Genomic DNA, 47,968 nt, shown 5'->3' with positions numbered 1-47,968 from the left:
GTTCTCGTCCCCTTTTTGCGGGGTTGGGTGTCGATTAGAGGGCTCTGGAAACATTGATGCACCAAGCGGAAACATCTTAAAAGCTTGCCCAAGAATTGGGCAAACCTACTTGCTCAATGTATCGCTTCGTCCAATTTTCGGGCAAGATAATGAACTTTATTTCCATTCAAATCTATTGTTTCAAGAATGCTATCAACATGTTACTCTATAAGCTCATTTTATCAGTTTTCTTGCTCAATAGCCAATTTTTTTCTATTGTAAGCAACTATAGTTTAATTAAGATTATTATAACAATAATAAAAAAAGAACGGTAACTCAAAAGAAATGTTCTCCTGAGATACCATTCTTGTCAAGAAACAAACGGTTGTCCGCCTGCTAACACTAAACCGACGACTGCCGTGATGATCATCAAGCCTATCAGCCATTTCCTTTTGCTTGGCGTGCCCTTTTTGCCAAAAGCGATTTCAGCAAAAGCGATCGTTGCTAAGGCAAGCAGGATCTTCACGATCGACAACACTGGATCACGATCAAATGTAAATATGACTAACCTTCCGCCTGTGACGATCAAGACTAAGTAAATCAGACGGATCATCATCAAGACTGACTTCATTTCTCTGTCAGGGTTCATCAATTTTACAATAACAGCAATCAGTAGAATGATAAACGCGGCTAGGTGTATGTGCAACCACATAACCTTCCCCTCCTTATTCAGCTCTCTATTATCTGTTTATTGTAACACAAGTGTTTCCTTTGACCAATCATCTAGTTCTAACCAGTTCATCAATCAATCGAGCGTCTGCTTTTCTTTCTGATTGAAAAAAGTATGAGGGAGCTAGATTTTACTCAAAAAACCAAATAAGCTGTCTTCTTAATTCCACTCATTTCGTCAAACACTTGCTAGAAGGTTCTCAACCTAGTATCCTTTTACGAACTTAACACCACTGCTTGATCCCCTTTATCCAATACGATTCGGTGGTTTACTGTGACAAAGGAAAGCGAGCCGTTTTTCTTCAAAATGAACAACAAAGTGCCATCAATCGGTAAGTTTTCACTTTCCATCATTTTTCTTTCCGTTATATTTAAATCAACCAAACTAAAAGTTTTCCCATCTTTTAATTTCTGATTTAATTCTTCAGATAACTCTCCAAATAAAATATTCGACTTCATTGAAGAAGGGAACGTCTGCTTTTGAAAGTCGTGCTTGATTTGAACGGCCAAGATAAACGTATGGTTGTAGCCAAACTCTTGAACATAAGATTGAAAAACAAGGGCACTGTAGGCAGCTTCGTCCGTCATGATCAGCATGGTCTCATACGGCGTCAAGTCGATATTGAATTGGGTGTGCTCTGACAGTATCTCCCCATAATAAGCTGGTATCCCCTTGTCTTTAGCCCGTTGGTAATGCGTATAAGAATGATCGACAATCAAGACAGGAATGCCAATCGATTGACAGTATTCAGCAAAGGCAATCGAAAAAGTGTTGGCTCCCACGATCAAGATACCTGGACGTTCGGTACTGGCGAGACCCAGTTTTTTTGCTAAAGGCCCTAATGTAAAACCATGCGCACAGACCGTGATAAACACAAGCGCAAATGTCAGAGCTGTCAAGAGTGTAGCATCTTCATAACCATCTGCAATCAGTATTTCAGCAAAATATCCCGAAACGGTCAATGCCACGATCCCTCTTGGCGCGATCCACGAAATCAGAATCTTTTCTTGCGTTGTTACTTCTGTCCCAATCGTAGAGATCCAAATCGATAATGGACGGACAATAAAGAGCATCACCAAAACAAAAGCCATGATCGGCCATGTAAAGACTTGACTGATCACTTCTTTTGGCAAAGAAGCCGTCAACAAAATAAAAACAGTAGACGTCAGCAAAACAGAAATGTCTTCAACAAAGTGTCCGATACTTTTAATAGAAGAAACAGATTTCTTTGCATGTCCGATCGTTAGTCCCATAACGGTGACTGACAACATTCCAGTTTCATTCATGATCACTTCTCCCAAGCTGAAACAGATAAACAAGAAAGAAAGAATAATAGGAGATTTCAAATATTCTGGAAATCTTCCTCTGCTTGTTAACATACTCAACAAGAGCCCTAGCAAATACCCAACGATTCCTGAAAGGATAGAACTAATAAAAAAGGTAACTAAGTAACCAGGATGGACAGCACTATTTGTGGTGACTCGAATCACTTCATAAGCAAACAGCGCAACTAAAGGGCCGGCTGGGTCAACAATGATACCTTCCCATTTTAAAATCGTCGCTGTCCTCGGTTGAAGTTTTGACTGCCGCAGCAACGGAATGATCACCGTTGGTCCAGTCACAATAAATAATCCGCCAATAATAAAGGATATTTCTAAACTCAACCCTGCAACAAAGTGAGCTGCAAGTGCCCCTCCGATCCATCCTAGGAAAGCCCCCCATGTAACGATGCGGAAAATAGACTTTGATATCCCCTTTACCTCTCGTATATCTAGACTAGAACTTCCTTCAAAAAGAATGACGGCGACGGCTAGTGAAATCATTGGGCTGTACATTTCGCCAAATGACTGTTCAGGTTGAACAATTCCAAAGACTGGTCCTATTAATAAACCTGCAATGGACATAATCACAATAGACGGCCATTGAATTCTCCATGCAATCCACTGGGAAAAAATCCCCAATACAACAATAATCACGATACTTAATAATGCTGCTTCTTCCATAAATTCACCACTTCTCTAGTTTTATAATCTTATTCTATGTAATGTAAATGTTTCGCCGAAAAAAATCAAGATATATGAATAGAAAATGAGCTTTAAAAAAAGAGTTTTTTCGCCCCTATTTTTTATGTCATTTTTTAATGAAAAAAGACACTCCTTCATTATGAGGAAGTGCCGTAAAATAAATTTAGGTTAGTACAGAGCTTTTTCGACGTTAGAGGTCATTCTTTTCAACATAGTCTCGAAGCAATGCGAGTTCGGAAGGTGTAGCAAAGCGTTTGTTATTGTACAGCTGATTGAAATCATCTTCAGCAATGCCGATTTCTTGTGAAATTTCCTTAGGTGATAGCTGATTGCTTGTTTGAATGTCTTTAACATCGACCATCAAAAGAATCGTTTCAATATCATCATCTGACAAAGCATCTCCTTGCGATTGATCATACTGAATCAGCTCTTTGACCGATTTTTTTCCCAGCAGTTTGCCGATACCTTCTGCTAATTGCTACACTTGGCGGATAATAAAGTCTCTCTCTTCAAATCCCATCGTTTTCCCCTTTCTTCTTCATCAAATCTTTGTTTTTCGTCATTTTTCCGTCATGGTTGGTGAATCATAGACTAGGCAATTATTTTTACTTTTTCTGTCCCCTTACCTTAAGACTGAATCGCTCCAAAACTGTATGGTTTTTGAGCGATTCATTTAAAAGCTTACAGCTACTCCTAAAATGAATTTCAAAAAACTTTGTCAGCAGTATATGTTTCATTTTTCCAGCAAGCAATATGTAGTGTCTATCTTACTCCGGTTAGACAACCAAACCTAATCATAACTTGTTGCATCAGCGTGAAGAACATTTGTCTATACTATAGAAGGGAAAAGATATGCCAAAAACAAAAGCTTTAAAAAAAATAGTATGTTAAAATTAACTCAAAGAAGTGAAAATAAAAGAAAGAAAAGAGAAGATAATGGAAGATATACAAGAATATACAAGAGAAGAACTAATCTCAAAAATAAACGATTTAACGCGTTTAAATAAAGAATTGTTAGAAACTTATCAAAATGCAGAACGCTTAAAATTCGGCTGGACAGGAAGTTTAGGTCAGTGGTTTTGGGACTACCGGAACAATGAAGTTATTTTTAACTCTTTAAAAGCAGAAGCGATCGGCTACGCTAAGGAAGACCTACCTGATAAGGTTCCCTTTCAATTTTTCACCGACAAACTACATCCCGATGATAAAGAAAGTGTTATGCAAAAAATGACAGATCATCTTACAGGCAAAGCGCCGGTCTGGGAAGCTAAGTATCGGATTCAAGCAAAAGATGGCTCTTGGAAAGTTTATCAAGACCGAGGAAAAGTAACAGAATGGTCTGAAAAAGGAGAACCGCTTTTTTTAAAAGGCATTGTTTTCGATATCACAGAAGAAGAACAAGGCAGAGAGAAATTAGAAATGAAGAACAAAAGAATGGAAGATCGTTTAAGAAGGGATCCTCTGACTTCATTGTATTCACGTTCAGCTATCACTGTCGAGCTGGCTCGATGTGTGAACACCCATAAAAAGCAAGGAAAGCCTCTTTCTCTCATCTTGATGAGTATCGATCATTACAATGAAGATGAAAAGGATTATGGCATTGTTTATAGTGAAGAAGTTTTAAACAGAATAGGAAAAATCATTCGCTCAAAAAAACAAGCCAACCTTACAGCTGGCCGATACAGAGAAGCCGTCTTTTTACTATTGCTAGAAGACACTGAAAAAGCAGAAGCAATAGACATCGCAGATGAGTTGCGCCATGAAGTTTATCATACGTTGTTTGATATTTCGCGACATGTCAGCATCAGCGCAGGCGTTTCTTCTTATATCCCAAGTGAAACGATCAGCGAATTGATTCAAGATGTCTCAGAAAAACTAGCCATTGCAAGCAAAAAAGGCGGAAACCAAGTCATCAGCTAACAACAGTTTAACTTGATATCATTTAAAACAAACAGCGATAGCTGGGGATAAAGGTCTCTTGCCAAAAAGCAGGAGACCTTTTTATTAACTAAAGAGCCTGTTCTTTAATGTCTCCTAAGCAATTGATTACGCCGCTTTTATCGCTTTTTTGATCCCTTTATGTGATGGGTACGATTTACTACAATGCTGTGTAGCAATCGAGTCGCAAAAGTCTAACAACAGCTCGATTTAAAAATGATACTTTAACTAAGATCGATTCCAGTTATTTTACTTTCCATCACTAATAGGATCTGGATACCACTGAACTTCATCGCCTTCTTCATTCAGCTCGTAGAATCCTTTTGCATGATCCTCAGCATCTACCCACACTCGATTCCCAACTTCTCCTATAGCTTCGCCTCTTTTTATCTCCATCTCTTTCAGCCATTCATACTTCTCCCTGCTTCTAGGTCTTTTTCGTTTTGTATTTGACCCATAAGATTTATAAACATTATCCTTCATACATCTCCCCCTCCCCTAATAATCCTTCAAAGCTTCTTTAGAATCACCAGTTATCAACCACTTTCCAATTCCTTTCAGCTATAACCGCTAGATTAGTGAAGTCAACATTTACTCAAGGTTCATATGTTCTTGCAGTGCTTTAAAAAACAATGACACGTGATATTCATCCACTGTTGCATGGTGCACTTTTATATTCACTGGCATCAGCAATTGTGTTCCAACTCTTTCGTATTTTCCAATTGTGATCATCGGTGTTAAATCATTTTTAACCGCTCCTGAATAAGATGAAAAATGATCAAAATGCACCCAAGGGATTGCAGAAATGTTTATCACATTAGCAGGCACACTCTCTTGGGGCGCAATAGCTGTTGTATGGGCATACTCTTTGGTCAGCTTTTTATATTCACGGTCTACCGCTTGATAATCGGTCAACTTCTCCAACCACAAGCTGTAAAAAGATGTTGTTTCTTGGTTAAAGCTCGTAAATGTTGGAACTAGTTCTTGCCATTCTACTAACTGTCCATCTAAATGTCCATACCTAAAATTCGGAATTTCATTTGCTGATTGAACTAAATTAAAAATAGTATAAGCATAAAAATTGATAAATTCATCTTTACACTTTTTCACTGCTTGAGTCACATCTATTTTCACTGTCATTTCATATCTTGTGTCTACTGACATAAAATAACCATAATAATCTTTTCTCGAAAAATTTTCCAGGTCAATAATACGATAATCAGTCATTTTTTCTACCCCTCATTTATCAATCATTTCTCTGTTTTCCATGAAGCACGTCATTCCTTATTCAACATGCGCTGCATCAGTACTATGGCTTTCAGGTAACCCTTTACAAAAGCTTAGAACATAAGATTTCCATACTCTTTTTGCCTAAACTATTTTTTCGTTTGACCAATTGGATTAGACTAACGAAATTTTATTACTTCTTCTATTACAGCATAATACTCGGTTTTAATCTTCTGTAAACTTGAATCATTGACGGTCTATCCATTATTATCAGTTAAACAAAAACGAACTGTATCTTTCATATCTGTCAATGTATCTCTCCTTTTATGTTTCACTAAATAGCCCTGTTAGTGGAATACGCTAAGCGTTTCTTGCAAAAACATTTCAATAGGCTAGGATCCTATATTTGGTAATCTAAATCCTTCATTACCATACTATCAAAATTTACACGAACCAGATTGTTGGAAACCATTCAATAATTTTTTTTGATTATAATTGGCTTAGTTCAATCTTTCCCATTTCTACCTCACCTAATCCTATTAAAAAGTGGTTATGTTGGCCGAACAGCTCCTTAAAGCACTTAATACCTTGCTTTGAGAAATATGATTATCTTTCATTTTGTCTCCTTATAATAAACGCGCCTGACACGATTCGAACGTGTCCCCCTCAGTTTGAGGAGATTCCAGTAGGTACTGATAACTTTAAAGCCCAGTGAATGTTCCATTCTTCCCCAAGAGCGTATATTTAATGACATTATATTTATTAGATCTCGTCAAAGTTTTGCTGTTTATGAGTGTGTCGGTGGCTTATTCATGCTAGAATGAGGTTAGGAAAATATTGGAGGATGATATTATGAACCAAACACTCGTTGAGATTTGTTTACGTGTCAGAGATATTAATGCGACTTTAGACTTCTACACTAATTTATTCGATTTTGAAGTTGCCAGCCGCAGAGAATTCCCTGAAAATAAATTTGATTTAGTTTATTTGAATTCTCCCGGTTCTTCTGTACAAATCGAACTTACTTATAATTACGATGCTGAACCTTACAATGTAGGAAATGGTTTCAGTCACTTAGGTGTGACGGTCAGTGACTTAGAAAAAATGCATGAAATTTGTAAAGCTTCTACTTATGAAACGGGTGGGTTAAGAGGACTTTCAGGTGGCACACCATCTTACTTCTTTGTGACAGATCCTGATGGCTATCGTATTGAAGTTAAGCGTGAAAAATAGTTTTCGACTATCTAAATGTAAGCATATTGGTTGTTGCCAGTATGCTTACATTTTTTTCTTTCTTCTTATCGACAATCTGAAAGTCATATGTTGTTCCAAATATTTCCGTACCGGAAGAGGGTATACGTTTATCTATGGTATTTTTTATCGCTCTACTTCCCATCATGAATACCAACACAAAAGTTGCATTTATAACTAGTTTCAGGACATCTTTCCGTTTTAATATGTAGAATTAATGCCAGAAAAAAAGGGTGCTACAATATTTAACGTTGGTCTGTAAAATATCAATTTTTTTAATGCTAAACTCGTTAAAATTCTATTTATAAAAACTTCAGAAGGCGTACAGGGCTACTGATAGCCATAAAAAAAGATGCAATGTGAATCACTTAGTATTAGGCTTTAGCCGTTACACTCTGTTTGAAGCTTGCAAGCATTGAGACGCGATTTTCGGCTCAATGTGTTCTCATGGCTTTCCATCAGTAGCCCATCGACAGTAGGAAATTTCTTTACCAACATTAAAAGAGGAAGAACCAAAAAAAGCACCAGCACGAGGCTGATGCTTTAAGTCTATTAAACGATTTATCATCATTAACACCAAACGATACCAAAAACATGGTTGAATCGTTGATATAATAATATTTTGATTAACGTTTTGAGAATTGTGGAGCTTTACGAGCTGCTTTAAGACCGTATTTTTTACGTTCTTTCATACGTGGGTCACGTGTCAAAAGACCAGCTTCTTTTAATGGTGCACGGAAAGCAGGGTCTACTTGCAGTAAAGCACGAGCGATTCCATGACGAGTAGCGCCAGCTTGTCCACTGAATCCACCGCCATTAACGTTTACGAAAACGTCATAGTTGTCTAATGTTTCAGTTACAGATAAGGGTTGTTTTACAACAACGTGTAAGTCTGCAAATGGAATATATTCTGTAATGTCTTTGCCGTTCATCGTGATTTTACCTGTACCTGGTACGAGGCGTACACGGGCAGTTGAGTTTTTACGGCGTCCAGTGCCGATGTATTGTACTTGAGCCAATGAATTTCCCTCCTTAAATTAAGTTTGTAATGTCTAATGTTTCAGGTTGTTGAGCTGCATGGTTGTGTTCTGCTTCACCATAAACGTGTAGCTTCATGCCTTGTTTGCGACCAAGAGTGTTCTTAGGAAGCATACCTTTAACAGACAATTCAACTAATTTACGAGAGTCTTTCGCACGTAATGCACCAGCAGAGATTTGTTTCAATCCACCTGGGTTACCATTGATGTTACGAGAATAAATTTTATCTGTTGCTTTTTTACCTGTTAATTTCACTTTGTCTGCATTTACTACGATTACATAGTCCCCAGTATCTACATGAGGTGTGTAAGTTGGTTTATTTTTACCGCGCAGAATAGATGCAACGACTGTTGATAGACGTCCTAATGGGATATCAGTAGCGTCTACTACATACCATTTACGTTCTACTTCGCTTGGTTTAGCCATATAAGTTGTACGCACGTTTGTTTCCTCCATATTCTTCTGTTTGTTTGATAGCACAATAAGTTTCCGGGGCTCATCGTGGGGCAAACAATACCACCTAACATGATACATTTTTTTCGTTAAGCTGTCAAACATTTTTTTGACTGTTTTCCTTTGTTTTATCAGCTTTTTTTTTAAAAAATAGACGGCTGATTTCTCTGCCATCAATCGAAAAAGCCGTAATCAAAATTTGGCTACTGCTTCTTTCTTTTTTCAGTTTTGATAACAGCTATAAACTGAGTAATACTATCTTGTCTAAAGTGTTTTAATTTTATCTTTTCATTTAAAACAAGTCCATCGCCTTGCAAGTCGATTACTTTCAAGCGGTTTGCGTTTTTAATGAAAATTGTCTTGTAGGCTTTCTCATGACCATCTTCAAATAAAATCACACGTTTATTTGGATTGTCTGTTACGATATAACCTTTCAATTAAGAAAAATCAACTTTATCTTGTACATAAGCTAATTCTTCATAATCTGAAACGTTTGAAACAGTTTCTGCCCCTTCTAAGTCTTGGTCCGTTACTTCTGCTTCATCATCTTCTGTGTCAGCATCTTTGTCATCTTTATCCGTTGCTTCTGAATCCATTTCTGTTGATGATTCAGCAGCTGATGACTCTTCTGCAGAAGAAGCTGTTTGGCTAGATTCTGTCGAGCTGGCTTCCGTTGAAACAGCTGACTCAGATGAAGCTGCTGGTTCACTTTCTTCTGCGTTATTTGCACTGCATCCAATCAATAAAAATAATGATACCAATAAAAAGCTAAGTTTTTTATTGGTCTTTCCCTCTCTTTTTTAAATTTAGCTGTTATTTTATGGAACATGTATATTTTAACAATTTTTTTCGGCTAATGAACCATTTCGCTCTCTGACAAACAGATTCTTACAATTTTTAATTGTTCGTTTTTCAGTCATCTATAAGATTCATTCACAGACTACAAAGTACAAAGATTTTCACTTGATCTCAAAGACTATATTTACAGCCAAATGACATAGCAAACAGTCTCTAATGAATAATAACAACCTTGTTTACAGTTAAGTGTCGCAGCAAATAATTTTCCATTAGTTTCACTAGCCCTGCTTATCGTCAAATGATACATCAAACAATCTCTGTTTTTCCTCCAAAAAACTGCTTACGGTCAAGAATCATCAAATTGACTAACAGCCGCTCGTTTCTTCTACACCGCCTACAACTAAATCGTCTTTTCTTTAAGTTGTTCTTCAAATATCGTCCCTTTAACAGCAGCTGCTTTATCATAATAAACTTCTACTAAATACAATCCTTGAGGCTGTGCAGTAGGCCCTGCTGCATTCCGATCTTTAGCCGCAAGGATCCTTTTCATGTCATCAGCCGGTCGCAAGCCATTTGCAATTTGCAGCAGGGTTCCGACGAAAATGCGGACCATATTATATAAAAAGCCGTTACCTCTAAAAGTAAAGACCAATTCTCCTGTCTTCAAATCTTGCTCTACCTTAGCTTCATAAACCGTCCGCACCTTGTTTTCTTTACCGCTGCGGCTGGCGCAAAAACTGGAAAAATCATGCTGCCCGACAATATCTTTTAAAGCTGTCTCCAAATCCTCCAGATGAATAGGATAAGGATGATGTAAAGCATAGAGGCGTTTGAAAGGGCTGATGATTTGGTTCGTATCGACACGGTACTGATACTTTTTACCCGCTGAACCATATTGTGCATGGAACTGTTCATCGGCCTCTAAGATGTCTAAAATAGCGATCTCGTCCGTTGTCAGACTATTCAAGGCACGCAGCATATTCTGGGGTGGGATATGGAAAGGATAATCAAAATGGATCATTTGCCCCAATGCGTGCACTCCTGCATCTGTTCGGCCAGCACTGCGAATGGTGATTTTGTGCCCCTTTGACATAATTCTCAAAGCCTTTTCTAAATCGCCTTGGACAGTGCGTGCATTCGGCTGGACTTGATAGCCGGCAAAATTGGTTCCATCATATTGCAGTTTCGCTTTGTAACGGTAAGTCATCTTTCGAAATCCTTTCTAGTGTTTAAAGTCTTTTTTCAAAAAAATAAGGCTGAGAAAAGGGTTTTCCCAGCCCATACATTTATTCTTTAGTTGCGTAAGAAAATCAGCGCTCCAGTTAGTACGGCAAAAGTCAGCATCACGATCGTATCGGATGTTTGCCAATGCAATTGACGGTACTTGGTTCTTCCTTCGCCGCCTTGATAACCGCGCGCTTCCATAGCGGTAGCTAATTCTTCAGCTCGATTGAATGAGCTGACAAATAAAGGAATCAACAGCGGTACGATTGCTTTCATTTGCTGAAAAATATTGCCTTCGCCAAAATCTACCCCTCGAGCACGTTGCGCGTTCATGATTTTTTCCGTTTCGTCCATCAAGGTAGGAACAAATCGCAGCGCAATCGACAGCATCAAAGCAATTTCATAAACGGGCACTTTGAGTTTCGTCAACGGGCGCAGTAAGTATTCGATCGCATCTGTCAGCGATAGCGGCATCGTGGTCAATGTCAGTAATGTGGACATAAAAATGATCAATACGAACCGGCAGAAAATAAAGACCCCATTCAATAGTCCTTGTGAGGTGACCATGATCGGCCCCCATTGAAAATACGTCTCACCACCGCTTGTAAATAATACTTGCAGCACAACGGTAAATAAAATCAACCAAATCATCGGCTTGACTCCATTGATAAAAAAGCTGAATTTAATATCGGTCAGCTTAACAGCCAGCAAAGTGAACAACAGCAATAATAAGTAGGTCTGCCAGTTATTGGCCAAAAAGATAATGATGATGAAAAACATCGTCGCTAGCAATTTGGCACGAGGATCTAGACGATGGATCCAGGAAGTCCCTGGAATGTAACGACCAAATATTAATTTATCCATCATCTGTCCTCACCGCCCTTTTCTTGAGCAGTCTGTTTAGGTAAATTTGGCAACCACGCTGCAATTTGCTCTGCCAGTTCAGCAGTCGTCAAAGGCAGTTTCGCAAATGAACGATTCAATCGCTTTTCTAAACGCCCGGCAAAAGCTACAGCTGCCGGTACTCCCAATTGCTTACTTTCCAGCCATTCTGCATCTTGAAAGATTTCTCGAGGCTCGCCTTGTTTGACCACCGTTCCTTTTTCAAGAATGATCATGTGGTCCGCATAGTTGGCAACATCATCCATTTGATGAGTGACCAAGACAATCGTCATATTCTGCTGTTGATGCAGGCCAAAAAACATCTCCATCATTTCTTTTCTTCCTTGAGGATCTAGCCCGGCTGTCGGTTCGTCTAATACGAGGACTTCGGGGTCCATTGCCAAGACTCCTGCGATGGCGACTCGCCGCATTTGCCCGCCGGATAAGTCAAATGGCGAACGTTCCATAAAACTCTCATCCAGTCCTACCAGCGGCAGCATCCGCTTAGCGATCTCTTTCCCCTCTTCTTCTGAGGCACCAAAGTTCTTAGGACCAAAAGCAATATCTCTTGCGATTGTTTCTTCAAATAATTGCGCTTCTGGGAATTGAAAAACGATCCCTACTTTCTTACGGATGTTTTTCAAATTTTTGTTATCTGTTTGGCTGGTAATCACGCGGTCACCGATTTTAACCGTTCCTTCAGTTGGTTTGCTCAATGCATTTAGATGTTGCAACAACGTCGATTTGCCGCTTCCCGTATGACCCACAAGCGCAGTATAGCTGCCTTCTTTGATCATTAGATCGATGTCATACAATGCCCGACTTTCAAAGGGTGTCCCTTTCTGGTAGGTATAGCCTACTTTTTCGAAAGTAATGTCCATAGCCATTCCACCATCCCTTCATCTGTCAAGTATGTGTCCGGCACTGATAGCCCATTTCTGCTCAAAGCCGATTTCAATTTTTCTGGAAACGGTAGATCCAAACCCATATGAACCAGATTATCTCCATTTGCAAAAATCTCTGCAGGCGTGCCTTCTTCGATCAAATGACCAGCTCGCATCACAAAAATACGATTGGCCAATGCAGCTTCGTCAATATCATGAGTAATAGAAATAACCGTCAAGTTTTCCTGCTCTTTGATTTCTTTAACGGTCTGGATTACTTCTTTTCTTCCTTGAGGATCCAGCATACTCGTTGCCTCATCTAAAATGATCAGATCTGGGCGCAAAGCCACAACGCCTGCAATCGCAACACGTTGTTTTTGCCCACCGGAAAGCCGAGCTGGTTCGCGCTCCATAAAACTATCCATTTTTACTTTTTGAATAGCAGAATGGACACGCTCAACCATTTCCTTTCTCGGAACAGCTAGATTTTCCAATCCAAAAGCAACATCATCTTGTACGGTAGAGCCGACAAACTGATTGTCAGGATTTTGAAAAACCATACCGACTTTCTCTCTGATTTTCCAAAGGTTCTCTTCTGTTAAGGGCAAGTCTCCAACCTTAACTTCTCCCTTATCCGGTACGATCAAACCATTAATAGTTTTGGCTAAGGTTGATTTTCCTGAACCATTCGGCCCAATAATGGCCACCCACTCTCCTGCTTCAATGGAAAGAGAAACGTCTTCCAGTGCCAACCGATCATCCGTATCTCGGTACTGATAAGTTAAGTTTTTTAGCGTTACGATCTTATCCATGCTTCTTCTCCTTACATACAGAAAAGCCCCTTCAACACGCAAGCTTCTCCTTTACTCTCACAGCCATCCCACTACAAAGAAACGAGAGAGCAACCGATTAATTAATGCAGACACAAAAAATATACCTTGTCATAACAAATCCAGCACCTGCAAATACTGTTTACATTATACACTGTTTTACAAAAAAATTTCACTCTAAAATAAAAAGGATGCGAAGAAAAAAGGATGCGGAGAAACACGTTTAGAAAGCGAAGACTATCGCCATCCTGACGCAAACAGCCCAGCAAAGCGGGTGTGCGGACAGGATAAGATAGACACAGCTTTCTGTGTTTCGCAGCTCAACTAAAACCAGGACGCGGAGAAAGCCCGAAACAGTCACAGCAAAAACAGGAAGTTGTTGAAGAGAGCAGCGTAGCGCGCATCAAAACAACTTATCTTTTTTGCAAAGACTCTACCTCGCGCAACTCAACTAAAAGGATGTGAAGCGACCCCGAAAGAGTCGATAGGACATTCTGAAAAGCATCCTGAGATAATAGCGAAAAAAAGTGGAACCACGCTAATAGCGTCTTTTATTGTGCTCGTCACATAAAAAGCGCTATTTTGTTATGATCAGCGCGTATTTAACACTACGTTGAAAGCTATTGTGCTAAAACTCGTTCATAGACCAAGCTTCTGTGATCAAGTTCAGAGCGTAAAACTTGCAACTCGTTCACAGACCAGACTTCTGTGATCAAGTTCAGAGTATAAAAACCTTCAACTCGTTTACAGACCAGACTTCTGTGATCAAGTTCAGAGTGTAAAGCCTTCAACTTGTTCATAGGATCGGCTACCAGGCGACTTTGCAGCGAATCGGTCCCGACGTGATAAGAGAAAGCTAAAAACTCTTTAATGGTGCAAAGTCTCGCTTCGCTCGCTTTGTGCTATTTCACTGAGCTTGATGATATCAATCGATCTCAAGCTCAAGGAGCCTGCAAATCCTTATGTCTACTATGTCTCCTTAACGTAAAGGAGCAGAAAAAGCGCAAATAACTGCATGTTTTGTTATTCAAAAGACCCTATTCAATAACAAAAATAGCGATTGCGTACGACCTTAATCCTGTCACACCTAGCCCCTCTTAATCAAAAAATGGTTCTACAATATTTAACGTTGGTCTGTAAAAAATCAATTTTTTTAATGCTAAGCTCGTTAGAATCCTATTTCTAGAAATTTCAGGAGGCTCATAGGGCTACTGATAGCCATGAAAAAAGATGCAATGTGAATCACTACTTAGTGTTAGGCTTTAGCCGTTACACTAAGTTTGAAGCTTGCAAGCATTGAGACGTGATTTTCGGCTCAATGTGTTCTCATGGCATTCCATCAGTAGCCCATCGACCGTAGGAAATTTCTTTACCAACGTTAAAAGAGGAAGAACCCAAAAAATCCTTCTTATTTTAAAGTAAAAAAAAATCACTTTAATTGATGAATGTACCTCCTCTGGAAAGAGCAATCTTCCCAGAAGAAGTTTAGAGCTAGACTCGGAAATTTTTTAATTGTTTTCCATCATCGTAACACTCTGTTCATACATCTAATAAAGTGAACGTCGTTTATTTACGTTTGCTTCTGCATCTCTTTAAAGCGGACACCCTCTTTTCAACGGTCAAATTAAACTAATTCTAAAACGACCATTGGTGCACCATCTCCACGACGGTTTTCAGTTTTCAAAATGCGTGTATATCCACCTTGACGTTCAGTATAACGTGGTGCAATATCATCAAACAATTTTTGTAAAGCTGATTCTACAACAATTGCATCTTCTTCTTCCTTAACAGAAGCAATTTCATTGCGAACAAATGCTGCTGCTTGACGACGAGCATGCAAATCGCCGCGTTTTCCTAAAGTAATCATTTTTTCAGCTGTTTTGCGTACTTCTTTCGCGCGAGCTTCAGTTGTCACAATACGTTCGTTAATGATTAGATCAGAAGTTAAGTCGCGTAGCATTGCTTTACGTTGTGAACTTGTACGTCCTAATTTGCGGTAACCCATTGTGCTATTTCCTCCTTTGATACAGTACTAGTCTTCTTGACGCAAGTGCAGATCTAATTCAGATAGTTTATGTTTCACTTCTTCAAGAGATTTGCGGCCAAGGTTACGTACCTTAATCATTTCAGCTTCAGATTTATCAGTCAATTCCTGAACGGTATTGATGCCGGCACGTTTCAAACAGTTGTATGAACGTACAGATAAATCAAGCTCTTCAATCGTCATTTCGAGTTTCTTTTCTTTTTGAGTTTCTTCTTTTTCTACCATGATTTCCACTTTACGTGTCTCATCGGTAAGATTTACAAAGATGTTCAAATGTTCAATTAAAATCCGACCAGCCAAGCTAACAGCTTCTTCAGGACTGATTGAACCATTTGTCCATACATCAAGTGTCAGTTTGTCAAAAGTATCCTTTTGACCCACTCGAGTATTTTCTACTTGATAGTTCACACGACTAACTGGGGTGTAAATTGAGTCGATTGGCAATACACCGATTGGCATATCGTCTTGTTTATTATATTCAGCTCTGGTGTATCCTCTACCTTTTTTAGCATTCATTCGAACATGGAAATGTCCGCCTTCTGCTACTGTACAAATGTACAAATCAGGGTTTAAGATTTCAACATCGCTATCATAAATAATGTCAGCGGCTGTAACAACTGCTGGACCTTTTACATCGATTTCAATTGTTTTATCTTCTTCAGAATACAATTTGATTGCCAGTTTTTTTAAGTTTAAAATGATTGCTGTGACGTCTTCAACAACACCATCAACAGTAGAAAATTCATGTAAAATACCATCAATTTGAATACTTGTTACGGCTGCCCCTGGGAGAGAAGACAATAATATACGACGAAGGGAATTCCCTAACGTTGTGCCATACCCACGTTCAAGCGGCTCTACAACGAATTTACCAAACTTGGCATCATCGCTGATCTCAATCGTTTCAATTTTTGGTTTTTCAATTTCGATCATTCTGCTTTTTACCCCTTTCAAAACGTTAAGTTCATGTTACTGAGTGCAAACCTACAAAACGAAGCAGCTCTCAATTAAACACGACGGCGTTTTGGAGGGCGGCATCCATTATGAGGGATTGGTGTTACGTCACGAATAGCTGTAACTTCTAATCCTGCTGCTTGTAAAGAACGAATAGCAGCTTCACGACCGGAACCAGGTCCTTTAACTGTAACTTCTACAGTTTTCATACCATTTTCCATGCTTGTTTTAGCTGCTGTTTCAGCGGCCAATTGAGCTGCAAATGGAGTTGATTTTTTTGATCCGCGGAAGCCCGATGCTCCTGCTGAAGACCATGAAATAGCATTACCATGAGTATCTGTAATCATGACAATAGTATTGTTAAAAGTAGAACGGATATGAGCTACTCCACTTTCAATATTCTTTTTTGTACGACGTCTGCGTTGAACTTTTCTAGCCATTAAGGTTTACCTCCTTACTTACTGATTATTTTTTCTTACCTGCAATTGCCTTAGCTGGGCCTTTGCGTGTGCGAGCGTTGTTTTTCGTGTTTTGTCCACGAACTGGCAAGCCGCGACGATGACGCATGCCTCGGTATGAGCCGATATCGATTAAACGTTTGATGTTTTGGTTAACTTCACGACGTAAGTCACCTTCAACTTTCAATTTATCCACTTCTGCACGGATAGCGTCTAATTGATCATTTGTTAATTCACGTACACGAATATCTTCGGATACGTCAGCTGCTGCTAATACTTGTTGAGCAGTGTTTTTACCGATTCCATATATATAAGTTAGAGAAATTACTACACGTTTGTCACGTGGAATATCTACACCTGCAATACGAGCCATTACAATTACACCTCCTAATTTTTTATTATCCTTGACGTTGTTTATGTTTTGGATTTTCACAAATAACCATTACCCGACCATTACGACGGATGATTTTACATTTGTCACAAATCTTTTTAACTGATGGTCTTACTTTCATGAACTAACCCTCCTATTTTATTGACGGAGTGCAACTATTTAAAGCGATAAGTGATACGTCCACGACTGAGATCGTATGGAGATAACTCAACAGTAACTTTATCTCCCGGCAAGATTCGAATGTAGTTCATGCGAATTTTTCCGGAAACATGCGCCAACACAATATGGCCATTTTCAAGTTCCACTTTAAACATTGCATTTGGCAAAGTTTCAACGACTGTTCCTTCTATTTCAATGACATCGTCTTTCGCCACGCCTTGTACCTCCTTAAGTTTGTTTCGCTTCAAACGCGATAAACAGTGAGCGCATTTCTCAGCCCCCACTTTTGATTCATCTTAACTTATTCATGTCCTACAACTAACGAAAAGCATCGAGAATCGATACCCGTAAAATTATATCACAGTCTTTTTAGATTAGCAATACTTTTAAACAAGGTTTCGCTTGTCATCATCGACACAATGTTGAGTTGATCTGATGGGTCTCTTGAAGTCCAAAGATGAAATGGACAGCTGGAAAGAAAATTAATTTGTTTTTTCAATAATACCTTGAACATCTTTGAAGACATCTTTTACATCATCTTCACCGTTGACGGTATATAAAACATTGCGCTCTCTATAAAAACTTAATAGAGGTTCTGTTAATTCAGTGTTTACCTTGATCCGGTTAGCAACAGTTTCTGGTTTGTCGTCTTCTCTTTGGTAGAATTCTGTTCCGCCGCAGCGATCACAAACACCAGGAACTTTAGTTGGTTTATTGATCTTGTGGTAAGTTGCGCCACAATTTTTACAAATAAAACGTCCGGTCAATCTTTCCATTAAAATGTCTGGATTTACTTCAATGTAAATCACAGCATCGATTGGTTTGTTGATATCATTCGTGATGTCTTCCAATGCTTCAGCTTGTACTAAAGTTCTTGGAAAACCATCAAGAAGAAATCCTTTGTCAGTATCTGGTTCTGAAAGACGTTCACGTACGATGCCGTTAGTGATCTCGTCAGGCACCAAATTACCAGCATCCATATAGGTTTTGGCTTTCAGGCCCAATTCGGTTTCTTTTTCGACTGCAGCCCGGAACATGTCTCCTGTGGAAATATGAGGAATACCATAAGCATCAACGATTTGTTCTGCCTGTGTTCCTTTACCTGCTCCAGGAAGTCCCATTAAAATGAGATTCATCATTTTCCTCCTTCATGTAAAGAATCAGTGCTGAGGAAAGCCCTCAACACGTTCTTCTTATTGGATAAAGCCTTTGTAACTTTGTTTAACAGCTTGTCCTTCTAATTGTCTCATCGTATCTAAAGCTACACCGACAACGATCAGTAAGCTTGTTCCACTAAGTGCAATAGATGAAGGCAAGTTCCACAAATTAGATGCTACGATCGGTACGATTGCGATAATACCTAAGTAAAGAGCACCCACTGTACTCAAACGAGTAAGCAGTTTTGATAAGAAATCTTGTGTTGGCTTGCCAGGACGCACGCTTGGAATGTATCCACTTTGTTTCTGCAGATTTTCAGCTACTTTTTCTGGGTTGACCTGAATAAAGGCATAGAAATAAGTAAATGCCACAATCAGAATCAAATAAAGTGCTGCACCGATCGGCTCTTGCAGATTGAAAATGGAATTCAGTACCTTATACCATTGAGCACCTGAATAATTTTGCGCAAAGAAACCAAGAATGGTTTGCGGCGTCATAATAAAGGAGCTTGCAAAAATGACGGGGATAACCCCAGCAGAGTTGACTTTCAATGGAATATGCGCACTTTGCTCAGAAGCTGATACACGTTTTGAATACTGTACAGGAATTTTGCGGCGCGAGTTTTCCATATAGATCACGATAATAATCATCAGAATCAACACAAGTACTACAGCAACCGTAAATAAGATGGCTTGTAAAACTTGATCTCCGGCATTCCGGATTTCTGAACTGTAGAAATTTGCGATATCTGTTGGAATACGTGCTACGATCCCTGCAAAGATGATCATAGATGTACCATTTCCAAAGCCATGAACTGTGATCAGTTCAGCTAGCCACAGAACCAACATGGTACCAGCCGTTAAAATCAAAGCGATCGAAAGATAAGTGGTTGAACTTGGATCATTGATCAAACCAGCCCCAGTTAAAGCATTAAAGCCGTATGAGATCCCAATAGCTTGTACAAAAGCCAAAGCGATGGTCAAATACCGCGTAGCTTGATTCAGTTTTCTTCGTCCCACTTCTCCTTGATCAGCCCATTCAGTGAAAATAGGAATGATATCCATTTGCAGCAGCTGAATAACGATTGAAGCAGTAATATAAGGAGAGACACCTAAAGCAAATATCGAGTAACTGCTTAGTGCTCCTCCTCCAAAAGTATTCAATAGCCCAAACAATCCTGAAGATGCCAAGTTGCCTAATGCGGAAGCATTTACGCCAGGAACCGTAATGTGAGCTCCTAGGCGAAAAAGAATCAAAATCCCGAGTGTAAATAAAACTCGACTTCTAATTTCCTTATCTCTTAAAGCGTCTTTGATTGTTTTGAACATTAGATCACCTCAACAGAACCGCCAGCAGCTTCGATCGCTGCTTTTGCTGATTGGGAGAATTTATTTGCTTTCACTGTCAATTTACGTTCTAATTGACCGTTTCCTAGCACTTTGATTCCAGATTTTTCGTCTTTGATAACACCTGATTCAACAAGTAAAGCTGGTGTTACTTCAGAACCATCTTCGAAGCGATTTAATGAGTCAAGATTAACAACAGCGTATTCTTTACGGTTGATGTTTGTAAATCCACGTTTTGGTAAAGTTCTGAATAATGGTGTTTGTCCACCTTCGAACCCAAGACGTACACCACCGCCTGAACGTGCTTTTTGTCCTTTTTGACCACGACCTGAAGTCTTACCATTGCCAGATGAAGTTCCGCGACCTACACGATTGCGTACTTTACGAGAACCTTCTGCAGGTTTTAATTCATGAAGTTTCATTAGATTGGGCACCTCCTTCAATTTAAATCTTACACATTCTAAAAATAGAATTGATTATACTTCTTTAACGTCCACTAAATGTGAAATCGTCTTAACCATGCCTTTGATGGCATCATTGGCAGGTTTAACAACTGTGCTGTTTGTTTTTTTCAAACCTAAAGCGCGAGCTGTTTTGATTTGATTTTGAGGACGTCCGATAACGCTGCGTTTTAAAGTAATTTCTAACTGAGCCATTTCTTATTGTCCTCCTCTTATCCTAAGATTTCTTCGACAGATTTTCCGCGAAGTTTAGCAACATCTTCAACGCGTTTCAATTGTTCTAAACCATTGATTGTTGCGCGTACCATGTTGATTGGTGTGCTTGAACCGATTGATTTACTTGTTACGTCAAGAACGCCTGCAAGTTCCAATACGGCACGAACTGGTCCGCCAGCAGAAACCCCAGAACCTTCAACAGCAGGTTTGATCAAGATGTTTCCACCACTGTAACGTCCGATTACTTCATGAGGAACAGTAGAACCAGCAATTGGTACTTCAATCAAATTCTTTTTAGCAGCTTCGATAGCTTTACGGATAGCTTCTGGAACTTCTTGAGCTTTACCAGTACCAAATCCGACATGTCCGTTTTTGTCTCCAACAACGACTAAAGCAGCAAAGCGTAAACGACGTCCACCTTTAACAACTTTTGTTACACGGTTGATTGTAACAACACGGTCTTCTAATTCCATAGTGCTTGGGTCAATGTTTACCATTGTGTGGTTTTCCTCCTTTTTCTAGAATTCTAGTCCATTTTCGCGAGCAGCTTCAGCTAAAGCGGCAACGCGGCCATGGTAAAGGTATCCACCACGGTCAAAGACTACTTCTTTAATTTCTTTTGCAGCAGCGCGTTCAGCAACTAATTTGCCGACAGCAGATGCTTGTTCTGTTTTTGTTTCGCCTGAAACTTCTTTATCTAATGTAGATGCACTTGCTAGCGTTACACCCGCTACGTCATCAATGATTTGAGCGTAGATGTTTTTATTGGAACGGAAAACGTTCAAGCGTGGGCACTCAGCAGTACCAGAAATTTTAGAACGCACACGTGCATGTTTTTTCAAACGCACTTTGTTTTTGTCTGGTTTTGAAATCACAATTGTCACCTCTTTATTTTATTATAGCGTATTAAGCTATTTTACAGGCTGTTAACAATCTAATCGGGGAAGTAATAGATCTTATCATCTTTACTACCCTTTTAGAAAGATTATTTACCGGTTTTACCTTCTTTACGACGAACGTATTCGTCTGTGTAGCGGATCCCTTTACCTTTATAAGGTTCTGGTGGGCGTACGCCACGGATGTTAGCAGCTAATTCGCCAACATGTTCTTTATTTGCACCTTTAACAAGGATCGTTGTTGGTTTTGGAACTTCAACTGATAATCCTTCTTCTGGTGTAAATTCAACTGGGTGAGACAACCCAACGTTTAATACAAGTTTGTTTCCTTGTAATTGAGCACGGTATCCAACACCGATCATTTCTAGTGATTTTTCGAAACCTTCAGTTACTCCTACAACCATGTTATTCACGTTTGCACGAGTTGTTCCGTGGATTGTGCGCATTTCTTTGCTTTCATTTGGACGATCAAAAGAAACTTCGTTGTCCGAAACATTCATCGTAATCCGTGAATCGATCTCGCGACTTAGTTCTCCTTTGGGTCCTTTAACAGTTACTACATTCCCGTTTTGAGCAATTTCGACTCCAGCAGGAAGCGTAATGATTTTATTACCAATACGGCTCACAGCAAGGCACCTCCTTATTTATCTTATTCTATTACCAAACGTAAGCTAAGATTTCTCCACCAACGTTTTTGGCACGAGCTTCTTTGTCTGTGATAACACCTTCAGATGTTGAGACGATTGCAATACCTAGTCCGTTAAGTACTTTAGGTACATCGCCAGCCTTAGCATATACACGCAAGCCTGGTTTTGAAATACGTTTCAAACCTGTAATAACACGCTCTTCGTTTTGTCCGTATTTTAAGAACACACGAATCATGCCTTGTTTGTCATCTTCAACAAGTTCAACATCTTTAATGAAGCCTTCGCTTTTCAAGATGTCAGCAATGTCTTTTTTAATTTTAGACGCAGGTGCTTCAAATGATGCGTGTTTTGCAGTGTTTGCATTACGCACACGTGTTAGAAAGTCTGCGATTGGATCTGTCATGACCATTGATTTTAGCCTCCTTTATACGAATTTCTAATTACCAGCTTGCTTTCTTCATGCCTGGGATTTCCCCTTTGTAGGCAAGTTCGCGAATGCAGATACGGCAAAGTTTGAATTTGCGGTAAACAGAATGTGGACGTCCACAACGTTCACAACGTGTATATTCTTGAGTTGAGAATTTAGCAGGGCGTTTGTTTTTAGCAATCTGAGATTTTTTAGCCACTATCTTCGCCTCCTATAGCTTATTTTTGGAATGGCATTCCAAGTTGTTTCAATAATTCTCTTGATTCTTCATCAGTGTTAGCTGTTGTTACAATTACGATATCCATTCCACGAACTTTGTCGACCATATCATAGTCTACTTCAGGGAAGATCAATTGTTCTTTAACTCCCAAAGTGTAGTTTCCACGTCCGTCGAAAGCTTTTGAGCTTACGCCGTGGAAGTCACGTACACGAGGAAGAGAAACAGAAACCAATTTATCTAGGAAATCGTACATTCTTTCTCCACGTAAAGTAACTTTTGTACCAATTGGCATACCTTCACGCAAACGGAAGCCAGCAATTGATTTCTTAGCTTTTGTGATAACTGGTTTTTGACCAGAAATAACTTCTAGTTCAGCAACTGCTTTGTCTAGATTTTTTGAGTTTGATACAGCATCACCAACACCCATATTGATTACGATCTTGTCAATTTTTGGTACTTGCATGATTGATTTGTATCCAAATTTTTCCATCATAGAAGATGAAACTTCGTTAGTATATTTTTCTTTAAGGCGGTTCATGAAGTTTGTCCCTCCTTCCTTAGTCTTTTATTAGTTTAAAACTTCACCGGTTTTTTTAGAAACACGTACTTTTTTGCCGTCTACAACTTTGAATCCAACACGTGTTGGTTCACCAGTCGTTGCATCGATCAGCATAACGTTTGAAGCGTCAATAGGTGCTTCAACTTCAACGATTCCACCAGTTGCTCCAAAGGCAGTAGGTTTTTGGTGTTTTTTCACCACGTTCACGCCTTCTACAACAACACGATTTTTCTTAGGGAAAACAGAGGCTACGACGCCTTCTTTTCCTTTGTCTTTACCAGCGATAACTTTAACTTTATCTCCTGTTTTAATGAACATGTTTTTCTCGCACCTCCTTCATGGATGGTTGATAATTACAATACTTCTGGAGCCAATGAAACGATCTTCATGTAGTTGTTGTCACGCAATTCGCGAGCAACAGGTCCAAAGATACGAGTTCCACGAGGACTCTTATCGTCACGGATAATGACGCATGCATTTTCATCAAATTTGATGTATGAGCCGTCAGTACGACGAGCTCCTGATTTTGTACGTACGATTACAGCTTTGACAACTTCACCTTTTTTGACAACGCCACCTGGTGTTGCACTTTTGACCGTCGCAACAATCACGTCACCAATGTTGGCTGTCTTGCGTCCAGATCCACCTAGCACTTTAATAGTAAGTACTTCACGTGCTCCGGAGTTGTCAGCAACTTTTAAACGACTTTCTGATTGGATCACTTTCGTATCCTCCTTCCGGAATTAGCCTGTTTTTATAGTTCTATTAGATAATAACAGCTTTTTCTACAATTTCGATTAAGCGGAAATGTTTTGAAGCTGACAAAGGACGAGTTTCCATAATTCTTACGATATCGCCGATCTTCGCTTCATTTTTTTCATCATGCGCTTTATATTTTTTTGAGTATTTCATACGTTTACCAACAGTCGGGTGTTGTTTTTGAGTATCGATCTGAACAACGATCGTTTTATCCATTTTGTCAGATACAACGCGTCCTTGGTAAACTTTACGTTCATTACGTTCTTCACTCATTCGCTAGTGACCTCCTTTACCGATCAACTATTTTTTTAGTTCAGCTTGACGCAGCGCAGTTTTGATACGTGCGATCGATTTGCGTACTTCTTTTAATCGAGCAGTATTCTCTAATTGGCCAGTAGCCAATTGGAATCGTAGATTGAATAATTCGTCTTTGTATTCTTTCTCTTTTTCAATCATTTCAGAAGTGGATAAGTCTTTAAGTTCATTAGCCTTCATTCGATTCACCACCAATTTCTTCACGTTTTACAATCTTCGTTTTAATTGGCAATTTGTGAGAAGCAAGACGTAATGCTTCACGAGCGACTTCTTCAGGAACACCGGCAACTTCAAACATGATTTTGCCGCGTTTAACTGGGGCTACCCAGCCTTCAGGAGCACCTTTACCAGATCCCATACGAACTCCGATTGCTTTTGATGTATAAGATTTGTGAGGGAAAATTTTGATCCATACTTTCCCACCACGTTTCATGTAACGAGTCATAGCGATACGAGAAGCTTCGATTTGACGGTTTGTGATCCAGTGAGATTCAACAGCTTGTAAGCCGTATTCTCCGTAAGATACTTCTTTTCCGCCTTTAGCTTCACCGCGCATTTTTCCTCTAAATTCACGACGGTGTTTTACACGTTTAGGTACTAACATGATTATTTCCCTCCTTTCTCAGTATTCTTTTTGGTAGGCAAGATTTCGCCACGGTAAATCCAAACTTTAACGCCTAATTTACCATAAGTTGTATCTGCTTCTACCCATGCATAGTCGATATCTGCACGCAATGTGTGCAATGGAACAGTTCCTTCTGAGTAGCTTTCGCTACGAGCGATATCTGCACCGTTCAAACGACCAGAAACTTGAGTTTTGATTCCTTTCGCTCCAGCGCGCATTGTGCGTTGGATAGCTTGTTTTTGAGCACGACGGAAAGCTACACGGTTTTCAAGTTGACGTGCAATTCCTTCGCCGACTAATTTTGCATCTAAGTCAGGTTTTTTGATTTCCACGATGTTGATGTGAACTCGTTTGCCTGTTAATTTGTTTAGTTCTTTACGTAATGCATCTACTTCAGAACCACCTTTACCAATAACCATACCTGGTTTAGCTGTGTGGATTGAGATGTTGATGCGATTTGCAGCGCGTTCGATTTCAATCAATGAAACAGAAGCTTCGCTTAATTTGTTTTCTAGGAAGTTACGGATATCGATATCTTCAATCAATAATTCGCCATAGTTTTTCTCAGCGTACCATCTTGAGTCCCAGTCACGGATGATGCCGACACGTAATCCCTTTGGATTAATTTTTTGACCCACAGATTATCCCTCCTTCTTTTCTGATACCACGATCGTAATGTGGCTTGTGCGTTTCATAATTGGTGAAGCTGAACCTTTTGCACGTGGACGGAAACGTTTCATCGTTGGTCCTTCGTTGACATAAGCTTCGCTTACAACCAGGTCTGCTACGTCTAAATCGTAGTTGTGTTCTGCATTTGCAATGGCAGATTTTAATACTTTTTCAACTTCAGGTGAAGCTGAGCGCGGTGTGAAGTTCAAAATTGAAATAGCTTCACCAACGCTTTTACCTCTAATAAGATCGACAACTAAACGAACCTTTCGAGGTGCGATACGAACAGTTTTCGCAGTTGCTTTAGCTGCTGTGATTTGTTCTGGCATGAGTTAATCCTCCCCTCAATTATTAACGATTCGTTTTTCTGTCATCTGCTGTGTGACCACGGAAAGTTCTTGTTGGTGCGAACTCGCCTAGTTTGTGTCCTACCATGTCTTCTTGAACATAAACTGGTACATGTTTCCGTCCATCATATACAGCGATTGTGTGCCCTATAAAGTTAGGGAAAATTGTTGAACGACGTGACCATGTTTTGATCACGGTTTTCTTATCATTGCTTGCTTGTTCTTGAACTTTTTTCATCAAGTGTTCATCGACAAAAGGTCCTTTTTTAAGACTACGACCCATGCTTGAACCTCCTTCCAGATAAGTGGAAAGCTGAGCGTATCAACTTTCCTTGGTTTATTTTTTACGACGACGTACGATGTGTTTATTAGATCTTGCTTTGCTGTTACGTGTTTTCAATCCTAGAGCAGGTTTACCCCAAGGTGTTAATGGACCAGCATGTCCGATTGGAGCTTTACCTTCACCACCACCGTGTGGGTGATCGTTAGGGTTCATTACAGAACCACGAACAGTTGGGCGTTTCCCTTGCCAACGAGAACGTCCTGCTTTACCAATTGTGATCAATTCGTGTTGTTCGTTTCCAACTTCACCGACTGTTGCACGGCAAGTAGCCAAGATTTGACGTACTTCTCCTGAAGCTAGACGTACCAATACGTATTTTCCTTCTTTACCTAGAACTTGACCGCCTGTACCAGCTGAGCGTACCAATTGGCCGCCTTTTCCAGGTTTCAATTCGATATTGTGGATCATTGTACCAACAGGAATGCTGCTTAATGGTAATGCGTTACCTGTTTTAATATCAGCATTTTCTCCTGAAAGGATTTGTTGTCCAACTTGCAAACCTTCTGGAGCCAAAATGTAAGTTTTTACACCATCTACATATTGGATCAAAGCAATATTTGCAGAGCGGTTTGGATCGTATTCGATTGTTTTAACGATGCCGACAACATCATCTTTGTTACGTTTAAAGTCAATTACACGGTAGTTACGTTTGTGTCCACCACCGTGATGACGTACAGTGATTCTACCATTGTTGTTACGGCCAGCCGTTTTTCTGTTTGGTTCTAGTAATGATTTTTCAGGAGTTGTTGCTGTAATCTCTGAAAAGTCTGAACCTGTCATGTTACGACGACCATTCGAGGTAGGTTTATACTTTTTAATCGCCACGTGTTTTCCCTCCTACTAAGAATGTCTGAATCTTTATTCAGCGTTAAATAATTCGATATCTTTAGAATCTTCTGTTAATGTTACGATTGCTTTACGACGTTTTTTAGTGTAGCCGGCATATCTTCCCATACGTTTCAATTTTCCGCGTACGTTTAAGATATTCACGTTTTTAACTTTCACACCAAAAATTTCTTCAATCGATTGTTTGATATGTGTCTTGTTCGCGCGCGTATCTACTTCAAAAGTATACTTTTTGTTATCTTGTTCAAGCATAGATTTTTCAGTAATGATCGGGCGTAAAATAATATCGCGTGATTCCATTATTGAAGAGCCTCCTCTACTTGAGTTAGAGCAGTTTGTGTGAATAACAGTTGGTCATGAGATACAACATCTAGAACGTTAACGTTCACTGGAGAAATCACCTTTACTCCTGGAAGGTTACGTGCTGATAATGCAGTAAAGTCATTTTCGTCTTCAACAACAACTAAAACTTTTTTGTCAACGTTTAAGTTATTCAACACTTGTGCGAATTCTTTTGTTTTTGGTGCATCGAAATTCAATGCATCTACAATAACAACTTCTTCTCCTGCTGCTTTTGAAGAAAGTACAGATTTCAATGCTAAGCGACGAACTTTTTTAGGAAGTTTGTAGCTGTATGAACGAGGAGTTGGTCCAAATACTGTACCACCACCACGCCATTGTGGAGAACGGATAGAACCTTGACGTGCACGTCCAGTTCCTTTTTGACGCCATGGTTTGCGTCCACCGCCTCTAACAGCACTGCGGTTTTTAACTTTATGTGTTCCTTGTCTCAATGAAGCACGTTGCATAAGTATTGCATCGTATACTACATTTTCGTTTGGTTCAATGCCGAAGACCGCATCGTTCAATGTAACTTCGCCATTTTGTGAACCATCTTGTTTAAATAAGACTACTTTTGGCATTCCTTTGCTCCTCCTTTCTCTGATTCTTATTTAACTGCTTTACGAGCAGCTTGGATTTGGATTAAGGATTTTTTAGCTCCAGGTACGTTACCTTTGATTAAGATAGCATTTCTTTCAGCGTCAACACGAACGATTTCAAGGTTTTGAAGCGTCACGCGGTTTCCGCCCATACGACCTGGCAATAATTTACGTTTAAATACGCGGTTAGGATCAACGGGACCCATTGAACCAGGACGACGGTGGTAACGAGATCCGTGAGCCATTGGTCCACGAGATTGTCCATGACGTTTGATAACGCCTTGGAATCCTTTACCTTTAGTTGTCCCCGTAACATCAACTTTGTCTCCAGCTTGGAAGACTTCCACTGTAACTTCTTTACCTACTTCGTATTCTCCCAGCTCGACATCGTTGAATTCACGTATGAAGCGCTTAGGAGTAGCATTTGCTTTTGCTACATGACCTTTAGCAGGTTTATTTGACAAAACTTCACGCATGTCTTGGTAGCCTAATTGAACGGCTTCGTAGCCATCATTTTCCATTGTTTTCACTTGTAAAACAACGTTTGGCGTAGCTTCAATAACAGTTACTGGAACTAATTCTCCAGCTTCGTTAAAGATTTGTGTCATCCCTACTTTTGTTCCTAAGATTCCTTTGGTCATGAGTACACCTCCATTAATTTTTTATTTTTTATTATAGTTTGATTTCGATATCTACACCAGACGGTAAATCTAATTTTGTTAAAGCATCAACAGTTTTTGGTGTTGGGTTAACAATATCGATTACACGTTTGTGTGTACGCATTTCAAATTGTTCACGAGAATCTTTATATTTGTGAGTTGCACGAATCACTGTATATACGCTTCTCTCTGTTGGCAATGGAATTGGACCAGACACGCTAGCTCCAGTTCTTTTTGCTGTTTCTACAATTTTTTCCGCTGATTGATCCAACGTACGGTGTTCGTATGCTTTCAAACGGATACGGATTTTTTGTTTTGCCATTTTTTTCCCTCCTTCGCCTATTTTAGAAAGTAGACATTGCTCCACGAAAATTTCCGACACACTCGCCGTGGCAAAGCGGCCGGGTGTATCGCAACCTCCCGTTTCCTAGCCATTGGTTTTATAAAAACCTGGGTATGTGATTTCTGTCTATAAATCAGCACCTTTAACAGTATATATAATCTGAAAATTTAAATCAAGCCCTTTTCATTGATTTATCGCATTATTTTCAACTTTTTTTCTGTTTTTTATTTGATTTCGCTTTCATTTTCTAACTTTTTCTTTTGTCCTCTCTTATTCTACTTTCAATGTGACAAAAAAGGAGTCAAAGAAGGATGAATCTTTCTTCTCTTCTACGGTAGCCGCCAGCTGCCGGCTACCTTGTTTCTTCTATAATAATAGATTCCTATTATTTTATATCAAGCTGAAGAGCTTACTTTTACTCGTTCTTGTTTTCCTAGTCCCATTCCAACTATCATTTGCTAAAAAAGGTCCTTTCCCTACTTTGTCATCATCTATTTACCTTTACTCTATCTGCTTTATAGCTTATGTAAGAAAGTACAGAAAATAGCACTTTTTTTATCTCTTACTAAACCAAATGAACTATTTTCAATAAAACTTGTTCATAGAAGTATTGCCTATGAACAAGTTATCATAATAAAGAACTCGACTTGATCACAGAACCGCCTCCTATGAACAAGTTGCTGCAATAAAGAACTCGACTTGATCACAGAACCTCTTCCTGTAAACAAGTTACGGTAATAAAGAGCTTGACTTGATCACAGAACCTCTTCCTGTGAACAAGTTGCAGTAATAAAGAACTCGACTTATTTACAGAACCTCCTCCTACGAACAAGTTACAGTAATAAAAAAGGCGACTTGGTCACAGAACCTCTTCCTGTGAACAAGTTACGGTAATAAAGAGCTTGACTTGTTTACAGAACCTCTTCCTGTGAACAAGTTGCAGTAATAAAGAGCTCGACTTGATCACAGAACCGCCTCCTATGAACAAGTTGCTGTAACAAAAGAGCTCGACTTGTTTACAGAACCGCCTCCTGTGAACAAGTTACAGTAATAAAAAAGGCGACTTAGTCACAGAACCTCTTCCTGTGACTAAGTCGTCTCTTTTATAGAAGCATCAATTATAGAAGCCTCAATGAACCCTTTGCTGTCAGGCTTCTCTTTGATTACGCCTATGCGATAAAAGAAGCATTAATCGCAATGAGATATAGAATAGCTAACTAGAAAAGTTTAGAGAAAGCTTTCTCTAAACTTTTTCGATCCAGCCTTCTGGAGCTTCAACATCTCCATATTGAATGCCGACCAATTCGTCATAAAGCTTTTTAGTCCATGGTCCAACTTCAGTCTCACTATAAAAGACATGGAAGTCGTCTCCATTTTGGATGCCTCCGATTGGCGATATCACTGCTGCTGTTCCGCAAGCGCCGGCTTCTGCAAATTGATCCAGCTGATCAACATAGACATCTGTCTCGCTCACTTCCATTCCCAATCGTTCTTTTGCCAAATATAATAAAGAATATTTGGTGATGCTCGGCAATATCGATGGGGAAGCAGGTGTAATAAAGCGATGATCTTTTGTAATACCAAAGAAATTGGCTGAGCCCACTTCTTCGATTTTTGTATGAGTTGTCGGGTCTAAGTAAATGGCATCGCTGAATGATCGTTGATGCGCTTCAGCTCCTGGCAGCAAACTACCGCCATAATTCCCGCCAACTTTAGCAGCGCCTGTTCCATTGCCGGCTGCTCGGTCATAAGAAGAAACCAAAAAGTTTGTCGGTGTCAACCCGCCTTTGAAATAAGGCCCGACTGGTACACAGAAAATAGAAAAGAGATATTCCGGTGCCGGTTTTACTCCTATATTGTCTCCTACTCCGATCATGTAAGGCCGTAGATACAAAGTGCCTCCCGTTCCATAAGGTGGCAGATATTTTTCATTCGCTTTGACAACTTGCTTGCAAGCGTCAATAAAGACTTCTGTTGGCATCGTCGGCATCATCAAACGACGACAACTCCGCTGCATCCGTTCAGCGTTTTGATCAGGGCGAAACAAATTGATTTCTCCATCTTTTGTCCGGTAAGCTTTTAACCCTTCAAAACATGTTTGTCCATAATGAATAGCAGTTGATCCTTCACTGATATGGACTTTATTGTCTTCTGTCAACGATCCACCGTCCCAATGGCCGTCTTTCCAAAAAGAAATGTACCGCAAATCTGTTTTAATGTAGCCGAAGCCTAAGCTATTCCAATCCATTTCGCTTGAATCTATCACATCTATCACCTCAAAAGTATTATTTGTACATTAGTCTACCATAGTTTTTTTGGAAAAATGACCGCTAGAAAAAGAAAAAATAAAAATAACGTTCCTATTTTTGTCTTTTGCTTCCACCTATTCTTAATGAAGTGAGTTCAAAAAGATAAATGAGCTAAAAAAAAGAGGCTCTGCTGTTTGCACAGCAGAAACCTCTTTTTTAATCATTGTAACTGTTTTGAAAAATTATTTAACAACAGATGCTACAACGCCAGCGCCGACTGTACGTCCACCTTCACGAATCGTGAATTTAGTACCTTCGTCTAAAGCGATTGGAGCGATCAAGTCAACTTTGATTGTTACGTTGTCTCCAGGCATAACCATTTCTGTACCTTCTGGTAACTCAATAACACCAGTTACGTCAGTTGTACGGAAGTAGAATTGTGGGCGATAGTTTGCGAAGAATGGAGTGTGACGTCCGCCTTCTTCTTTGCTCAAGATATAAACTTCGCCAGTAAATTGAGTATGCGGAGTGATTGAACCTGGTTTAGCTAAAACTTGACCACGTTGGATGTCTTCACGTGAAATACCACGTAACAAAGCACCAATGTTGTCTCCAGCTTCAGCGTAGTCTAACATTTTACGGAACATTTCAACACCTGTAACAGTTGATTTACCAGTGTCGTGGATACCTACGATTTCAACTTCATCTCCAACACGAACTTGTCCAGCTTCTACACGACCTGTAGCAACTGTTCCACGTCCAGTGATTGAGAATACGTCTTCGACTGGCATCATGAATGGTTTGTCAGTGTCACGTTGTGGAGTTGGGATGTATTCGTCGATAGCATCCATCAATTCCATGATTTTGTTTTCGTATTCTTCGTCGCCTTCTAAAGCTTTAAGAGCAGAACCAGCAATAACTGGAGTGTCATCACCAGGGAATTCGTATTCTGTTAACAAGTCACGAACTTCCATTTCTACTAATTCTAATAATTCTTCGTCGTCAACCATATCAACTTTGTTTAAGAAAACAACGATGTATGGAACACCAACTTGGCGTGACAATAGGATGTGTTCACGTGTTTGTGGCATTGGACCATCAGCAGCAGATACTACTAAGATAGCTCCGTCCATTTGAGCAGCACCAGTGATCATGTTTTTAACATAGTCCGCGTGTCCTGGGCAGTCTACGTGAGCGTAGTGACGGTTTTCAGTTTCATATTCAACGTGAGAAGTTGAGATCGTGATTCCACGTTCGCGTTCTTCTGGAGCTCCGTCGATTGAAGCGTAGTCTTGTGCAGTACTTGCAAAACCTTTTTTAGCTAATACAGTTGTAATTGCAGCAGTTAAAGTTGTTTTACCATGGTCAACGTGTCCAATAGTTCCAATGTTAACATGGGGTTTTGTACGTTCGTATTTTTCTTTTGACATTGTGAAAATTTCCTCCTCATATTTGAACTTAATTTTATGGAATAAGGACAAACGGCAGTCTGCCCCTATTCTTTAGTAAGAATTATAACGATTTTTTTGAAGAAAAGCAATACTTTACGGCTTATTTAGCACAGGACTAACCTGCGTTGCCGCCGTTTTTCTTGATGATTTCTTCGGCAATTGATTTTGGTACTGGTTCGTAGTGATCGAACTGCATAGAGAATGTACCGCGACCTTGTGTTGAAGAACGTAATGTCGTAGCATAACCGAACATTTCAGATAGTGGAACCAAACCTTTAACGATATTAGTATTTCCACGAACTTCTGAACCTTCGATGCGTCCGCGACGAGCACTGATGTGTCCCATGATATCTCCCAAGTATTCTTCAGGAATCGTAACATCGACAGCCATCATTGGTTCTAAAATAACAGGGCCAGCTTTTTTAGCAGCATTCTTCAATGCAAGAGAAGCAGCAACTTTAAAGGCTGTTTCACTTGAGTCGACATCGTGATATGAACCATCGTAAAGTTTAGCTTTAACGTCTACTAATGGATAACCGGCAAGAACACCGTTTTCCATAGCCGCTTCTAAACCTGAGTCAACAGCTGGGATGTATTCACGAGGAACAGCTCCCCCAACGATTGCATCTTCAAATTCATAGCCAGCACCTTCTTCGTTTGGTGAGAATTCAATCCAAACGTGTCCGTATTGACCTTTACCACCTGATTGACGTACGAATTTACCTTCAGCTTGGCAAGCTTTTGTGAATGTTTCACGGTAAGATACTTGTGGCGCACCAACAGTAGCTTCAACGTTGAATTCACGTTTCATACGGTCAACAATGATGTCTAAGTGTAATTCACCCATACCAGCAATAACCGTTTCACCTGTTTCGTGATCTGTTTCAGCACGGAAAGTAGGATCTTCTTCAGCTAGTTTTTGTAAAGCGATACCCATTTTATCTTGGTCAGCTTTAGAATTTGGTTCGATTGCAACTTGGATAACAGGCTCTGGGAATTCCATAGATTCAAGAATAACTTGAACTTTTTCATCACTTAGCGTGTCACCAGTAGCTGTATCTTTCAAACCAACAGCAGCTGCGATATCTCCAGAGAATACTTCAGGAATTTCACTACGAGAGTTAGCGTGCATTTGTAGGATACGTCCCACACGTTCACGTTTACCTTTTGTAGCGTTCATAACATATGAACCAGCTTCTAACGTACCTGAGTATACACGGAAGAATGTTAGACGTCCCACATATGGGTCAGTCATTACTTTAAAGGCTAAAGCTGCAAATGGTTCTTCATCATCTGCATGATGTTTGATGACTTCATCAGGATCATCTACACTGTATCCTTCAATTGGAGGAACATCCAATGGAGATGGAAGATAATCGATGACTGCATCTAGCATCATCTGAACACCTTTGTTTTTGAAGGCAGAACCACAAAGAACTGGATAGAATTCAACATTGACCGTAGCTTTACGGATTGCTGCTTTCAATTCATCTTCTGAGATGTCTTCGCCTTCTAGATATTTCATCATGAAATCTTCGTCTGTTTCAGCAACAGCTTCAAACAATTTCGTGCGCCATTCTTCAGCCATTTCTTGGTATTCTTCAGGAATATCTTCTTCACGAATATTCATACCTAAGTCATCTTCGTAAATTTCAGCCTTCATTTTAACCAAGTCGATAATTCCAGTGAAATTATCTTCAGCACCGATCGGCAATTGAATCGGATGAGCATTTGCTTGTAGACGATCATGAATCGTACCTACAGAATATAGGAAATCTGCACCTAGTTTGTCCATTTTGTTTACAAAAACAATACGGGGAACACCATATGTTGTTGCTTGACGCCAAACTGTTTCTGTTTGAGGTTCAACACCTGATTGTGCATCAAGTAAAGCAACAGCACCATCCAATACACGTAGAGAACGTTCAACTTCAACAGTGAAGTCTACGTGTCCTGGTGTATCGATGATGTTTACACGGTGACCTTTCCAGGCAGCAGTTGTTGCAGCAGAAGTGATCGTGATTCCACGTTCTTGTTCCTGCTCCATCCAGTCCATTTGTGAAGCACCTTCATGAGTTTCACCAATTTTGTGGATACGACCAGTGTAATAAAGGACACGTTCAGTCGTTGTTGTTTTACCAGCATCGATATGAGCCATGATTCCGATATTACGGGTATTTTCTAGAGAATATTCTCTCTTTGCCATCTTGGAATTACACCTCTCTTACTTATTTCTTTTTATGTCATGTTTAAGTGTGATGTTTAAGCTGCCGACAAATCGACAGGTTTAACGATCTTACCAGCGATAGTGAGCGAAAGCTTTGTTAGCTTCTGCCATTTTATGTGTATCTTCACGTTTTTTAACAGCTGCACCAGTATTGTTAGCAGCGTCCATGATTTCTCTAGCAAGACGTAGTTCCATCGTGTCTTCACCACGTAGGCGAGAGTAGCTGACTAACCAACGAAGTGCCAATGCTGCGCGACGTTCAGGACGTACTTCAACTGGAACTTGGTAGTTAGAACCTCCTACACGACGAGCTTTAACTTCAAGAACTGGCATAATGTTTTTCATAGCTGACTCAAAAACTTCCATTGGGTCATTACCAGTTTGTTCTTTAACCATATCAAATGCATTATAAAGAATAGTTGCAGCTTTACCACGTTTACCGTCAACCATTAAACGGTTGATCAAACGAGTAACCAATTTTGAATTATAAATTGGATCTGGCAACACATCACGTTTTGCGACAGGACCTTTACGAGGCATTCAAATTCCTCCTTTCAACAATGATTTCATTTAGTAGTGATTAATTTTTAGGTTTTTTCGTACCATATTTAGAACGGCTTTGTTTACGGTCAGTAACACCAGCTGTATCTAAAGCGCCACGAACGATGTGGTAACGTACCCCTGGCAAGTCTTTAACACGGCCTCCACGAATAAGAACAACACTATGTTCTTGCAAGTTGTGGCCTTCACCTGGGATATAAGCTGTTACTTCGATCAGGTTAGACAAACGAACACGTGCATATTTACGTAATGCTGAGTTCGGTTTCTTAGGTGTCATTGTACCTACACGAGTACAAACACCGCGTTTTTGTGGAGAGTAAACAGTTGTTTGTCTTTTAGCTTTGCTGTTATACCCTTTATTTAAAGCTGGAGATTCAGATTTTTCAATTTTCGTTTTACGAGGTTTGCGTACCAATTGGTTAATTGTTGGCATGTTTCTGCCTCCCTTCCAAATGTTATCTTTCTAATCCCACACATCCAGGTGTTTCTTTTTAATAAAAAAAAGAAAGGTTGCTCTACAAACAACAACGCAGATGTGTGTGAAAGGCTCTTGCAACAACAGTCAGCACGACTGAAGAACAGGAATCTGCGTACAAAAGCACCTTTTGAATAATAACACGTCTGCCTTCTGCTGTCAACATTTTATCTAAAGAAATTATTTGCATTTTCTGAAAGCCTTCTCAGCTCCATCCTGCTTTGAACAAAATATCCTCTTCATCAACGGTTTCTCTTTTATTTTGCGTATCTTACATTAGATCTTAAAAGGAGTGATTCACATGTCAGACAGTTTTATCTTATTCTCTCTTTTATTGTATGGATGCATTTGGGGTTCTTTTTTGATGGTCGTCGGCTTAAGGGTCCCGCTGCATCAATCGATCATCTCTACCCCTTCTCATTGCCCCCACTGCCAGCACCGTTTATCAGCGTTCGAATTGATTCCCGTCCTCTCGTATCTTTTGCAACGGGGAACCTGTTATCAATGCCATCGCAAGATTCCGCCTCTCTATCCGCTAACAGAGAGTTTAGCTGCTGGCTTGTTGGCACTCTCTTACTTTAAGGCAAATGGCGACCTATTTTTCTTTCTTCAACTTTTTTTACTGCTCACGTTCGGTCTTATTTTTTTCGTTTCTGATCTTTCTTATCAACTGCTTCCTGACGTCATTATGCTGCCTTTTCTGCTACTATCATTGGTCTGGATCTTTTACGCCCACCCCACTCAGCTGATGATCCGAGGTTTTACAGGTTTAGTTTTTTTCTTGCTTTTCAGCTTGATGTACCATTTTTATCCAGGCAGCATCGGCGGCGGAGACGTCAAATACTTTGGCATTCTGGCTTTTTTGGTTGGCTACCAGCAAATGATCCTGGCTTTGCTGCTGACTTCTTTGTCTGCTCTATTGATTTGTCTGCCGCTCTACCTTTTGAAAGGCTACGATAAAAAGCAGCCTATCCCTTTTGCGCCATTTATTTTCTTTGGTTCCTTTACAGCAGTTTATATAGGAACAGCTTTTTTTCAAAGTTTACCGATTTTCCTTCTGCCCTGACTAACGACCTTTTTCCCAAATGAATGTGCAGACCAAAAAAGCTGTTCTTTATCCATCTTTCTCTACTCATGGACAAAGAACAGCTGATGCACCTGTTTGCCTTAATCTTCTGCTATACGAAGCAAGATTCTGCCTTGACCGTGTCCTGTCTCACATTTCATTGTAGCTGCTTGTACTTGCTCTTCTGTAAAATCATACACGCTCTCAATTACAGTTTTCACGATACCCACAGCCATTAGTTCAGCCAATTTGTCCAAATCTTCCAGCGTTGGGCTTTCTTGACTGTAGATCAGATCGATTCCCATTGCTTTAGCCTCTTCAGAAGCAGCGTTTTCGACCAAAGAAACAAGACGACCACCTTGTTTCAATACGTGCAAAGAACGTTCTTGCACTTTTCCGCCGATCAAATCTACTACCAGATCGACTTTCTCTGTCATAGCTGTTTCAAAACTTTCCGTTTGATAATCGATCGCTTGGTCTATCCCAAGCTCTCTTAAAAAGTCTTGATTTTTTGATGAAGCGGTTCCGATCACCTCTGCTCCCTTCCACTTCGCTAACTGGACAGCAATGTGTCCTACTCCTCCTGCTGCGCCTTGAATCAAAACGCGCTCATCCGATTGCAGCTTTCCTTGTGTAAACAATGCTTTCCAAGCCGTTTCTGCTCCTGCAATAATCGCAGCAGCTTTTGCAAATGTCAGCAACTTCGGTTTATGATTGAGCTGAGATTGGGGAATTCTTGCAAACTCTTGATAAGCGCCACCTTTTGTACGGCCGAACACTGGATCTCCTACTTCAAAACCTGATACTGCTGTTCCCACTTCAACAATTGTTCCAGACACCGCAATACCGGGAGTATAAGGGAATTTCTTTTTCATCACTTTTCCCTGACGAATTTTCGTATCGATCGGTAAGACTGCAGCAAAGGCAACCTTGATCAACACTTCATCTGCTTTTGGCTTAGGACGTTCAATCTCTTGCATATTTAAAACATCTGGTTTACCAAATTCACTCACGCGTATGGCTTTCATTTTCTTCACCTCAGTTTATTTTCTTTATCTCTACTTTCTTGACGCCAATCCTCTTGTTAGCTGCTTCTTCTTCCCTTCAACCTTAACATACCTAGCTACTGTTCAACATTCATAGGTATTGAAAAAGCACGTCTCTGCCTTAGAAAGTTTTGTTTGCAGCTCTCTGACTTTCAAAAATGCTGTCAAGACTCGTCCATGACGAGTCTTTTCCTTTTGTTCCAGTAGAAGATAGGCGATTGACTCGCCTATCATCCTCATAGCGAAGGGCTTAAGCACCTATCTATTCTATGTTTCGCTCAAACTGAATGCAGCTCTTGAGTTCGTCATTAACGTCTCTTATTAACTAACTCGAACTGAATGTGGCTCTTGAGTTTGTCATTAACGTCTCTTATTAACTAACACGAACTAGATGCGGCTCTTGAGTTTGTCATTAACGTCTCTTATTGACTAACTCAACCTGAGTGCAGCTCTCGAGTTCGTCATTAACGTCTCTTATTGACCTACTCAATCTGGGTGCGGCTCCTGAGTTTGTCATTAATGTCTCTTTTTGACTAACTCAAACTAGATACAGCTCTTGAGTTCGTCATTAACGTCTCTTATTAACTAACTCGAACTGAATGTGGCTCTTGAGTTCGTCATTAACGTCTCTTATTGACTAACTCAAACTAGATGCGGCTCTTGAGTTTGTCATTAACGTCTCTTATTAACTAACTCGAACTGAATGTGGCTCTTGAGTTGGTACGTTCTGCTGCCCATTTGTTATCAGTCGGTCCTTTTGCTAGAAGTATATACAAAAAAGCAACCGCGACCAGGATGTTCTCCTGATCTTGGTTGCTTTCTTTACTTTTTAAAGGCTTATTCTTGTTCGGCTTCTGCTTCAAGTTGATCATTGATGCTGTAAACATTTTCGCTGACAACACCGATGCCTTTTGGTTCCATGTTGCGATATTTCCGCATACCAGTACCAGCAGGGATCGTTTTACCAATGATAACATTTTCTTTCAGTCCAAGTAATGGATCACGTTTGCCACGAATAGCGGCATCTGTTAATACCCGAGTTGTTTCTTGGAATGAAGCGGCAGATAGGAAGCTGTTCGTTTCAAGGGAAGCTTTGGTGATACCAAGCAATACTTGACGACCAGTTGCAGGCAATCCGCCTGTCATTAGGGAGTTTCTATTTTCTTTCATAAAGTCGTGTACATCAATCATTGTACCAGGAAGCAATTCAGTGTCGCCTGGATCAAGGACACGTACTTTATGCATCATTTGACGAACCATTACTTCAATATGTTTGTCACCAATTTCTACCCCTTGCATCCGGTATACACGTTGTACTTCTTGCAACATGTATTTTTGAACCGTTACAACGTTGCTGACGCTTAATAGTTCTTTCGGATCGATCGAACCTTGAATCAAAGCATCTCCACGATAAACGATGTCGCCTTCAGCTACAGTCATGCGGGCAGTAAATGGAACACTATAGGTTCTTGTATCGGTTGCGCCTTTGATGACAACTTCTTTTGTACGGTCAGCAGGTTTTTCTTCAATAGAAATAACTTCACCAGTAACTTCTGTGATCACTGCACGACCTTTTGGATGACGTGCTTCAAAAATTTCTTGGATACGAGGAAGACCTTGAGTGATATCGTCTCCGGCAACCCCACCAGTATGGAAAGTACGCATGGTCAACTGAGTACCTGGTTCACCGATTGATTGAGCAGCGATCGTACCAACTGCTTCACCAACTTCGACTTCAGCACCTGTTGCCAAGTTACGTCCATAACAGTGTTTGCAGACACCATGTGGCGTGTTACAAGTAAAGGCTGAACGAATCGTCACTTCTTCGATACCAGTGTCAACGATCGTTTTAGCCAAATCTTCTGTGATCAAGTCATTCTTGCTAACAATGATTTCGCTCGTTGCAGGATGAACCACAGATTTCATTGCATAACGTCCAATTAAACGTTCTTCCAATGTTTCAATGATTTCATTTCCATTTTTGATAGCACGAACGGTCAAACCGCGATCTGTTCCACAGTCATCTTCACGAATGATGACATCTTGCGCAACGTCAACCAAACGACGTGTCAAGTAACCAGAGTCAGCTGTTTTCAGAGCCGTATCGGTCATTCCTTTACGGGCACCGTGCGTTGAAATAAACATTTCCATAACTGACAAGCCTTCACGGAAGTTAGAAGTGATCGGCAATTCCATGATTTGTCCATTTGGAGCGGCCATCAATCCACGCATACCTGCTAACTGAGTAAAGTTGGAAATGTTACCACGTGCTCCAGAGTCAGACATCATGAAGATTGGGTTGCTGTCTTCCAACATGTCCATCAATCGTAATTGAATCGTGTCCTTAGCAGCATTCCAAACGTCGATAACACTTGTATAACGTTCTTCGTCTGTGATCAAACCACGACGGAATTGTTTCGTGATTTTCTCCACTTGCTTGTGTGCTTGTGCTAAGATTTCAGGTTTTTCTTTCAAATGGTTGATATCAGCGATACCAACAGTGATACCTGCTTTTGTTGAATGTTTGTAACCCAAGTTTTTCATTCGGTCAAGCATGTTAGATGTTTCTGTCACTTTAAACCGTTTGAAGACTTCCGCAATGATGTTTCCTAAGTTTTTCTTCTTAAATGGCGCGATCAATTCTTGCTCTTTGATATGAGCTGGAATATCTGTTCCATAAGAAACGAAATACTTATCTGGCGTTTGAACTTCAAGGTTAACTCGTGTTGGTTCATTCAAGTAAGCAAATTCTTTTGGCATGATTTGGTTAAAGATCAATTTACCCACTGTTGTGATCAAGATCTTATCTTTTTGCCATTCTGTAAATGGTTTTTCAGGAATATCTTTCGCTTGGATACCAATACGTGAGTGCAAGTGTACATAACCTTGTTGGTAAGCCAATTCTGCTTCTTCGATACTGCTGAAAGTCATTCCTTCCCCTTCACGTCCAGCTTCTTCCATTGTTAGGTAATAGTTACCTAAAACCATATCTTGGGAAGGTGTAACAACTGGTTTACCATCTTTAGGGTTCAAAATGTTTTGAGCACCTAGCATCAACAAGCGTGCTTCAGCTTGTGCAGCATCACTTAATGGAACGTGGACAGCCATTTGGTCTCCGTCAAAGTCGGCGTTATAAGCTTCACACACCAACGGATGCAAACGGATCGCTTTTCCTTCGACCAATACAGGTTCAAAAGCTTGGATCCCTAATCTGTGAAGTGTAGGTGCCCGGTTCAATAGAACAGGGTGTTCACGGATAACTTCTTCTAGGATGTCCCAAATGTCGTCATCTTGACGTTCGATTTTGCGTTTTGCATTTTTGATGTTGTTTGCAAGGCCGCGTTCGACCAATACTTTCATGACAAATGGTTTGAATAACTCAATTGCCATACCTTTTGGCAAGCCACATTGATACATTCTCAAAGTTGGTCCAACAACGATAACAGAACGTCCAGAGTAGTCAACACGTTTACCAAGCAAGTTTTGACGGAAACGTCCTTGTTTCCCTTTCAGCATGTGAGACAAGGATTTCAAAGGACGGTTACCTGGTCCAGTAACGGGGCGACCGCGACGGCCATTGTCGATCAACGCATCAACAGCTTCTTGCAGCATCCGTTTTTCATTTTGCACAATAATATGAGGTGCATTTAGGTCTAACAAGCGTTTCAAACGGTTATTCCGGTTGATCACTCGACGATACAGATCATTCAAGTCACTCGTTGCGAAACGTCCGCCTTCTAATTGAACCATTGGACGGATTTCAGGAGGGATAACAGGAACGACATCCATGACCATCCATGAAGGTTCATTGCCTGAAGATTTGAAAGCTTCTAGAATGTCCAAACGACGAACAGCACGGGTCCGTTTTTGACCAGTTGCCGTTGCCAATTCTTCTTTCAAAACATCGATTTCTTTATCTAATTTTACGTCGTTTAATAACTGTTTAATGGCTTCTGCACCCATTTCAGCTTTAAACTCGTTGCCGTATTGAGCACGTTTTTCACGGTATTCTCTTTCAGAAAGTAATTGTTTCTTTTCAAGAGGCGTGTTGCCTGGTTCGATGACAACATAAGAAGCAAAGTAAATAACTTCTTCTAATGCACGAGGGCTCATGTCCAAAATCAATCCCATTCGGCTAGGAATACCTTTGAAGTACCAAATGTGTGTAACAGGAGCTGCCAATTCAATGTGTCCCATACGTTCCCGACGAACTTTTGAACGTGTTACTTCTACGCCACAACGGTCGCAGACGATTCCTTTGTAACGGATCCGTTTATACTTTCCGCAGGCACATTCCCAATCTTTTGTTGGCCCAAAGATACGTTCACAGAATAGGCCGTCGCGTTCTGGTTTTAATGTACGGTAGTTGATCGTTTCAGGTTTTTTTACTTCGCCATATGACCAACTGCGAATCTTGTCCGGAGAAGCCAGACCTATTTGCATACTTTCAAAATTGTTAACATCTATCAAGGGGCGTACCTCCCTTTATTATTGTTGAGCTGCCCTAACTGCTCATGTTGGTTCTTGCTTCTTTTTCATTTTTTATCAAACGGACAGCACCACAACAAACTTGTGGCGCTCCGCGTTATCATGACTCTTACGATTTCGATTGCTTAGAGACAGAATACACTTTGCCGAAATGGCAACAGTGATTCCGATAACGGTTTTACTTTTTCACTCTGAATTGTAGGTAAGCTGCGCGAGGTAGTGGCTCGGGTAAAATTCAAAAGTCGCTCGCATGCGCGGGATGCTCTGCGCCTCGCTTTTTCATTTTCCTGTCGCCCCTATCGACCTCGCTCCGCATCCTATTCTTAGTTGAGCTGCGCGAGGTAGAGTCTCGGGTAAAATTCAAAAGTCGCTCGCATGCGCGGGGTGCTCTGCGCCGCGCTTTTTCATTTTCCTGTCGCCTCTATCGACCTCGCTCCGCATCCTATTCTTCTGTGGTTTCTGCTGCTTGTGCTTCTGCTTCTTCTTTTGCCGCTTGTGCTTCAGCGAATTTTTTCAGTGCGTCTACTGGTGCTTCTTCGTCGTCATCCATGTCACGCAATTCGATTTCTTCGTCGTTTGCATCCAATACTTTCATATCCAGTCCAAGTGATTGCAATTCTTTCACTAATACTCGGAAGGATTCAGGTACACCTGGTGTTGGGATTGGTTCGCCTTTGACGATTGCTTCATAAGTTTTCACACGGCCAACCACGTCATCTGATTTGTACGTTAAAATTTCTTGCAAGGTATATGCAGCACCGTAAGCTTCCAGTGCCCAAACTTCCATTTCTCCAAAACGTTGTCCACCAAATTGAGCTTTACCTCCAAGTGGTTGTTGTGTAACCAATGAGTAAGGTCCAATTGAACGAGCATGCAATTTGTCATCGACCATGTGAGCCAGTTTGATCATGTACATGACCCCAACTGTTACACGGTTGTCAAATGGTTCACCAGTACGTCCGTCATAAATGACTGTTTTCGCATCTGCAGCCATTCCTGCTTCTTTTACCGTATCCCAAACATCTTCTTCGCGTGCTCCGTCAAATACTGGCGTAGCAATGCGGATGCCAAGGTTACGAGCAGCCATACCCATGTGTGTTTCAATAACTTGTCCGATATTCATCCGAGATGGTACCCCTAATGGGTTCAACATGATATCGATTGGTGTACCATCAGGTAAGAATGGCATGTCTTCTTCTGGAAGGATCAAAGAAACGACCCCTTTGTTTCCGTGACGTCCAGCCATTTTATCCCCAACGTTGATTTTACGTTTTTGAGCAATATAAACACGAACCAACATATTTACGCCTGGAGATAATTCATCGCCAGCTTCGCGTGTAAAGATTTTTACATCGTGTACTGTTCCGCCGCCGCCATGTGGCACACGAAGAGAAGTATCACGAACTTCACGAGCTTTTTCTCCAAAGATAGCATGTAACAGACGTTCTTCAGCAGATAATTCTGTAACACCTTTAGGAGTGACTTTACCAACAAGCAAATCGCCGTCTTTAACTTCAGCTCCAATGTGGATAATGCCTCTCTCATCAAGGTTCTTCAAGGCATCTTCACCGACGTTTGGAATTTCACGCGTGATTTCTTCAGGTCCAAGTTTTGTATCACGTGCTTCAGATTCAAATTCTTCAATGTGAATAGAAGTATAAACATCATCTTTGACTAAGCGTTCACTCATGATGACCGCATCTTCAAAGTTGTACCCTTCCCATGTCATAAACGCAACTACTGGGTTTTGGCCTAAAGCCAACTCGCCTTGGTCCATAGAAGGTCCATCTGCTAAGATTTCGCCTTTGTCAACGCGGTCTCCTGCAGCAACGATCGGACGTTGGTTGTAGCACATACCAGCATTTGAACGTTGGAATTTGATAACAGAATATTTGTCTAACGCACCGTTGTCTTGACGGACGCGAATTTCTTTGGCATCTACAAACTCGACGACACCGCTATTCTTACAAGTCAAAGCAGCTCCAGAGTCTTTTGCTGTTACGTGTTCCATACCTGTTCCAACATAAGGTGCATCAGGATTGATCAACGGTACAGCTTGACGTTGCATGTTCGCACCCATCAACGCACGGTTGGAGTCGTCATTTTCTAAGAAAGGAATACATGCTGTTGCGACAGCAACTACTTGTTTAGGAGAAACGTCCATGTAGTCAATGCGGTCGATCGCTACTTCTAAGTTTTCATCGACATAACGAGCCAATACGGTGTCATTTGCAAAGGTACTGTCCTCATTTAATGGCGCATTCGCTTGTGCGATCACATAGTTGTCTTCTTCATCAGCAGTTAGGTAGTCGATGACATCTGTAACTTTGTGTGATTCGCGGTCAACACGACGATAAGGTGTTTCAATAAAACCAAATTTATTTACTTTTGCATAACTAGATAAGCTGTTGATCAGCCCGATATTCGGTCCTTCAGGTGTTTCGATCGGACACATACGGCCATAGTGAGAATAGTGAACGTCCCGTACTTCATAACCGGCACGGTCTCTTGTCAAACCACCGGGTCCTAAAGCAGATAACCGACGTTTGTGCGTCAATTCGCCTAGCGGATTCGTTTGGTCCATAAATTGAGACAATTGAGAAGAACCAAAGAATTCTTTGATTGCAGCTACAACTGGACGAATATTGATCAGTTGTTGCGGCGTCATTGTCGCCATATCTTGGATAGACATCCGTTCACGAACCACACGTTCCATCCGAGACAAACCGATTCGGAATTGGTTTTGCAGCAATTCACCAACAGAGCGGATACGACGGTTACCTAAGTGGTCGATATCATCAACATTGCCGATCCCTTCTTGCAAGTTAAAGAAGTAGCTCATTGCAGCTAAGATATCTGCAGGTGTGATGTGTTTGTAATCTTCAGAGACGTTTCCATTGCCGATCATATTGATCACACGTTCTGCGTCTACTTTTGAAAATACCTTAACAGATTGTAAAGTGATTGGTTCTGGTGTAACACCATCTTCACTTGGGTAGTACGTGACATTATTGATGCCGTTATCCAAGTAAGGGTCCAATTTATCCATTTGTTTACGATCCAACAATGTGCCAGCTTCAACAATGATCTCCCCTGTTTCAGGATCTACTAAAGTTTCAGCGATCGTTTGGTTGAACAAACGTGTTTTCAAGCTTAATTTTTTGTTGACTTTGTAACGTCCTACAGCAGCCAAATCATAACGTTTTGGATCGAAGAAACGAGCAGTTAGCAAGCTTCTTGAGCTGTCAGCTGTTTTAGGTTCGCCAGGACGCAATCGTTCGTATACATCTTTTAGGGCTTCTTCTACGCGTGAGTCGCTTGCGTTTTTGTGCAAGTCTTTCTCTAATGTTAAACGTAAAGATTCATTTTCTCCCAAGATTTCCAAAATTTGGTCATCTGAGCCAAAACCGATTGCCCGAACCAAGACACTCAATGGGATTTTACGTGTACGGTCAATACGGACATATGAAACATTTTTAGCATCTGTTTCAAATTCCAACCATGCTCCGCGGTTCGGGATCAACGTTGAACCAAAACCTTCACGGCCATTTTTATCTACTTTTTGGTGGAAATAAACACCAGGTGAACGGACCAATTGAGAAACGATAACACGTTCAGCACCATTGATGACAAATGTACCCATTTCAGTCATTAATGGAAAGTCGCCAAAGAAGACTTCTTGGTCTTTGACTTCTCCTGTTTCTTTATTGATCAAGCGCAATTTCACATACATTGGTGCAGAATAGTTTGCATCATGTGCACGTGCTTCTTCTAATGTATATTTAGGTTCTTGTAGTGTGTAATCTAAAAATTCCAAAGACAAGTTTCCGGCAAAATCTTCGATTGGGGAAATGTCTTTGAACATTTCGCGCAATCCTTCATCTAAAAACCATTGATAAGAATCTGTTTGAATCTCAATCAAATTAGGCAGCTCTAATACTTCATTGATTCGTGCATAACTTCTACGCGTACGGTGTTTTCCGTAATTTACTAAATGGCCTGCCAACCTGTTCACCCCTCAAATGATTTTTAGTATCTTTTTAGCCCGTCTAAAAAACATTACATTTCTGTTACAATTACGAAAATGCAGTAACAAATAACAGATAAACTGAATTTTAGACCAAAAAAAAACCAAAAGACTGTGAACTTTTTCGAAAAAAATCACTGTTTCTTTTGTTTTTCCTTTTAGCATTAAGAATTGGACAATATTTCAACTCAAAAATGCCGTAACTATCGATACTATTGCATTAAATTATTTTAAACGAATTAAAGAAGAAAGTCAACACCTAAAATTCACCTAAATCGTGTCAATGAGTCGTTAGCAAAAAAACTTTGCATTGATGCCGACTATCTTTTTTATTTTCATCTTCTTTTAACAAACGGTCCTATTTGCAGGACAAACAAATTGCTTTTCACCGGTGAGGTATGAACCTCTTCGAACGGTATTGCACTTTGTTCTGCAGAAGTTCACTTGACCCGCTGTTTCTGCAAGCGTTTGGGAAACATACACCTGCTTATTTAGACATACTACTTTAGCGAGTGTCATAAAACATTCACCCAACGTAAAGAACAATGGCATTTTTCTGCCGAACCGAACAATAGCTTTGGTTTCGCAAGCTTTCTCCGCTTCCTTTAGCGTTGAGCTGTTCCCGAGAACTTGTAACAGCCGCACACCCGCTGCACTGAGTTGCTTGCGTTATTCTTATAAGTGCCAAAAACATCTCTTATCACATACTCCAGCCTAATGTTGCTTCTGAGTGTGGCATAAACGGTCTCTTATCTCGTACTCGAACTCGTTTCTGCTTCTGAGTGTGGCATAAAGAGGCTTTTATGTTTTATTTGGTACCCATACTGCTGACGAGTATGTGTTTCTTCTTTGCTGGGCTGTTTGCGTCAGGATTACGTCAGTCTTCGTTTTCTAACCGCGTTTCTTCACATCCTGTAATTTTCACGCTTTTTAGGATCCAGTAGCCTTTATCTTTTTCAACAATCTCGACATTTCCAAAGGTTTCTGCCATCTTTTTTTGTGCGCTTGGTGCGCCTTGTTTCTTTTGGATCACAATAACTAACACACCGCTTTCTGCTAGGAGCGGATAAGATCCCGTCAAGATCTCATGTACTACTTTTTTTCCAGCACGAATAGGCGGGTTGCTGACAACAGCTGCTAGTTTTTTCCCTTCAACGGCTTCATATATATTGGAAACATGGATGTTCACATTGTTGATCTCATTTTGGGCAGCATTTTTCCGAGCCAATGCAACTGCCCGTTCGTTAACATCAACCATCTCCACTTCTCTAGCTGGTTCAGTTTTTGCAAAAGCTAACCCGATTGGTCCATAGCCACAACCTACATCCAGCAAATTT

General features: G+C 40.3%; 55 protein-coding genes (1 of these 55 running past the window's edge). 4 read left to right on the top strand and 51 right to left on the bottom strand.

Annotated features, from left to right (window positions below):
* A partial coding sequence (locus BM057_RS11840) for a hypothetical protein (RefSeq protein ID WP_218147440.1) occupies nucleotides 1-211 on the top strand: 211 nt, incomplete at its 5' end.
* 138 nt (nucleotides 212-349) lie between these two features.
* Here BM057_RS11840 and BM057_RS02630 read toward each other — a convergent pair.
* The 3 genes from BM057_RS02630 to BM057_RS02620 all read right to left on the bottom strand — a co-directional run bounded on the left by BM057_RS02630 (nucleotide 350) and on the right by BM057_RS02620 (nucleotide 3,127).
* Nucleotides 350-691 (bottom strand): DUF1516 family protein, encoded by a 342-nt coding sequence (locus tag BM057_RS02630; protein ID WP_092091304.1) that lies wholly within the window; start codon nucleotides 689-691, stop codon nucleotides 350-352.
* A 233-nt stretch (nucleotides 692-924) separates the two neighbouring features.
* Complete coding sequence (locus tag BM057_RS02625; protein WP_092091302.1) at nucleotides 925-2,712, bottom strand: cation:proton antiporter; 1,788 nt, start codon at nucleotides 2,710-2,712, stop codon at nucleotides 925-927.
* A 211-nt stretch (nucleotides 2,713-2,923) separates the two neighbouring features.
* Nucleotides 2,924-3,127 carry a hypothetical protein gene (locus tag BM057_RS02620; protein ID WP_092091300.1) on the bottom strand — a complete coding sequence of 68 codons (204 nt, stop codon included), beginning with the start codon at nucleotides 3,125-3,127 and terminating at the stop codon, nucleotides 2,924-2,926.
* A 542-nt stretch (nucleotides 3,128-3,669) separates the two neighbouring features.
* Here BM057_RS02620 and BM057_RS02615 point away from each other — a divergent pair.
* Complete coding sequence (locus BM057_RS02615) at nucleotides 3,670-4,653, top strand: sensor domain-containing diguanylate cyclase (protein WP_092091298.1); 984 nt, start codon at nucleotides 3,670-3,672, stop codon at nucleotides 4,651-4,653.
* A 267-nt stretch (nucleotides 4,654-4,920) separates the two neighbouring features.
* Here BM057_RS02615 and BM057_RS02610 read toward each other — a convergent pair whose 3' ends face one another.
* Entirely contained in the window at nucleotides 4,921-5,154 is a 234-nt protein-coding gene (locus BM057_RS02610; RefSeq protein WP_092091296.1) for a hypothetical protein, read from the bottom strand.
* A gap of 108 nt (nucleotides 5,155-5,262) precedes the next feature.
* Nucleotides 5,263-5,898 (bottom strand): CatA-like O-acetyltransferase, encoded by a 636-nt coding sequence (locus BM057_RS02605; RefSeq protein WP_092091294.1) that lies wholly within the window; start codon nucleotides 5,896-5,898, stop codon nucleotides 5,263-5,265.
* 852 nt (nucleotides 5,899-6,750) lie between these two features.
* Here BM057_RS02605 and gloA point away from each other — a divergent pair.
* Nucleotides 6,751-7,131 carry a lactoylglutathione lyase gene (gene gloA, locus BM057_RS02600; protein ID WP_092091292.1) on the top strand — a complete coding sequence of 127 codons (381 nt, stop codon included), beginning with the start codon at nucleotides 6,751-6,753 and terminating at the stop codon, nucleotides 7,129-7,131.
* Nucleotides 7,132-7,775: 644 nt separating this feature from the next.
* Here gloA and rpsI read toward each other — a convergent pair.
* From rpsI to rpsL, 42 genes are all read right to left on the bottom strand, one after another.
* On the bottom strand, nucleotides 7,776-8,168 hold the full coding sequence (rpsI, locus tag BM057_RS02595) for a 30S ribosomal protein S9 (protein ID WP_047393258.1): 393 nt from the start codon (nucleotides 8,166-8,168) through the stop codon (nucleotides 7,776-7,778).
* Nucleotides 8,169-8,181: 13 nt separating this feature from the next.
* Complete coding sequence (gene rplM / locus BM057_RS02590) at nucleotides 8,182-8,628, bottom strand: 50S ribosomal protein L13 (RefSeq protein WP_047393296.1); 447 nt, start codon at nucleotides 8,626-8,628, stop codon at nucleotides 8,182-8,184.
* Nucleotides 8,629-8,843: 215 nt separating this feature from the next.
* The gene (locus tag BM057_RS02585; RefSeq protein WP_092091290.1) at nucleotides 8,844-9,077 is read right to left on the bottom strand and encodes a hypothetical protein; all 234 of its coding nucleotides are present in this window, start codon (nucleotides 9,075-9,077) and stop codon (nucleotides 8,844-8,846) included.
* A complete protein-coding gene (locus BM057_RS02580) occupies nucleotides 9,078-9,401 on the bottom strand; it encodes a hypothetical protein (protein WP_092091288.1) in 324 nt (107 codons plus the stop codon).
* A gap of 437 nt (nucleotides 9,402-9,838) precedes the next feature.
* Nucleotides 9,839-10,645 (bottom strand): tRNA pseudouridine(38-40) synthase TruA, encoded by an 807-nt coding sequence (gene truA, locus BM057_RS02575; RefSeq protein ID WP_092091286.1) that lies wholly within the window; start codon nucleotides 10,643-10,645, stop codon nucleotides 9,839-9,841.
* Between the two features lie 86 nt (nucleotides 10,646-10,731).
* The gene (locus BM057_RS02570; protein WP_092091284.1) at nucleotides 10,732-11,529 is read right to left on the bottom strand and encodes an energy-coupling factor transporter transmembrane component T family protein; all 798 of its coding nucleotides are present in this window, start codon (nucleotides 11,527-11,529) and stop codon (nucleotides 10,732-10,734) included.
* Nucleotides 11,526-12,425 carry an energy-coupling factor ABC transporter ATP-binding protein gene (locus tag BM057_RS02565; protein ID WP_092091282.1) on the bottom strand — a complete coding sequence of 300 codons (900 nt, stop codon included), beginning with the start codon at nucleotides 12,423-12,425 and terminating at the stop codon, nucleotides 11,526-11,528. The genes BM057_RS02570 and BM057_RS02565 overlap by 4 nt, the downstream gene beginning before the upstream one ends.
* Nucleotides 12,401-13,240: an energy-coupling factor ABC transporter ATP-binding protein gene (locus BM057_RS02560; RefSeq protein WP_047393247.1), complete on the bottom strand. Its 840-nt coding sequence runs from the start codon at nucleotides 13,238-13,240 to the stop codon at nucleotides 12,401-12,403. The genes BM057_RS02565 and BM057_RS02560 overlap by 25 nt, the downstream gene beginning before the upstream one ends.
* A gap of 1,642 nt (nucleotides 13,241-14,882) precedes the next feature.
* On the bottom strand, nucleotides 14,883-15,263 hold the full coding sequence (gene rplQ / locus BM057_RS02550) for a 50S ribosomal protein L17 (RefSeq protein ID WP_047393244.1): 381 nt from the start codon (nucleotides 15,261-15,263) through the stop codon (nucleotides 14,883-14,885).
* Between the two features lie 27 nt (nucleotides 15,264-15,290).
* The gene (locus BM057_RS02545) at nucleotides 15,291-16,235 is read right to left on the bottom strand and encodes a DNA-directed RNA polymerase subunit alpha (RefSeq protein ID WP_047393243.1); all 945 of its coding nucleotides are present in this window, start codon (nucleotides 16,233-16,235) and stop codon (nucleotides 15,291-15,293) included.
* Between the two features lie 74 nt (nucleotides 16,236-16,309).
* Nucleotides 16,310-16,696 carry a 30S ribosomal protein S11 gene (gene rpsK, locus BM057_RS02540; RefSeq protein WP_092091278.1) on the bottom strand — a complete coding sequence of 129 codons (387 nt, stop codon included), beginning with the start codon at nucleotides 16,694-16,696 and terminating at the stop codon, nucleotides 16,310-16,312.
* A gap of 25 nt (nucleotides 16,697-16,721) precedes the next feature.
* Entirely contained in the window at nucleotides 16,722-17,087 is a 366-nt protein-coding gene (gene rpsM, locus BM057_RS02535; RefSeq protein WP_047393238.1) for a 30S ribosomal protein S13, read from the bottom strand.
* A 25-nt stretch (nucleotides 17,088-17,112) separates the two neighbouring features.
* Entirely contained in the window at nucleotides 17,113-17,226 is a 114-nt protein-coding gene (gene rpmJ, locus BM057_RS02530) for a 50S ribosomal protein L36 (protein ID WP_047393235.1), read from the bottom strand.
* Nucleotides 17,227-17,260: 34 nt separating this feature from the next.
* The gene (gene infA, locus BM057_RS02525) at nucleotides 17,261-17,479 is read right to left on the bottom strand and encodes a translation initiation factor IF-1 (protein ID WP_047393233.1); all 219 of its coding nucleotides are present in this window, start codon (nucleotides 17,477-17,479) and stop codon (nucleotides 17,261-17,263) included.
* A gap of 267 nt (nucleotides 17,480-17,746) precedes the next feature.
* On the bottom strand, nucleotides 17,747-18,400 hold the full coding sequence (locus tag BM057_RS02520) for an adenylate kinase (RefSeq protein ID WP_047393231.1): 654 nt from the start codon (nucleotides 18,398-18,400) through the stop codon (nucleotides 17,747-17,749).
* Between the two features lie 57 nt (nucleotides 18,401-18,457).
* Nucleotides 18,458-19,750 (bottom strand): preprotein translocase subunit SecY, encoded by a 1,293-nt coding sequence (gene secY, locus BM057_RS02515; protein WP_092091276.1) that lies wholly within the window; start codon nucleotides 19,748-19,750, stop codon nucleotides 18,458-18,460.
* Nucleotides 19,750-20,190 carry a 50S ribosomal protein L15 gene (rplO, locus tag BM057_RS02510; RefSeq protein WP_047393227.1) on the bottom strand — a complete coding sequence of 147 codons (441 nt, stop codon included), beginning with the start codon at nucleotides 20,188-20,190 and terminating at the stop codon, nucleotides 19,750-19,752. Before rplO ends, secY begins: the two co-directional genes overlap by 1 nt.
* A gap of 54 nt (nucleotides 20,191-20,244) precedes the next feature.
* Nucleotides 20,245-20,424, bottom strand: a complete 180-nt coding sequence (rpmD, locus tag BM057_RS02505; protein WP_047393225.1) for a 50S ribosomal protein L30 — start codon at nucleotides 20,422-20,424, stop codon at nucleotides 20,245-20,247.
* 17 nt (nucleotides 20,425-20,441) lie between these two features.
* Nucleotides 20,442-20,942 carry a 30S ribosomal protein S5 gene (rpsE, locus tag BM057_RS02500; RefSeq protein ID WP_047393222.1) on the bottom strand — a complete coding sequence of 167 codons (501 nt, stop codon included), beginning with the start codon at nucleotides 20,940-20,942 and terminating at the stop codon, nucleotides 20,442-20,444.
* A gap of 21 nt (nucleotides 20,943-20,963) precedes the next feature.
* Nucleotides 20,964-21,320: a 50S ribosomal protein L18 gene (gene rplR / locus BM057_RS02495; RefSeq protein WP_047393219.1), complete on the bottom strand. Its 357-nt coding sequence runs from the start codon at nucleotides 21,318-21,320 to the stop codon at nucleotides 20,964-20,966.
* A 110-nt stretch (nucleotides 21,321-21,430) separates the two neighbouring features.
* Nucleotides 21,431-21,967 carry a 50S ribosomal protein L6 gene (gene rplF, locus BM057_RS02490; protein ID WP_047393216.1) on the bottom strand — a complete coding sequence of 179 codons (537 nt, stop codon included), beginning with the start codon at nucleotides 21,965-21,967 and terminating at the stop codon, nucleotides 21,431-21,433.
* Nucleotides 21,968-21,998: 31 nt separating this feature from the next.
* A complete protein-coding gene (rpsH, locus tag BM057_RS02485) occupies nucleotides 21,999-22,397 on the bottom strand; it encodes a 30S ribosomal protein S8 (protein ID WP_047393214.1) in 399 nt (132 codons plus the stop codon).
* Nucleotides 22,398-22,428: 31 nt separating this feature from the next.
* Nucleotides 22,429-22,614, bottom strand: a complete 186-nt coding sequence (locus BM057_RS02480) for a type Z 30S ribosomal protein S14 (protein ID WP_047393211.1) — start codon at nucleotides 22,612-22,614, stop codon at nucleotides 22,429-22,431.
* Between the two features lie 19 nt (nucleotides 22,615-22,633).
* Nucleotides 22,634-23,173 (bottom strand): 50S ribosomal protein L5, encoded by a 540-nt coding sequence (rplE, locus tag BM057_RS02475; protein ID WP_047393206.1) that lies wholly within the window; start codon nucleotides 23,171-23,173, stop codon nucleotides 22,634-22,636.
* Between the two features lie 30 nt (nucleotides 23,174-23,203).
* Complete coding sequence (gene rplX / locus BM057_RS02470; RefSeq protein WP_047393203.1) at nucleotides 23,204-23,512, bottom strand: 50S ribosomal protein L24; 309 nt, start codon at nucleotides 23,510-23,512, stop codon at nucleotides 23,204-23,206.
* 35 nt (nucleotides 23,513-23,547) lie between these two features.
* The gene (gene rplN / locus BM057_RS02465; protein WP_047393200.1) at nucleotides 23,548-23,916 is read right to left on the bottom strand and encodes a 50S ribosomal protein L14; all 369 of its coding nucleotides are present in this window, start codon (nucleotides 23,914-23,916) and stop codon (nucleotides 23,548-23,550) included.
* Between the two features lie 43 nt (nucleotides 23,917-23,959).
* Nucleotides 23,960-24,226: a 30S ribosomal protein S17 gene (gene rpsQ / locus BM057_RS02460; protein ID WP_047393198.1), complete on the bottom strand. Its 267-nt coding sequence runs from the start codon at nucleotides 24,224-24,226 to the stop codon at nucleotides 23,960-23,962.
* A gap of 27 nt (nucleotides 24,227-24,253) precedes the next feature.
* Nucleotides 24,254-24,448: a 50S ribosomal protein L29 gene (rpmC, locus tag BM057_RS02455; RefSeq protein WP_047393195.1), complete on the bottom strand. Its 195-nt coding sequence runs from the start codon at nucleotides 24,446-24,448 to the stop codon at nucleotides 24,254-24,256.
* A complete protein-coding gene (rplP, locus tag BM057_RS02450) occupies nucleotides 24,438-24,872 on the bottom strand; it encodes a 50S ribosomal protein L16 (protein ID WP_047393193.1) in 435 nt (144 codons plus the stop codon). Before rplP ends, rpmC begins: the two co-directional genes overlap by 11 nt.
* Nucleotides 24,873-24,874: 2 nt before the next feature.
* Nucleotides 24,875-25,531 carry a 30S ribosomal protein S3 gene (gene rpsC / locus BM057_RS02445; RefSeq protein WP_047393190.1) on the bottom strand — a complete coding sequence of 219 codons (657 nt, stop codon included), beginning with the start codon at nucleotides 25,529-25,531 and terminating at the stop codon, nucleotides 24,875-24,877.
* Nucleotides 25,532-25,534: 3 nt separating this feature from the next.
* A complete protein-coding gene (rplV, locus tag BM057_RS02440) occupies nucleotides 25,535-25,891 on the bottom strand; it encodes a 50S ribosomal protein L22 (protein ID WP_047393188.1) in 357 nt (118 codons plus the stop codon).
* 22 nt (nucleotides 25,892-25,913) lie between these two features.
* Complete coding sequence (gene rpsS / locus BM057_RS02435; protein WP_047393185.1) at nucleotides 25,914-26,192, bottom strand: 30S ribosomal protein S19; 279 nt, start codon at nucleotides 26,190-26,192, stop codon at nucleotides 25,914-25,916.
* 54 nt (nucleotides 26,193-26,246) lie between these two features.
* Nucleotides 26,247-27,077: a 50S ribosomal protein L2 gene (gene rplB / locus BM057_RS02430; protein ID WP_092091274.1), complete on the bottom strand. Its 831-nt coding sequence runs from the start codon at nucleotides 27,075-27,077 to the stop codon at nucleotides 26,247-26,249.
* 33 nt (nucleotides 27,078-27,110) lie between these two features.
* Nucleotides 27,111-27,398: a 50S ribosomal protein L23 gene (gene rplW / locus BM057_RS02425; protein WP_092091272.1), complete on the bottom strand. Its 288-nt coding sequence runs from the start codon at nucleotides 27,396-27,398 to the stop codon at nucleotides 27,111-27,113.
* Nucleotides 27,398-28,021 (bottom strand): 50S ribosomal protein L4, encoded by a 624-nt coding sequence (gene rplD / locus BM057_RS02420; protein WP_047393178.1) that lies wholly within the window; start codon nucleotides 28,019-28,021, stop codon nucleotides 27,398-27,400. The genes rplW and rplD overlap by 1 nt, the downstream gene beginning before the upstream one ends.
* 26 nt (nucleotides 28,022-28,047) lie before the next feature.
* Complete coding sequence (gene rplC / locus BM057_RS02415; RefSeq protein WP_047393175.1) at nucleotides 28,048-28,680, bottom strand: 50S ribosomal protein L3; 633 nt, start codon at nucleotides 28,678-28,680, stop codon at nucleotides 28,048-28,050.
* Between the two features lie 31 nt (nucleotides 28,681-28,711).
* Nucleotides 28,712-29,020, bottom strand: a complete 309-nt coding sequence (gene rpsJ, locus BM057_RS02410; protein ID WP_047393172.1) for a 30S ribosomal protein S10 — start codon at nucleotides 29,018-29,020, stop codon at nucleotides 28,712-28,714.
* Between the two features lie 1,264 nt (nucleotides 29,021-30,284).
* Nucleotides 30,285-31,289 carry a branched-chain amino acid aminotransferase gene (locus BM057_RS02405; RefSeq protein ID WP_092091318.1) on the bottom strand — a complete coding sequence of 335 codons (1,005 nt, stop codon included), beginning with the start codon at nucleotides 31,287-31,289 and terminating at the stop codon, nucleotides 30,285-30,287.
* Nucleotides 31,290-31,532: 243 nt separating this feature from the next.
* Nucleotides 31,533-32,720 (bottom strand): elongation factor Tu, encoded by a 1,188-nt coding sequence (gene tuf / locus BM057_RS02400; protein WP_092091270.1) that lies wholly within the window; start codon nucleotides 32,718-32,720, stop codon nucleotides 31,533-31,535.
* A gap of 136 nt (nucleotides 32,721-32,856) precedes the next feature.
* On the bottom strand, nucleotides 32,857-34,947 hold the full coding sequence (fusA, locus tag BM057_RS02395; RefSeq protein ID WP_092091268.1) for an elongation factor G: 2,091 nt from the start codon (nucleotides 34,945-34,947) through the stop codon (nucleotides 32,857-32,859).
* A gap of 90 nt (nucleotides 34,948-35,037) precedes the next feature.
* A complete protein-coding gene (gene rpsG, locus BM057_RS02390) occupies nucleotides 35,038-35,508 on the bottom strand; it encodes a 30S ribosomal protein S7 (protein WP_047393165.1) in 471 nt (156 codons plus the stop codon).
* Nucleotides 35,509-35,548: 40 nt separating this feature from the next.
* Nucleotides 35,549-35,962, bottom strand: coding sequence for a 30S ribosomal protein S12 (gene rpsL, locus BM057_RS02385; RefSeq protein ID WP_047393162.1), 414 nt, complete (start codon nucleotides 35,960-35,962; stop codon nucleotides 35,549-35,551).
* A 343-nt stretch (nucleotides 35,963-36,305) separates the two neighbouring features.
* Here rpsL and BM057_RS02380 point away from each other — a divergent pair, with 343 nt between their 5' ends.
* Nucleotides 36,306-37,070 carry a prepilin peptidase gene (locus tag BM057_RS02380; RefSeq protein ID WP_092091266.1) on the top strand — a complete coding sequence of 255 codons (765 nt, stop codon included), beginning with the start codon at nucleotides 36,306-36,308 and terminating at the stop codon, nucleotides 37,068-37,070.
* Between the two features lie 101 nt (nucleotides 37,071-37,171).
* Here BM057_RS02380 and BM057_RS02375 read toward each other — a convergent pair whose 3' ends face one another.
* The 4 genes from BM057_RS02375 to BM057_RS02360 form a co-directional block, all read right to left on the bottom strand.
* Nucleotides 37,172-38,098, bottom strand: a complete 927-nt coding sequence (locus BM057_RS02375) for an NADP-dependent oxidoreductase (RefSeq protein ID WP_092091264.1) — start codon at nucleotides 38,096-38,098, stop codon at nucleotides 37,172-37,174.
* Between the two features lie 855 nt (nucleotides 38,099-38,953).
* Nucleotides 38,954-42,586, bottom strand: coding sequence for a DNA-directed RNA polymerase subunit beta' (gene rpoC, locus BM057_RS02370; RefSeq protein ID WP_092091262.1), 3,633 nt, complete (start codon nucleotides 42,584-42,586; stop codon nucleotides 38,954-38,956).
* Nucleotides 42,587-43,046: 460 nt separating this feature from the next.
* Nucleotides 43,047-46,610, bottom strand: coding sequence for a DNA-directed RNA polymerase subunit beta (rpoB, locus tag BM057_RS02365; RefSeq protein WP_047393151.1), 3,564 nt, complete (start codon nucleotides 46,608-46,610; stop codon nucleotides 43,047-43,049).
* An 898-nt stretch (nucleotides 46,611-47,508) separates the two neighbouring features.
* Nucleotides 47,509-47,968, bottom strand: the 3' portion of a protein-coding gene (locus tag BM057_RS02360; RefSeq protein WP_092091258.1) for a class I SAM-dependent methyltransferase. Its footprint extends 182 nt past the window's final position; the window shows 460 of its 642 coding nt (coding positions 183-642); its start codon lies off the right edge, out of view; the stop codon is at nucleotides 47,509-47,511.

This window comes from Pisciglobus halotolerans (genome assembly GCF_900113675.1).
GTDB classification, from domain to species: domain Bacteria; phylum Bacillota; class Bacilli; order Lactobacillales; family Carnobacteriaceae; genus Pisciglobus; species Pisciglobus halotolerans.
The sequence above is the reverse complement of the archived record's forward strand: the minus strand, read 5'-3'. Positions and strand labels throughout refer to the sequence as shown.

Bases quoted from the DNA above. Each gene is read 5' to 3' on its own strand.
- tuf (WP_092091270.1), bottom strand. From the start codon at position 32,720: ATGTCAAAAGAAAAATACGAACGTACAAAACCCCATGTTAACATTGGA.
- rpsL (WP_047393162.1), bottom strand. From the start codon at position 35,962: ATGCCAACAATTAACCAATTGGTACGCAAACCTCGTAAAACGAAAATT.
- rplX (WP_047393203.1), bottom strand. From the start codon at position 23,512: ATGTTCATTAAAACAGGAGATAAAGTTAAAGTTATCGCTGGTAAAGAC.
- gloA (WP_092091292.1), top strand. From the start codon at position 6,751: ATGAACCAAACACTCGTTGAGATTTGTTTACGTGTCAGAGATATTAAT.
- BM057_RS02375 (WP_092091264.1), bottom strand. From the start codon at position 38,098: ATGAAAGCCATACGCGTGAGTGAATTTGGTAAACCAGATGTTTTAAAT.
- rplE (WP_047393206.1), bottom strand. From the start codon at position 23,173: ATGAACCGCCTTAAAGAAAAATATACTAACGAAGTTTCATCTTCTATG.
- rpsQ (WP_047393198.1), bottom strand. From the start codon at position 24,226: ATGAGTGAAGAACGTAATGAACGTAAAGTTTACCAAGGACGCGTTGTA.
- rplC (WP_047393175.1), bottom strand. From the start codon at position 28,680: ATGACCAAAGGAATCTTAGGAACAAAAGTAGGGATGACACAAATCTTT.
- rplQ (WP_047393244.1), bottom strand. From the start codon at position 15,263: ATGGGTTACCGCAAATTAGGACGTACAAGTTCACAACGTAAAGCAATG.
- BM057_RS02405 (WP_092091318.1), bottom strand. From the start codon at position 31,289: ATGGATTGGAATAGCTTAGGCTTCGGCTACATTAAAACAGATTTGCGG.
- rplP (WP_047393193.1), bottom strand. From the start codon at position 24,872: ATGTTAGTACCTAAACGTGTAAAACACCGTCGTGAATTTAGAGGAAAA.
- rplW (WP_092091272.1), bottom strand. From the start codon at position 27,398: ATGGAATCACGCGATATTATTTTACGCCCGATCATTACTGAAAAATCT.
- rplD (WP_047393178.1), bottom strand. From the start codon at position 28,021: ATGCCAAAAGTAGTCTTATTTAAACAAGATGGTTCACAAAATGGCGAA.
- rpsK (WP_092091278.1), bottom strand. From the start codon at position 16,696: ATGGCTAGAAAAGTTCAACGCAGACGTCGTACAAAAAAGAATATTGAA.
- rpmJ (WP_047393235.1), bottom strand. From the start codon at position 17,226: ATGAAAGTAAGACCATCAGTTAAAAAGATTTGTGACAAATGTAAAATC.
- BM057_RS02615 (WP_092091298.1), top strand. From the start codon at position 3,670: ATGGAAGATATACAAGAATATACAAGAGAAGAACTAATCTCAAAAATA.
- secY (WP_092091276.1), bottom strand. From the start codon at position 19,750: ATGTTCAAAACAATCAAAGACGCTTTAAGAGATAAGGAAATTAGAAGT.
- truA (WP_092091286.1), bottom strand. From the start codon at position 10,645: ATGACTTACCGTTACAAAGCGAAACTGCAATATGATGGAACCAATTTT.
- BM057_RS02565 (WP_092091282.1), bottom strand. From the start codon at position 12,425: ATGGACATTACTTTCGAAAAAGTAGGCTATACCTACCAGAAAGGGACA.
- BM057_RS02560 (WP_047393247.1), bottom strand. From the start codon at position 13,240: ATGGATAAGATCGTAACGCTAAAAAACTTAACTTATCAGTACCGAGAT.
- rplO (WP_047393227.1), bottom strand. From the start codon at position 20,190: ATGAAACTTCATGAATTAAAACCTGCAGAAGGTTCTCGTAAAGTACGC.
- rpsJ (WP_047393172.1), bottom strand. From the start codon at position 29,020: ATGGCAAAACAAAAAATCCGTATCCGTTTGAAAGCATACGAACACCGT.
- BM057_RS02610 (WP_092091296.1), bottom strand. From the start codon at position 5,154: ATGAAGGATAATGTTTATAAATCTTATGGGTCAAATACAAAACGAAAA.
- rplV (WP_047393188.1), bottom strand. From the start codon at position 25,891: ATGCCAGAACAAATCACAGCAGCTAAAGCAACTGCGAAAACTGTTCGT.
- rpsH (WP_047393214.1), bottom strand. From the start codon at position 22,397: ATGGTCATGACAGATCCAATCGCAGACTTTCTAACACGTGTGCGTAAT.
- rpsS (WP_047393185.1), bottom strand. From the start codon at position 26,192: ATGGGTCGTAGTCTTAAAAAAGGACCTTTTGTCGATGAACACTTGATG.
- BM057_RS02570 (WP_092091284.1), bottom strand. From the start codon at position 11,529: ATGATGGATAAATTAATATTTGGTCGTTACATTCCAGGGACTTCCTGG.
- rpsM (WP_047393238.1), bottom strand. From the start codon at position 17,087: ATGGCTCGTATTGCAGGTGTAGATATTCCACGTGACAAACGTGTAGTA.
- BM057_RS02630 (WP_092091304.1), bottom strand. From the start codon at position 691: ATGTGGTTGCACATACACCTAGCCGCGTTTATCATTCTACTGATTGCT.
- BM057_RS02520 (WP_047393231.1), bottom strand. From the start codon at position 18,400: ATGAATCTCATTTTAATGGGACTTCCTGGAGCAGGTAAAGGAACACAG.
- fusA (WP_092091268.1), bottom strand. From the start codon at position 34,947: ATGGCAAAGAGAGAATATTCTCTAGAAAATACCCGTAATATCGGAATC.
- BM057_RS02545 (WP_047393243.1), bottom strand. From the start codon at position 16,235: ATGATCGAAATTGAAAAACCAAAAATTGAAACGATTGAGATCAGCGAT.
- BM057_RS02625 (WP_092091302.1), bottom strand. From the start codon at position 2,712: ATGGAAGAAGCAGCATTATTAAGTATCGTGATTATTGTTGTATTGGGG.
- rpsG (WP_047393165.1), bottom strand. From the start codon at position 35,508: ATGCCTCGTAAAGGTCCTGTCGCAAAACGTGATGTGTTGCCAGATCCA.
- BM057_RS02380 (WP_092091266.1), top strand. From the start codon at position 36,306: ATGTCAGACAGTTTTATCTTATTCTCTCTTTTATTGTATGGATGCATT.
- rpmD (WP_047393225.1), bottom strand. From the start codon at position 20,424: ATGGCTCAGTTAGAAATTACTTTAAAACGCAGCGTTATCGGACGTCCT.
- rpsE (WP_047393222.1), bottom strand. From the start codon at position 20,942: ATGGTAAACATTGACCCAAGCACTATGGAATTAGAAGACCGTGTTGTT.
- rpmC (WP_047393195.1), bottom strand. From the start codon at position 24,448: ATGAAGGCTAATGAACTTAAAGACTTATCCACTTCTGAAATGATTGAA.
- BM057_RS02605 (WP_092091294.1), bottom strand. From the start codon at position 5,898: ATGACTGATTATCGTATTATTGACCTGGAAAATTTTTCGAGAAAAGAT.